51 protein-coding genes are annotated in these 56,757 nt (G+C 63.9%); 35 read left to right on the top strand and 16 right to left on the bottom strand.

What is annotated here, in order from left to right; translation table 11 throughout:
• The first annotated feature begins 214 nt into the window (after positions 1-214).
• Positions 215-460: a hypothetical protein gene (locus AB7D48_RS08655; RefSeq protein ID WP_427977778.1), complete on the top strand. Its 246-nt coding sequence runs from the start codon at positions 215-217 to the stop codon at positions 458-460.
• A gap of 220 nt (positions 461-680) precedes the next feature.
• Here the strand turns inward: AB7D48_RS08655 and AB7D48_RS08660 are convergent, their stop codons facing one another.
• A complete protein-coding gene (locus AB7D48_RS08660) occupies positions 681-1,508 on the bottom strand; it encodes an oxidoreductase (protein ID WP_427977780.1) in 828 nt (275 codons plus the stop codon).
• A 93-nt stretch (positions 1,509-1,601) separates the two neighbouring features.
• Between AB7D48_RS08660 and AB7D48_RS08665 the strand changes: the two genes are divergently transcribed.
• Positions 1,602-2,516 carry an AraC family transcriptional regulator gene (locus tag AB7D48_RS08665; protein WP_427977782.1) on the top strand — a complete coding sequence of 305 codons (915 nt, stop codon included), beginning with the start codon at positions 1,602-1,604 and terminating at the stop codon, positions 2,514-2,516.
• 308 nt (positions 2,517-2,824) lie between these two features.
• Here the strand turns inward: AB7D48_RS08665 and AB7D48_RS08670 are convergent, their stop codons facing one another.
• Both AB7D48_RS08670 and AB7D48_RS08675 read right to left on the bottom strand, forming a co-directional pair.
• Positions 2,825-3,805 carry a hypothetical protein gene (locus tag AB7D48_RS08670; RefSeq protein ID WP_427977784.1) on the bottom strand — a complete coding sequence of 327 codons (981 nt, stop codon included), beginning with the start codon at positions 3,803-3,805 and terminating at the stop codon, positions 2,825-2,827.
• On the bottom strand, positions 3,805-5,190 hold the full coding sequence (locus tag AB7D48_RS08675; RefSeq protein WP_427977786.1) for an MBOAT family O-acyltransferase: 1,386 nt from the start codon (positions 5,188-5,190) through the stop codon (positions 3,805-3,807). The genes AB7D48_RS08670 and AB7D48_RS08675 overlap by 1 nt, the downstream gene beginning before the upstream one ends.
• A gap of 114 nt (positions 5,191-5,304) precedes the next feature.
• Here AB7D48_RS08675 and AB7D48_RS08680 point away from each other — a divergent pair, with 114 nt between their 5' ends.
• The 5 genes from AB7D48_RS08680 (at position 5,305) to AB7D48_RS08700 (ending at position 9,926) form a co-directional block, all read left to right on the top strand.
• Positions 5,305-6,444, top strand: coding sequence for an ATP phosphoribosyltransferase regulatory subunit (locus tag AB7D48_RS08680; RefSeq protein ID WP_427977789.1), 1,140 nt, complete (start codon positions 5,305-5,307; stop codon positions 6,442-6,444).
• Positions 6,445-6,457: 13 nt separating this feature from the next.
• Positions 6,458-7,747 (top strand): adenylosuccinate synthase, encoded by a 1,290-nt coding sequence (locus AB7D48_RS08685; RefSeq protein WP_427977791.1) that lies wholly within the window; start codon positions 6,458-6,460, stop codon positions 7,745-7,747.
• A 19-nt stretch (positions 7,748-7,766) separates the two neighbouring features.
• Positions 7,767-8,198 carry a GtrA family protein gene (locus AB7D48_RS08690; protein WP_427977794.1) on the top strand — a complete coding sequence of 144 codons (432 nt, stop codon included), beginning with the start codon at positions 7,767-7,769 and terminating at the stop codon, positions 8,196-8,198.
• Between the two features lie 80 nt (positions 8,199-8,278).
• Positions 8,279-8,938, top strand: coding sequence for a sugar transferase (locus AB7D48_RS08695; RefSeq protein WP_427977796.1), 660 nt, complete (start codon positions 8,279-8,281; stop codon positions 8,936-8,938).
• The gene (locus AB7D48_RS08700; RefSeq protein ID WP_427977799.1) at positions 8,928-9,926 is read left to right on the top strand and encodes a glycosyltransferase family 2 protein; all 999 of its coding nucleotides are present in this window, start codon (positions 8,928-8,930) and stop codon (positions 9,924-9,926) included. Before AB7D48_RS08695 ends, AB7D48_RS08700 begins: the two co-directional genes overlap by 11 nt.
• A gap of 10 nt (positions 9,927-9,936) precedes the next feature.
• On the opposite strand, the gene AB7D48_RS08705 is transcribed toward AB7D48_RS08700, so the two are convergent.
• Complete coding sequence (locus tag AB7D48_RS08705) at positions 9,937-10,833, bottom strand: site-specific tyrosine recombinase XerD (protein ID WP_427977802.1); 897 nt, start codon at positions 10,831-10,833, stop codon at positions 9,937-9,939.
• A 71-nt stretch (positions 10,834-10,904) separates the two neighbouring features.
• Between AB7D48_RS08705 and aroB the strand changes: the two genes are divergently transcribed.
• Positions 10,905-12,548 carry a 3-dehydroquinate synthase gene (gene aroB / locus AB7D48_RS08710; RefSeq protein WP_427977804.1) on the top strand — a complete coding sequence of 548 codons (1,644 nt, stop codon included), beginning with the start codon at positions 10,905-10,907 and terminating at the stop codon, positions 12,546-12,548.
• Positions 12,549-12,588: 40 nt separating this feature from the next.
• On the opposite strand, the gene AB7D48_RS08715 is transcribed toward aroB, so the two are convergent.
• On the bottom strand, positions 12,589-13,995 hold the full coding sequence (locus tag AB7D48_RS08715; protein ID WP_427977807.1) for a transglycosylase SLT domain-containing protein: 1,407 nt from the start codon (positions 13,993-13,995) through the stop codon (positions 12,589-12,591).
• 179 nt (positions 13,996-14,174) lie between these two features.
• Here AB7D48_RS08715 and AB7D48_RS08720 point away from each other — a divergent pair, with 179 nt between their 5' ends.
• The 5 genes from AB7D48_RS08720 to AB7D48_RS08740 all read left to right on the top strand — a co-directional run bounded on the left by AB7D48_RS08720 (position 14,175) and on the right by AB7D48_RS08740 (position 17,811).
• The gene (locus AB7D48_RS08720; RefSeq protein WP_427977809.1) at positions 14,175-14,534 is read left to right on the top strand and encodes a hypothetical protein; all 360 of its coding nucleotides are present in this window, start codon (positions 14,175-14,177) and stop codon (positions 14,532-14,534) included.
• Between the two features lie 110 nt (positions 14,535-14,644).
• On the top strand, positions 14,645-15,544 hold the full coding sequence (locus AB7D48_RS08725) for an ABC transporter permease (RefSeq protein ID WP_427977812.1): 900 nt from the start codon (positions 14,645-14,647) through the stop codon (positions 15,542-15,544).
• Positions 15,545-15,547: 3 nt separating this feature from the next.
• Positions 15,548-16,339: an ABC transporter ATP-binding protein gene (locus AB7D48_RS08730; RefSeq protein ID WP_427977814.1), complete on the top strand. Its 792-nt coding sequence runs from the start codon at positions 15,548-15,550 to the stop codon at positions 16,337-16,339.
• A 2-nt stretch (positions 16,340-16,341) separates the two neighbouring features.
• Positions 16,342-17,196: an aminotransferase class IV gene (locus tag AB7D48_RS08735; protein ID WP_427977816.1), complete on the top strand. Its 855-nt coding sequence runs from the start codon at positions 16,342-16,344 to the stop codon at positions 17,194-17,196.
• 3 nt (positions 17,197-17,199) lie between these two features.
• A complete protein-coding gene (locus tag AB7D48_RS08740; RefSeq protein WP_427977819.1) occupies positions 17,200-17,811 on the top strand; it encodes an FMN-binding negative transcriptional regulator in 612 nt (203 codons plus the stop codon).
• Between the two features lie 62 nt (positions 17,812-17,873).
• On the opposite strand, the gene AB7D48_RS08745 is transcribed toward AB7D48_RS08740, so the two are convergent.
• The gene (locus AB7D48_RS08745; RefSeq protein ID WP_427977821.1) at positions 17,874-19,598 is read right to left on the bottom strand and encodes a methyl-accepting chemotaxis protein; all 1,725 of its coding nucleotides are present in this window, start codon (positions 19,596-19,598) and stop codon (positions 17,874-17,876) included.
• Between the two features lie 199 nt (positions 19,599-19,797).
• Positions 19,798-21,531 carry a 30S ribosomal protein S1 gene (gene rpsA / locus AB7D48_RS08750; RefSeq protein WP_427977824.1) on the bottom strand — a complete coding sequence of 578 codons (1,734 nt, stop codon included), beginning with the start codon at positions 21,529-21,531 and terminating at the stop codon, positions 19,798-19,800.
• A 397-nt stretch (positions 21,532-21,928) separates the two neighbouring features.
• Between rpsA and AB7D48_RS08755 the strand changes: the two genes are divergently transcribed.
• From AB7D48_RS08755 to AB7D48_RS08785, 7 genes are read left to right on the top strand one after another with little or no spacing between them, the layout of a single operon-like run.
• A complete protein-coding gene (locus AB7D48_RS08755; RefSeq protein WP_427977826.1) occupies positions 21,929-22,807 on the top strand; it encodes an outer membrane protein assembly factor BamD in 879 nt (292 codons plus the stop codon).
• Between the two features lie 7 nt (positions 22,808-22,814).
• Positions 22,815-24,494, top strand: coding sequence for a DNA repair protein RecN (gene recN / locus AB7D48_RS08760; RefSeq protein ID WP_427977828.1), 1,680 nt, complete (start codon positions 22,815-22,817; stop codon positions 24,492-24,494).
• Positions 24,491-26,503, top strand: a complete 2,013-nt coding sequence (gene ligA, locus AB7D48_RS08765; RefSeq protein ID WP_427977830.1) for an NAD-dependent DNA ligase LigA — start codon at positions 24,491-24,493, stop codon at positions 26,501-26,503. The genes recN and ligA overlap by 4 nt, the downstream gene beginning before the upstream one ends.
• Before the next feature lie 15 nt (positions 26,504-26,518).
• Positions 26,519-27,190 (top strand): MarC family NAAT transporter, encoded by a 672-nt coding sequence (locus AB7D48_RS08770; protein ID WP_427977832.1) that lies wholly within the window; start codon positions 26,519-26,521, stop codon positions 27,188-27,190.
• Positions 27,191-27,247: 57 nt separating this feature from the next.
• Positions 27,248-27,724, top strand: a complete 477-nt coding sequence (locus AB7D48_RS08775; RefSeq protein ID WP_427977835.1) for a MarR family winged helix-turn-helix transcriptional regulator — start codon at positions 27,248-27,250, stop codon at positions 27,722-27,724.
• On the top strand, positions 27,724-28,821 hold the full coding sequence (locus AB7D48_RS08780) for an HlyD family secretion protein (RefSeq protein ID WP_427977838.1): 1,098 nt from the start codon (positions 27,724-27,726) through the stop codon (positions 28,819-28,821). The genes AB7D48_RS08775 and AB7D48_RS08780 overlap by 1 nt, the downstream gene beginning before the upstream one ends.
• Positions 28,821-30,368 carry a DHA2 family efflux MFS transporter permease subunit gene (locus AB7D48_RS08785; protein ID WP_427977840.1) on the top strand — a complete coding sequence of 516 codons (1,548 nt, stop codon included), beginning with the start codon at positions 28,821-28,823 and terminating at the stop codon, positions 30,366-30,368. The genes AB7D48_RS08780 and AB7D48_RS08785 overlap by 1 nt, the downstream gene beginning before the upstream one ends.
• A gap of 173 nt (positions 30,369-30,541) precedes the next feature.
• On the opposite strand, the gene AB7D48_RS08790 is transcribed toward AB7D48_RS08785, so the two are convergent.
• Together AB7D48_RS08790 and AB7D48_RS08795 are read right to left on the bottom strand one after the other, a co-directional pair.
• The gene (locus AB7D48_RS08790; RefSeq protein WP_427977842.1) at positions 30,542-31,243 is read right to left on the bottom strand and encodes a CBS domain-containing protein; all 702 of its coding nucleotides are present in this window, start codon (positions 31,241-31,243) and stop codon (positions 30,542-30,544) included.
• Positions 31,244-31,507: 264 nt separating this feature from the next.
• On the bottom strand, positions 31,508-33,394 hold the full coding sequence (locus tag AB7D48_RS08795) for a sigma-54-dependent Fis family transcriptional regulator (RefSeq protein ID WP_427977844.1): 1,887 nt from the start codon (positions 33,392-33,394) through the stop codon (positions 31,508-31,510).
• A gap of 467 nt (positions 33,395-33,861) precedes the next feature.
• On the opposite strand from AB7D48_RS08795, the gene AB7D48_RS08800 reads away from it, so the two are divergent.
• From AB7D48_RS08800 to AB7D48_RS08865, 14 genes are all read left to right on the top strand, one after another.
• Entirely contained in the window at positions 33,862-34,329 is a 468-nt protein-coding gene (locus tag AB7D48_RS08800; protein WP_427977846.1) for a CBS domain-containing protein, read from the top strand.
• Positions 34,330-34,370: 41 nt separating this feature from the next.
• Positions 34,371-36,224, top strand: coding sequence for an ATP-dependent zinc metalloprotease FtsH (gene ftsH, locus AB7D48_RS08805; RefSeq protein ID WP_427977848.1), 1,854 nt, complete (start codon positions 34,371-34,373; stop codon positions 36,222-36,224).
• A complete protein-coding gene (locus AB7D48_RS08810; protein WP_427977851.1) occupies positions 36,217-37,689 on the top strand; it encodes an AAA family ATPase in 1,473 nt (490 codons plus the stop codon). Before ftsH ends, AB7D48_RS08810 begins: the two co-directional genes overlap by 8 nt.
• 397 nt (positions 37,690-38,086) lie before the next feature.
• Entirely contained in the window at positions 38,087-39,322 is a 1,236-nt protein-coding gene (locus AB7D48_RS08815; protein ID WP_427977853.1) for an ABC transporter substrate-binding protein, read from the top strand.
• A gap of 19 nt (positions 39,323-39,341) precedes the next feature.
• Positions 39,342-40,208 carry a branched-chain amino acid ABC transporter permease gene (locus tag AB7D48_RS08820; protein ID WP_427977856.1) on the top strand — a complete coding sequence of 289 codons (867 nt, stop codon included), beginning with the start codon at positions 39,342-39,344 and terminating at the stop codon, positions 40,206-40,208.
• Positions 40,205-41,236 (top strand): branched-chain amino acid ABC transporter permease, encoded by a 1,032-nt coding sequence (locus tag AB7D48_RS08825; protein ID WP_427977859.1) that lies wholly within the window; start codon positions 40,205-40,207, stop codon positions 41,234-41,236. The genes AB7D48_RS08820 and AB7D48_RS08825 overlap by 4 nt, the downstream gene beginning before the upstream one ends.
• Entirely contained in the window at positions 41,233-41,958 is a 726-nt protein-coding gene (locus tag AB7D48_RS08830) for an ATP-binding cassette domain-containing protein (protein ID WP_427977861.1), read from the top strand. The genes AB7D48_RS08825 and AB7D48_RS08830 overlap by 4 nt, the downstream gene beginning before the upstream one ends.
• A complete protein-coding gene (locus AB7D48_RS08835) occupies positions 41,955-42,665 on the top strand; it encodes an ABC transporter ATP-binding protein (RefSeq protein WP_427977864.1) in 711 nt (236 codons plus the stop codon). The genes AB7D48_RS08830 and AB7D48_RS08835 overlap by 4 nt, the downstream gene beginning before the upstream one ends.
• A 43-nt stretch (positions 42,666-42,708) precedes the next feature.
• Complete coding sequence (locus AB7D48_RS08840; protein WP_427977867.1) at positions 42,709-44,265, top strand: amidase; 1,557 nt, start codon at positions 42,709-42,711, stop codon at positions 44,263-44,265.
• Between the two features lie 57 nt (positions 44,266-44,322).
• Complete coding sequence (locus tag AB7D48_RS08845) at positions 44,323-45,087, top strand: DeoR/GlpR family DNA-binding transcription regulator (RefSeq protein WP_427977869.1); 765 nt, start codon at positions 44,323-44,325, stop codon at positions 45,085-45,087.
• Positions 45,088-45,106: 19 nt separating this feature from the next.
• Positions 45,107-46,345 carry a Zn-dependent hydrolase gene (locus tag AB7D48_RS08850; RefSeq protein ID WP_427977871.1) on the top strand — a complete coding sequence of 413 codons (1,239 nt, stop codon included), beginning with the start codon at positions 45,107-45,109 and terminating at the stop codon, positions 46,343-46,345.
• A gap of 3 nt (positions 46,346-46,348) precedes the next feature.
• Positions 46,349-47,293, top strand: a complete 945-nt coding sequence (locus AB7D48_RS08855) for a phosphotransferase family protein (protein ID WP_427977874.1) — start codon at positions 46,349-46,351, stop codon at positions 47,291-47,293.
• Between the two features lie 8 nt (positions 47,294-47,301).
• Complete coding sequence (locus AB7D48_RS08860; RefSeq protein WP_427977876.1) at positions 47,302-48,237, top strand: phosphotransferase; 936 nt, start codon at positions 47,302-47,304, stop codon at positions 48,235-48,237.
• A 41-nt stretch (positions 48,238-48,278) separates the two neighbouring features.
• The gene (locus AB7D48_RS08865) at positions 48,279-48,692 is read left to right on the top strand and encodes a lysozyme inhibitor LprI family protein (RefSeq protein WP_427977878.1); all 414 of its coding nucleotides are present in this window, start codon (positions 48,279-48,281) and stop codon (positions 48,690-48,692) included.
• Positions 48,693-48,748: 56 nt separating this feature from the next.
• On the opposite strand, the gene AB7D48_RS08870 is transcribed toward AB7D48_RS08865, so the two are convergent.
• The 7 genes from AB7D48_RS08870 to AB7D48_RS08900 form a co-directional block, all read right to left on the bottom strand.
• Complete coding sequence (locus tag AB7D48_RS08870) at positions 48,749-49,585, bottom strand: ABC transporter permease (RefSeq protein ID WP_427977881.1); 837 nt, start codon at positions 49,583-49,585, stop codon at positions 48,749-48,751.
• Positions 49,582-50,442 (bottom strand): ABC transporter permease, encoded by an 861-nt coding sequence (locus tag AB7D48_RS08875; protein ID WP_427977884.1) that lies wholly within the window; start codon positions 50,440-50,442, stop codon positions 49,582-49,584. Before AB7D48_RS08875 ends, AB7D48_RS08870 begins: the two co-directional genes overlap by 4 nt.
• A gap of 11 nt (positions 50,443-50,453) precedes the next feature.
• On the bottom strand, positions 50,454-51,668 hold the full coding sequence (locus AB7D48_RS08880; protein ID WP_427977887.1) for a polyamine ABC transporter substrate-binding protein: 1,215 nt from the start codon (positions 51,666-51,668) through the stop codon (positions 50,454-50,456).
• A gap of 16 nt (positions 51,669-51,684) precedes the next feature.
• On the bottom strand, positions 51,685-52,800 hold the full coding sequence (locus AB7D48_RS08885; RefSeq protein WP_427977889.1) for an ABC transporter ATP-binding protein: 1,116 nt from the start codon (positions 52,798-52,800) through the stop codon (positions 51,685-51,687).
• Between the two features lie 239 nt (positions 52,801-53,039).
• Complete coding sequence (locus AB7D48_RS08890; RefSeq protein ID WP_427977892.1) at positions 53,040-53,387, bottom strand: cupin domain-containing protein; 348 nt, start codon at positions 53,385-53,387, stop codon at positions 53,040-53,042.
• Between the two features lie 17 nt (positions 53,388-53,404).
• Positions 53,405-53,797, bottom strand: coding sequence for a cupin domain-containing protein (locus AB7D48_RS08895; protein ID WP_427977894.1), 393 nt, complete (start codon positions 53,795-53,797; stop codon positions 53,405-53,407).
• A complete protein-coding gene (locus tag AB7D48_RS08900) occupies positions 53,794-55,068 on the bottom strand; it encodes a nucleotide disphospho-sugar-binding domain-containing protein (RefSeq protein WP_427977896.1) in 1,275 nt (424 codons plus the stop codon). The genes AB7D48_RS08895 and AB7D48_RS08900 overlap by 4 nt, the downstream gene beginning before the upstream one ends.
• Before the next feature lie 101 nt (positions 55,069-55,169).
• On the opposite strand from AB7D48_RS08900, the gene AB7D48_RS08905 reads away from it, so the two are divergent.
• Positions 55,170-56,672: an aldehyde dehydrogenase family protein gene (locus AB7D48_RS08905; RefSeq protein WP_427977898.1), complete on the top strand. Its 1,503-nt coding sequence runs from the start codon at positions 55,170-55,172 to the stop codon at positions 56,670-56,672.
• Positions 56,673-56,757 lie beyond the last annotated feature (85 nt).

Genomic DNA, 56,757 nt, shown 5'->3' on the forward strand with positions numbered 1-56,757 from the left:
GGCTCTGCCTCTCAACCCGTCCTAAGGAATCACTGAACAAGTTGGTATTTTCCTGTGCCCTTTTGTCCTGTGCCCTTGTAGAATTTTCCGGGGACACTGTTCTATCTCGAGCCGCCCTGCGGTCCACCACGTTTTGAGTCAGGGTATTAAAAGGGTAATAATATACTTGGCTAAGTGGGTGCGTTTCTGACTATTGGAGCATGGGAGAACGCCGATGGACACACGCGAAGACCGATTGATAGAGGCGTTAGTCTTTCTGGCGCACCAGTGGCTGAGTGAAAAAGACGTCGAAGGCAGAGAGTGCTTGGATAGCCGGGCATTAGAAGCTGGAGAAAGAGCCATTCTTGCACTTTCTGAATACGGATTGGTCGAATTAATGCCCGGACCAGGGCGCACTGGCGGCTATTTGACTGATGCTGGGAAAGAAGTTTTGCGTAAAGCTTGGGGAAGTAACGGCTGAAAAATCAAGTAAAAGTCAGTCGCTTAGCCAAGTATATTATTACCATTAAAAGGCTATCAATTCAAAATTTGAAAATATTTTTGTTAATTTTTAGTGTGTTATATTTTTATTCGCCAGACACCGCTTCCGCCACCCTCCACCAATTGCCGCCGGCAATAGCCTATGTGCCGCCGATCACCTCCGGTTTCCCTCGACTGCCGCACGGACACTGCCGAAATGGTCAGCCGTCGGTTGACTGACTGATTGCTTTCCAAGTCTCGATTTCCTGCTTCAATGTCTCGATCCTTCGCGAAACGAGGTTGAGGGCATCGCTGCCGAGCAGGAGTTGCGGCGGCGGATCGTCGGATTCGATCAGCTTCAGGAGCGCGGCCGCAAGCTTTTCGGGATCGCCGAGTTGTTTGCCGCTCTTGGCTTGTCGCGCCTCGCGGATCGGGTCGAACAGGGCATCATAGTCCGGGATTGAGCGTTCGGTTCGGACCATTGAGCGGCCAGCCCAGTCCGTTCGGAAAGAGCCCGGACAAAGCGCTGTCACATGCACGCCAAAGGGCGCCATCTCCGCGCGCATCACTTCCGAAATTCCCTGGAGCGCGAACTTGCTCCCGCAATAATAGGCGATGCCCGGCATGGTGATCATACCTCCCATGGAGGTCACATTCACGATGAACCCGCTGCGCCTTTCACGGAATCGTGGCAGGAACGCCTTGGCAACCGCGACGGCGCCGAAGACGTTCACATCGAACTGACGCCGCATCTCCTCCAGGGGCGACTCTTCCAGAACCCCCTCATGGCCATAGCCTGCGTTGTTGATCAGCACGTCGACGGGGCCGTGTTCGGCCTCGACTTGTTGGACGATGTCGTCGATCCGATCGAATTCCGTTACATCGCACAGAACGGATTGCACTTCCGGCAGGCGGCTCGCCAGAACCATTTCGGCCTGTTCCGAGCGGACTGTGCCGACAACCTTGGAGCCCTGACGGCTCGCCGCCGCCGCAATTGCAAGGCCGAATCCGGAATTGGCACCGGTGATGAAAAATGTCCTTGGGGGCATGCGGGCGCTTTCTTGTTTGCATCTCTGCCTTGGTTAATAATACCCCTAAAATCCGAAACCATTGCCGTATCTATAAGAATGTTGCCAATTCCTATGATTTCTACCGAAGGCAGGTTCGCGCGCCCAGTGCTGGCGCACTTGGCTGCATCTCTCGCCCCAAGTCAGGGCTATAATCCGACGAGGCTTCAAAGCGTTCGCATTCTGAGAAGCGAGGCGGTGCTTCGGGACGTGCCCGTGCTCTACAAGCCGGGGGCGGTTTTCGTTTTGCGTGGCCGCAAGCAGGGGATTCTGGATGGCAAGGTCTATCGATATGATGAAGAGCACTATCTGGCCGTCTCGGTCCCCGTCCCCTTTCGGATGCAATCCGAGGCCAGCCCAGAAAATCCCCTGATCGCGGTCTATGTTGAATTCGACATGGCGCTGGTCGCCGAGATCCTAGCGATCATGGCGGAGGGCCAATCCGGGTCTGAAAGGGCCAAGGTACGCAGCCTAGCATCCAGCAGAATGACATCTGACATTGCGGATGTCCTGCAACGTCTTCTGCGTGCGTTGCTCAACCCGCTTGAAGCCGCCATTCTCGGAACGGACATTCTCCGTGAGTTGCATTACCGTGTCCTCGTCGGTCCGCAGGGCGCAGCGATGATTTCGGCTTTGCGGCAGCTCGGCACGTCCGGCAGGATCATTCAGAGCATCATCCGGTTGCGCAACAGCTATGGCTCCAACATTACCGTTACCGCGCTGGCGAGCGAAGCGGGCATGAGCGTTCCATCTTACCATGTGCATTTCAAGGCCCTGACAGGCAGCAGCCCCATGCAATATCTGAAGGCCGTGCGGCTCCACGAGGCGCGGCTCATGATTGCACGCCAGGGTCAATCGATCGCTGAAGTTGCAGCCTCTGTCGGTTATGCAAGTCCAGCCCAGTTCAGCCGGGACTTTAAACGGCATTTTCAACGCACCGCGTCAGAGGAGGCCAAATGGGTCCGCCACCACTTGGGGGAGTGGATTTAGCGCGTCGGTGCCGGAAGCCCACCTCACCGCCTTTGAGTACCCAGATACCGGCAAAACCCGCCGATTTACCGCGCTGCCCGGAAGATCCATATATTTGTCAGGTGGTCATGTGATTTCATGGCGCTCGTCTTCATCGGGCGTTTCCGCCAAACGCGCTCAAGGAACGCATGAATCCTAAGCCTTCGCCAAACTCACCGGGTTACAGAAGCTGCTTCGAACGCGACCGATGGCCTCGTCGAATGCCGGGCAAGTTCCCAAAGCCGCGCTGCTGTCGGCGGCGTGCCAACCATCTTGCCGCCGGTCATCTCTCAAGAACAGGCCCTCGCCACGTCCACCATCTCTGCCCCCGGCGCGTTCACCGCCCGTCCCAGCATCTTTGCCAATCCGTCCGCCACCGCCATCGAATGAGCGAATTGGCATGGTTTCGCCAAATGATCCTCGCTATTGAAAAAATCCCGGCGTGGATAAAGGCTCTGTCCCGGCAAGTTCAAAAACCAATGCCCGTAAACCCGCTTCACCGCCGCCCGTGTGGCGCTTGAAATTTTCGCCCCGCTAAACTCCGTCGGCCAGCCGCCGATCACGATCACGCCTTTCGCCCGTTCCCGCGCCACGAACCGTGCGATCAGCTTCGTGCCATACCCCGCCTCGATCTCCTCCGCCGATGGCTCCACCCGCGCCGGGCCGGCCAGCAGTGTTTTATCCGCCTTGGCCAGATCGTTATCCACCCGGTCTCCCTCCACATCGTATTCCGCCGCCAGAATTGTCTTCCCGTTGCGAACCCCAAGGGCCGCAAGCGGCATTTCCGCAATCGCTTCCAGCCCGTCCGCCAGCGTGCAGCAGAACAACGCCCCCAGCACCCGTCCCGGCGGCAGGTGCCGCAGCATCGCCCGGTCATGGCGCAGCATCAGAGCTCCATCCACCAATGCCCGATATTGCGCCCGGCTCATCGCATATTGTTCAAGCTCCATCGGCATATAGACCACATCGCCCGCATGCAGCGCTGGCGCGTAGCGGATGAAAATCTCATCCAGCCCCATGCCCACCGCGATGCCCGCATTCTCGCAAGCCATCCCCAGCATTGGTCCCATCACCGCGCAGCTATGCGAATAAGGCCCGTTGGAACCAGCGAGAATCACAAGCTTTGGCGAGGGCAGGGAGGCCAGCCGCGCGTCTTTCTGCATCATCTCCAACCAGAGCGGCCGCAACGATAATGGCCGCTCCAGCACCAGCCCGAACAGCACCAGATACAGCGCCAGCGAAGCCGTGGCGCAAATCAGCAATCTGCGCATCAGAACTGAAAATACAAAAACGGAATCGCGGCGGGCGCGAAAAACAAAGCCTGCATGCTGAAGGCGAAACTCGCAACCAGCGCCAGGCTTCTCCGCTTTTGCCCCATGCTCTGCAAATCCGGCAGGCACAGCGCGATGCTCCATCCCAGCGCCAGCAACAGCACGCCTTGCGGCAGGCTCATGCTCCGCGCATCGCCCAGAAAGGGCAGCACCGGCACCACATGCCCAAACGGAATGATCTTCGCCAACATCGCGGGCACGGCCAGCCCGTTCAGCCCGCTCAAACCGCGATACATCTCCATCGCCGCCCCAAAACTCCGCGCCCGGAACGGCACCCAGGCCAGCATCACCGCCAGCAGCGTGAGGCCCCAGGCTATTCCACGCGGCACCTTCAGCCCCACTTTCTTGCTCCACCCATGCACGATCAGAAACAGCCCATGCAGCCCGCCCCACAGCACAAACCGCCATGCCGCTCCGTGCCACAACCCGCCGAGCAGCATGGTGATCATCAAATTCCGGATCCGCTTGCCCTCGCCATGCCGGTTTCCACCGAGTGGAATATATAAATAATCCCGCAAAAACCCGCTCAGCGTGATGTTCCAGCGCCGCCAGAAATCGCTGATGTCGCGCGCCTGATAAGGCGAGCGGAAATTCACCGGAAAGCTGATCCCGAACATCCGCGCCAGCCCGATCGCCATGTCCGAGTAGCCGGAGAAATCGAAATAGATCTGCAACCCATAAGCCAGCAGCGCCACCCAGGCCTCGATCAGGGAGATCGCATCCCCCCGCCCGGCGGCGGCAAAACCAGGGTCGGCGAACCGCGCCAGCCCATCCGCCAGCACGATCTTTTTCGCCAGTCCGAGCAGAAAAATCTCGCTCCCCTCCACCAGCCTGGCCCGCACATCCCGCCGTGGCGCCAGCATTGCCAGTTGCGGCAATATATGCCCCGGGCGCACGATCGGCCCCGCGATGAGATGCGGAAAAAACGCGACGAAACAGGCATAATCCAGAAATGGCGGCCGCTTCACGGCGCCTTTATGGCTGTCCACCAGAAACATGATCTGCTGGAAGGTGAAAAACGAAATCCCCAGCGGGAGAATCACGCCCGAAACTCCGAACATGCCGGCATATTTAAACCAGCCCAGCAGCCCAAGATCGAAGGCCAGCCCCGCCACCAGCCATGCCGGCCGTCCCGCCAGCGCGTAATTCACCCCGATGGACGCCAGCAGCAACGCCAGCATCTCCGGCTTCCACCAGCCATAAAAAAACAGGCTGCACCCCAGCAACCACCACAGGCTGGCTTGGCGCCAGCGCCCCAGCGCCAGAAACCCGCCCAAGGCCAGCGGCAGAAAGCCCAGAATGAACAGCTTGCTGTTGAAGAGCAATTTATTAACACCCGTTAAGGTTGTTAATTTGTTGCTTAACCCAGCCTTGTGCCTCCCGCAATTGGCCCTGCTGGCTCATGATGGTATAGCGCCGCGCCAATTATCGGGTTGAAGATGAACGAGACGCCGACCACCCATCCCGCCTTGCTGCCCGCCGGGCTCGCCGATGTGCTGCCGCCGGAGGCTGAACGCCAGGCTCGCTCCGCCGAAGCGATCATGGATTGCTTCGCCGCCCATGGCTATCAGCGCGTTACCCCGCCTTTGCTGGAATTCGAGGATTCGCTGTTCGCGGGCTCCGGCGCCGCCACGGCGGAGCAGACCTTCCGCCTCATGGACCCGGAAAGCCAGCGCATGATGGGGCTGCGCGCGGATACCACGCCACAGATCGGCCGCCTCGCCACCAGCCGCCTCGCCACCGCCCCGCGCCCGCTGCGCCTGGCTTATTGCGGCCCCGTGCTGCTGGTGCGCGGCACCCAGATGCAGCCGGAACGTCAGCTCTCCCAGGCCGGGATCGAGCTGATCGGCAATGACACCGCCGCCGCCGACGCGGAGATCATCCTCACCGCCATCGCCGCCTTGGAAGCGGTGGGGCTGAAGGATCTGTCCATCGACCTCACCATCCCCCGTCTGGTGCCGAGCCTGCTGGACGAGGTACCTGCCCATCTGCACCCCGCTCTGGCCCATGCGCTGGACCGTAAGGACGCCGCCGCCGTGGCCGAGCTTGGCGGTGCCCAGACGGCGCTGCTGCTGACCTTGCTGGATGCCAGCGGCCCGGCCGCGCGCGCTGTGCCCGCTTTGCTGGCGGCGGACCTGCCGGAAGCGGGCCGCGCCCAGGCCATGCGTCTGGCCGAGGTGGTGGCCGCCGTGCGGGCGGTGCTGCCCGCTCTGCCGCTGACCGTGGATCCGGTGGAATTCCGTGGCTATCGTTACCATACCGGCATTTCCATGACGATTTTCGCCGCCGGCCAGCAGATGGAGCTGGGGCGCGGCGGGCGTTATCTCTGCGGCGATGCCGAGCCCGCCACCGGTATTACCCTGTATCCGGACAGCATCATCCGCCTGGCCCCGCCGGTTGCGTTGCGCCCGCGGCTTTATCTGCCGCACGGCACCAGCCCGGCGGCGGCTTTGCGCGCCCGGGCCGAAGGATATGCCACGGTGCCGGGGCTTGCGCCGGAGGCGGCGCCGGGCGATGAAGCCCGCCGTCTCGGCTGCTCCCATTTGTTATTCGAGAACGTAATAACCGAGCTCTCCTGAGTAGGATTTTGTAATGACCAACGTGACGATCATCGGTGCCCAATGGGGCGACGAGGGCAAGGGCAAGGTTGTGGACTGGCTGGCCAGCCGCGCCGATATCGTGGTGCGCTTCCAGGGCGGGCATAATGCCGGCCATACGCTGGTGGTGGGCAACCAGACCTACAAGCTCTCGCTGCTGCCCTCCGGCGTGGTGAATGGCAAGCTCGGCATTATCGGCAATGGCGTGGTGGTGGACCCGAACGCGCTGCTGGCCGAGATCGAGCGCGTATCCGCCCAGGGGCTGACGGTCACGCCGGAGACCTTGCGCATCGCCGAGAACGCGCCCTTGATTCTGCCGCTGCACGCGGCGCTGGACGCGGCCCGCGAGGCGGCGCGCGGTGAGCGCAAAATCGGCACCACCGGGCGCGGCATCGGCCCGGCTTATGAGGACAAGGTGGCGCGCCGTGCCATCCGCATCTGCGATCTGGCCGAGCCGGAAACACTTTCCGCCAAGCTGGACGAGCTGCTGCTGCACCATAACACGCTGCTGGCCGGGCTGGGCGCGCCGACCTTCAACAAGGAAGATTTGCTGGCGGACCTGCTGGCCCTGGCGCCGAAGCTGCTGCCCTTCGCCGAGCCGGTGTGGGAGCGCCTGGCCGAGGCCAAGGCCAAGGGGGAGAAGATTCTGTTCGAAGGCGCGCAGGCGGTGATGCTGGATGTGGATCACGGCACCTATCCGTTCGTCACCTCCTCCAACACGGTCGCCAGCACGGCTGGTTCGGGCAGCGGCATGGGGCCGGATGCGGCGGGGCGCGTGCTGGGCATCGCCAAGGCCTACACCACCCGCGTCGGTGCCGGCCCGTTCCCGACGGAGCTGCATGACGAGACCGGCCAGCGTCTGGGCGAGCGCGGCCATGAATTCGGCACCGTGACCGGGCGCAAGCGCCGCTGCGGCTGGTTCGACGCCGCGATGGTGCGTCAAGCGGTGAAGGTGGGGGGCGTGCAGGGCCTAGCGCTTACCAAGCTGGACGTGCTGGACGGCTTCAAGGAGCTGAAGATCTGCACCGGCTATATGATCGACGGCCAGCCCTACAGGCATCTGCCCGCCGCCATGGCCAAGCAGGCCGCCGCCCGGCCGGTTTATGAGGTGATGGAAGGCTGGTCCGGCAGCACCCAGGGCGCGCGCTCCTGGGCGGAGCTGCCCGCCGCCGCGATCAAATATGTCAAGCGCATCGAGGAGCTGGTGGAAGCGCCGGTGACCTTGCTCTCCACCAGCCCGGAACGCGACGACACGATTCTGATGCAGGACCCGTTTGCCGGCTGAACCCGGAGCAAGCGCCGCGATGAACCCGCTGGAGCTGCTGGACAGGCTGGTGGGGCTCATCGCCCGGCTGGGCTTTTCCGAATCCTTCATCCGCTTCGGCATTGTCGGCACGCTGGGTTTCGTATGGGATACCGGCACGGTCTATCTGTTGCGGCCCTTCGTAAGTCTTTATCTCGCGGGGACATGCAGCTTTATCGTCGCCGCGACGATCAACTGGATCATCAACCGGCTCTGGACCTTCCGCCATGTCGAGCATGCCGCCGCGCATGTCCAATGGGCCAAATTCATCGCCGCCAACGCCATCGGCTTCGTGGTGAATCGCGGCACGTTCTTCCTGCTGGTGGCGTTTTCCCCGCTGGTGGTGAAGCATCCCGTCATCGGCATCGCGGCGGGGTCGGCCGCGGGGCTTGTGTTCAATTATTTCCTTTCCAAACGTTTCGTTTTCCGGTAACTCAACTTAAAGTAATAATATGTTAACTTTTGCAACCTGAAGGGCGGTTGCCGATGGTTGAGTTGTGCGCCGGGCCGGACATGAAAGACGTTTTGCCTCCAGTTATACAACCTTACATTGACGATGTCTGCATCGACGATGCCTGCGGGCGGTGCGCGAAACGGGGGGTCGACATCGTGGTTTCCCTCCTTCTGCTGGTGCTTCTGGCCCCGCTTTTGGCCGGGCTGGCCCTCTTGGTGCGGTGCAGCGGTCCGGGGCCCGTTATTTTCCGCCAGGCGCGCACCGGGGTGCGGGGGCGGGGGTTTGTCCTGCTGAAATTCCGCACCATGCGCCATCAGCCGGGCGCGCCCTTCCGGCAGGCTTGCAGGGGAGATGCGCGTGTGACCCCGGTCGGCCGGTTCCTGCGCCGGACCTCGCTGGACGAGCTGCCCCAACTCGTCAATGTGCTGCGCGGCGAGATGTCCCTGGTCGGGCCGCGCCCGCATGCGCCGGAGACCATGGTCGAGGGGGTGCGGTTTGAGAGCGCGCTGGCGCTCTACCGGCGGCGTCACGATATGCGGCCGGGCATGACCGGCTTGGCGCAGATCCGCGGCCAGAGAGGCGAGACACCGCATTTGCGCGCGCTGGAAGGCAGGCTGGCCAGCGATCTCGAATATATCCAGAACTGGTCGGTGGCGCTGGATCTGTCGATCCTGCTGCGCACGCTGCCGGTGATATACGGCCAGGCCAATGCCTGCTGAGGCGCCAAGGCGGCTGGCCGGGACCGCGCCGCCGCCCGGCGCCTATGATGGCGACATCAATATTCTGTGCCTCGGGCGGTTGGAGGAAACCAAGGCCGCCATTGCCTCCGCCCTGGCGCAGACAGGCGGGGTGTTTCATGTCTCGGTGCTCGATCAGGGCTCCAGCCCCGAGATGCTGCATGAGCTGGCGGCATGTTTCGGCCGGCTGCCGGGTTTCGCGCTCTATGCGGGGGAGAGCAACCGGGGGGTCGCGGCGGGGCGCAATGCCTTGGCGCGGCTGGGCCATGGGCGGATCGTGATCGGGTTGGACAATGACGCGCGTTTCGCCGACGAACATGTGGCGGCGGGGGCGCTGAAGCGCTTCATGGCCGCGCCCGAGCTGGGGGCCATCGGCTTTTGCATTTTGGCGGCGGACGGCCAGGGGCCCGACCTGACGAGCTGGGGCTACCCCAAGGCGCTGCTGCCGCGTTACCGGGAGCGTTTCGCCGCGACCTGTTTTGTCGGCGCGGGGCATGCCATTCGCCGCGCGGCATGGGAGTCCGTCGGCGGTTACGATGAGAGCTTCTTCTTCGCCTGGGAGGAATATGATTTCTGCCTCGCCGCCATCGCCCGCGGCTGGCGGGTTTATCACGAGGGGCGCTTGGCGGTGATCCATGACCCAGCGCGGGAAGGGCGGGTTTGCTGGCGCGGGGCCAGGATGACGCATTTCATCCGCAACCGGCTGATCATCGCGCGAAAATGGCGGCAAGGCGGGCTGGTTTTGGCGCCGTGGCTGCTGCGATATGGGCTGGTGGCGGTCTTGCATGGCTGTTTCGGCGCGGTTTGCGCGGGAGCGGGACAAGGGTTGAGGGCGCCGGTTCCAACGCCGCGTAAAATGCCAGGGCCGATGCGCGCTTATATCCGCGCCCATGAAACCAGCCAGCGCGGCACGCTGCTGACGCGGTTGCGGCTGGAATTATTCGGCCGCCTGCCCGCTAAAATCAATTGACGTCAGGCGCTCACGGTCTGGCCGCCGCCAGGGGGTGATGCGCCTGCACCAGCTTTTGCAGCCGTTCCGCCAGCACATGGGTATAGATCTCGGTGGTGGAGATGTCGGCATGGCCGAGCAGCTTTTGCAAGGCCCGCAGATCCGCCCCATGCGCCAGCAGATGCGAGGCGAAGGAATGGCGCAGCACATGCGGGGAAAGCCGTGCCGGGTTCAGCCCCGCCGCGATGGCCACCTGTTTCAGGAGCAGGGCGAAACCCTGGCGGGTCATTGGCTGGGAGATGTCGCGCCCGGCGAACAGGTAACGCGCCTTGGCGGGGGCGGCGGCGCGCAAGGCGCTGGCGGCTTGGCGGGCGGTCTCCGAGAGGGGGATCATCCGTTCCTTGCCGCCCTTGCCCTTGATGAGCAGCATCGCCGCGTCCGTGCTCAGCGCGTTGGCGCGCAAGGAGAGCATCTCCGTGACGCGCAGACCGGTGGAATAAAGAATTTCCAGCCCCGCCCGCGCTTTCGCTCCCGCTGTCCCCTCCATGCCGCGCGCGGCTTCCAGCAGGGCGTTCACCTCGCTTTCGCTTAAATATTTTGGCAGGGATTTGGGCTGCTTCGGCGCGCCGATCTCGGCGGCGGGGTTATCCTCCCGCGCGCCCTCGCGCAGCAGGAAGAGGAAGAACTGCTTCAAGGCGGACAGCCGGCGCGCCTGGGTTCTGGCCGCCATGCCGCAGGCGGCGAGGCCTTGCAGATAATGCGCGATGTCCGCCGCGCTGGCGCGCGATGGAGCCTTGCCCCGGCCCAGAAAGCTTGAGAAATCGTCGAGGTCCGCCAGATAGGCGGCCAGCGTGTTGGCGGCCGCGCCGCGCTCCGCGGCGAGCATTTCCAAAAAGGCCTCCACGCGGCTGTCGGGTTCCAACGTCATTTCAAAACCATATTGAGCGGGCGATTCAGGCTCTAACGCCATCGCGCACTATGTGATAAGCGTCCGCGCCGATGTCACTCAATAGTCAAATCGCCCCGGCCTCGCAGCGCAGTATCGTACTGGTCGGCCTGATGGGCGCGGGCAAGACCGCCATCGGCAAGCGTCTGGCGGCGGTGCTGGGCCTGCCTTTCCACGATGCCGATGAAGAGATCGAGCGTGCCGCGGGCATGACCGTCGGGGAGATTTTCAAGACCCATGGCGAGGCGGCCTTCCGCGCCGGGGAGAAAAGGGTGATCCAGCGCCTGCTCGGCAATGGCCGTATCGTGCTGGCCACGGGCGGCGGCGCGTTCATGGATCCGGAAACCCGTGCCGCCATCCGTGAGCGCGCGACCTCCGTCTGGTTGCGCTGCCCCATTCCCGTGCTGGTCCAGCGCACCGCCGGGCGGACCCACAGGCCATTGCTGAATGCCGGCGATCCGGCCGGGATCCTGGAAAAGCTTTCCGCCACGCGCGGCCCGTTTTATGCGTTGGCGGATATTATCGTTGATGGATCAGAGGACCCCCCGCACGTGACCACCACCAATGTCGCCCGCGCCATCGAAAACTACCAGGCCCCGCGCCGGGTGGAGGTGAAGCTTTCCCACTCCAGCTACGACGTGTTGATCGGGGCGGGGCTTTTGGCCCGGGCCGGGGCGCTGATGGCGCCGCTGCTGGCGCAGCCGCGCTGTTTCATCGTGACGGACGAGCATGTCGCCGCGTTGCATCTGGCCACGCTCACCGCCAGCCTGGAGGAGGTGGGGATTGCCCATCAAAGCTTCATCGTGAAGCCTGGGGAAGCCTCCAAGAGCTTTGCCTCCTGGCAGGGGCTGATGGAGGATTTGCTGGGCGCGAAGATCGACCGCAAGACCACGATCGTCGCCCTGGGGGGCGGCGTGGTCGGGGATCTGGCCGGGTTCGCCGCGGCGGCGGCCATGCGGGGGGTGGCGTTCGTGCAGATCCCCACCAGCCTGCTGGCGCAGGTGGATAGCTCCGTCGGCGGCAAGACCGGTATCAATTCCGTCCATGGCAAGAATCTCATCGGGGCGTTTTATCAACCGCTGCTGGTGTTGGCCGATACCGGCGTGCTGGACACGCTGCCGCCCCGCGAGCGCGCGGCGGGCTATGCGGAAATTCTGAAGGCCGGGCTGATCGCGGATCCGGATTTTTATGAATGGTGCGAGGCCCATGGCGCCGCCTTGGTGGCGGGAGACAAGGAGGCCCAGGCCCGGGCCATTGAATATGCCGTGCGCTTCAAGGCCCGCGTGGTGGGCGAGGACGAGCGCGAGACCAAGCCGAATGACGGGCGCGCCTTGCTGAATCTCGGCCATACGTTCGCCCATGCGCTGGAGGCCGAGACAGGTTATGGCGGCGGGTTGCTCCATGGCGAGGCGGTGGCCACGGGGTTGGTGCTGGCCGCGCATCTCTCGGCTTCCCTGGGATTGGCGCCGCAGGAGGATGCGCCGCGCATCGCCCAGCATCTGTCCGAAACCGGCCTGCCGGTGCGGATCGCGGACCTGCCCGCCGAGCATCTGCTGGCGCATATGAAGCTGGATAAGAAAAACCGCGGCGGTAAGCTGCATTTCGTGCTGACTCGGGGCATCGGCCGGGCCTTCACCAGCGGTGATGTGCCAGAGGATGCGGTGCGTGCCACGCTGCTCGCCAACGGGGCGGTTTAGCTCGGCGCGGCCCGCGTCGAGCTAAACCTGTATCGCCGTTTCAGGATTGCGCGTCCGGAGACAGGACGACGCATCCGGTCGGCCCGCCGGAGAGACGGGTGCAGGCGTTCACCGCCTCGTCATGCTGCAACCCCACGAAGCGCGCGCGGTATTTGGTGCTGCCGCCCGTATGGATGGTCATGACCACGGGCTGCGCCTTGGTCAGGATGTTGGCGCCGGTCAGCTCCGCCATGCCCAGGGCGGCCTTGGCGTTGGATGAGCTGTCATAGGCGCCGACCTGAATGCCCCAGCTCCGCCCGCCGGAATTGAACGAGACATTCTGCACCTGCGGCGTGGCGGCCATGGCGGGCTGGATGAGCGAGAAGCCCCGCCCGCTGGGTGCCGCCGGCGGCGGTACGGGGATGTTGTTGCTGGCCAGCATGACCGGCGCGGGCGGCGGTACGGGCAGGGTATTGCGGCTGCCCCCCGGTGTGTAGAGCGAGGTGCCGCGATGTTGCGCGGGTGGCACGGGCGGGGGTGGCGGCACGGCGGCGGCCATCCGCACCGGCGCGGGCGGCGGCACGGGGACAGGCACGGGCACGGGAATGCTCGGCGCGGCGGTCCGGGCCTCTTGGCTCTTGATCTGAGCGACCTGGGGCATGATCGACGAGACCGGCACCGAGACCGGCGCGGGGTTACTGTCCGGCAGTGCCACCGGCGCGATGGAGGCAATCTGCACGGGGGCCGAGAGTTGCGAGGGGGTGGGGGCTTCCGGCGTGAAGCCGCGCGGCAGGATGCCGCCATTGCGGCCCATGGGCTCGGTGTTCAGCGCCAGCTCATCCGCCGCCGAGCGGCGTTTCGGATAATAGCCATCGATGTTCGGGGCGATCATCGCGACATAGTTGATCGTCTCGCGCGGCAGGGGGCGGCGGTAATTGATGAAGGAGTCGAGCCGCCCCGGCCCGGCATTATAGGCCGCGAGGAACCCCGGAGAGCCGTAGATCTGGTACATCTCATGGATATACGCCGCCCCGGCCATGATATTGTCCAAGGGGTTGAAAGGGTCGTTCCCCAGGCCGTAGCGCTGCGCCATCTCCTGATAGGTGCCAGGTTCGAGCTGCATCAGCCCCATGGCGCCGGCGGAGGAGACGATCAACTGGCCGCCGCTATATTCATGCCCGCCGGATTCCACGCGCATCACCTGGCGGATCCACATTTGCGGCACGTCGAAATGCTTCGCGGCGATCCGGATATATGGCCCCCACGGGTCGCTGGCCGGGCCGGGGGGATTATAATTATGCGCGGCGTGGGCCAAATAATAAGCCGTGTTTTCACCCGCATACTGGGTGCCATGCCCGCCGGCGCACGCCGAGAGCAGGGCTAGACCCGCGCAGCCGACCACGAGACCGGGTTTCAGTCTCGCGGCTTTTTCGGCAAAGCCGCAGGCCAGAATTCTGGTCGTACCCAAGATTTGAAGCCTCCACGCGGTTCATATGCCATCCTGTTGCGGTATTTCGCTCAATGATGGCTTAAAAAAGGCGTTATAACCTCTTAAACTAGCATGAAACTCAGGGCAAGAAAAACATGGGCTTTTCCAGGGGCGGCGGTTTTATTCGGTCCTGGCCGCTACCGGAACGCTTCCGTGCCGTGCTAGCAACGCGCATGGTGTCCGCGCGTCTTGGCGTTTTAGCCGGTCTGAGCCTTTTGGCGGGATGTGCCGCCGCACCGCCCGCGCGGCAGGATCTGTCCGCGCAGGCTGTCTCCTATCCGGCGAAGGTGCTGGCCGTTCGCTCCGTCACGGCGGGCGGCGGCTTGGCGCCGTTGATGCGCGCGCTGGGGCAGCCGGCCGCCCGGCCGACAGCGCCGGCCCAGGAGATCGTGGTGGAGTTGCCCGACGGGTCGGTGAAATCGCTGGTGCCGCCGCCGGGCGTGGCGCCCGCCGCCTTGGCCCCCGGCATGAAGGTGATGATCACCGAAACGCCGCAGATGCATATGAGCCTGAGGTGAAGGGCAAAGGCTTGTAATTGCTCGCCCCTCTTGCGCCCAGCGGGTAAAGATACGGTCATGAGGGCGCGTAGCCGTTGAAGCGGCGGCCGGGTTCGGCTATCGGCAAGCACATGAACATGCTCGCGCCGGACTCCGGTCAGGCTGGTATCGGCCTTTCGCGATCCGTCCAGCCTTCGTCAAAGCCCGTCACCATCGCCGCCTCTCACGGGTGGCGGGGAAGGGCAGGCATGGCGGTGAGGGACATCGCCGAAACAATGCGGCTCTGGCCGCTGGTCTGGACGTTGAGTCTCTTCGACATCAGGCTGCGTTACCGTGGTTCGTTGCTTGGGCCGTTCTGGCTCACTTTGTCCACGGCGGTGATGATCGGGGCCATAGGCTTCGTCTATGCGCAGCTTTTCCGGCAGGATATTCATGCCTATCTGCCGTTTCTCGCCATTTCCCTGGTGCTGTGGAATTTTCTCAATACCGTCACGGCGGAGGGGGCGACCTGTTTTTCCAGCTCGGTGAGCATGATCCGCGCCATGCGCATGCCCCATGCATTGCATGCCGGGCGGGTGGTCATGCGTAACCTGCTGGTGCTGGCGCATAATCTCGTCGTCATCGTCGTGGTGTTCGTGCTGTTTCCCTCGCATCTGGCCTGGTCCTTGCTCAGCTTGGCGCCTGGGCTGCTGCTCTGGCTGGTCGATGCCTTCGCCCTGGCGCTGATGCTGGGGCTGATCGGCGCCCGTTACCGTGACGTGCCGCCCATCGTCGGCAGCGTCATGCAGATCGCCTTCTATATCACGCCCATCATGTGGAATCCCGAGATGCTGTCGCATCGCGGCATCAGCCTGGTGTTGATCGGGCTCAACCCGTTCTACGGGATGATGCAGATTCTACGCGGCCCGCTGCTGGGGCTGCCGCTGGATATGGGGGCCTGGGTCAATGCGCTGGCTTATTCCGCCGTGCTGATCGTCTTGTCCTTCCTGCTGTTCATGCGCGCGCGGCCGCGTATTCCGTACTGGGTCTGAACCGTGGCGAAATTGCTGATCGAAAATGTCTCCGTGTCGTTCCCGCTTTATCATGGCGAGAGCCGGAGCCTGAAGAAAACCATGCTCGCCGCCGCCTCCGGCCGGATGAAGCAGGATAGCCGCAAGCGCCTGGCGGTGGAGGCGCTGCGCGATGTGTCCTTCACCCTCAATACCGGAGACAGGCTGGGCTTCATCGGCTCCAATGGCGCGGGCAAGACCACGCTGCTGCGGACCATGGCGGGTATCTACGAGCCGGTTGCCGGGCGCATGGTGATAGAGGGGGTGGTGACGGCGCTGCTCGACCCTGGGCAAGGCATGAATACCGAGCTGACCGGGAACGAGAATATCCGCCTGCGCGCCCTGTTCAACGGCTATTCCGAAGCGCGGATCAAGGAATTGCAGGAGGATGTGGCGCAGTTTTCCGAACTTGGGGATTTCCTCAGCCTGCCTGTGCGCACTTATTCCTCCGGCATGGTGGTGCGGCTTGGCTTCGCGCTGGCCACCGCCATCCGCCCGCAGATCCTGCTGATGGATGAATGGATCCTGGCGGGAGACGCGGCGTTTCTGGGTAAGGCGCGCGAGCGGCTGGAGATGATGGTGGGCAGCGCCGAGATACTTGTGCTCTCCTCCCATAACGCCGCCATCTTGATGCAATGGTGCAACCGCTTGATCTGGATGGAAGGCGGGGAGGTGCGCGCCGATGGCACGCCGGAGGAAATCCTCGCCGCCTATCTGCCCGCCGACCAGTTCGAACAGGCCAAGGCCTCCGCCGAACGTGCCGTGGCGGCGGCCTGAACATGGCGCGGATCGCCTATGTGAATGGGCGTTATTTGCCCCTGGCGCGGGCCTGCGTGAATATCGAGGATCGCGGGTATCAGTTTGGCGATGGTATTTATGAGGTTTTTTACGCATATCGCGGCCGGCTGATCGACGAGGCACTGCATTTCGCGCGGCTTGAGCGCAGCCGGGGGGAGATCGGCCTGCCCGCTCCGATGAGCGAGGCGTCGCTGCGGGCGGTGATCCGGGCGTTGATGCGCCGCAATCGGGTGGAGACGGGGCTTGTCTATCTCCAGCTCACGCGTGGCGTGGCCCGGCGGGAGCATTGTTTTCCCGACCCGGCCCCGTATCCGGCGCTGAGCCTGACCGTGCGGGCGAAGCCGGAACCGCCGGCGGATCTCAGCGGCTGGCATGCCGGCGCCGTGACCCTGGCGGATGAGCGTTGGGGCCGGTGCGACATCAAATCCATCAATCTATTGCCGAACGTGCTGGCGCGCGAGGCCGCAAGGCGGGCGGGCGCGTTGGAGGCGATCCTGTTCGATGAGCGGGGGATGGTGACGGAGGGGGCTTCCAGCTCCGTCTGGGTTGTCGGGGCGGACCAGGTGCTGCGGACCCGGGCGCTGGACCGCCATGTGCTGCCCGGTTGCACGCGCGCGGCCTTGCTGGAGGATGTGGCGGCGGGGGGCACGATGTTCCGCGAGGAAGCGGTATCCCTGGAGGGGCTGCGCGCAGCGCGGGAAATCTTCATCACCAGCGCGACCTCCTTCGTGAAGCCCATCACCAGCCTGGATGGCGTGCCCGTTGGCAATGGCGCGCCAGGGCTGGTCGCCAGCCAGCTTTATGCGCGCTATCTGGCACGGCTGCGCGGCGGGTGAGGCATGTATAATCCGGCCGCCTTCGAGGAGACCCGCCCGGAAGAGCTTGCCGCCATCATGCGCGAGGCTTCGCTGCCGGTGCTGATTTCCCCCGCGCGGGATGGCGGGTTGCTGGCCACGCATCTGCCGCTTCTGTTTCAGGCGCCGGACAGGCTGATCGGTCATGTGGCCAGGGCGAATCTCCATTGGCGGGATTTCGATCCGGCGCGGGAATCGCTGGCGGTTTTCACCGCGGCGCAGGGTTATGTCAGCCCGTCCTGGTATCCCGCCAAGCAAGTGCATGGCCGCGTGGTGCCGACCTGGAATTACAGCGCGGTGCATGCCACGGGGCGGCTCCGCGCGACGGACGACCCGGAAGAGACGCTGGCCATTGTCACGGCCCTCACCGCGCGGCATGAGGCAGGGCGGGCACGGCCCTGGCATGTGTCCGATGCGCCGGAAGATTATATCGCCGCGCAGTTGAAGGGGCTGGTCGGGCTGGTCCTGACGGTTACGAAGCTGGAAGGCAAGGCGAAGCTGAGCCAGAATCGCAGCCTGGAAGACCGGCGCGGGGTTATCGAAGGGACGGCGGAAGAGAACCCCGCCTTGTCCACCGCCATGAAACGCGGCTTGTAAGGCGGTTTGGGCGATTTCGGTCGGCCCTTCATGACGGTTGGCCTGGACGGTTGGCCAGTGGTTTAGGCCGAGGCGCGTTCCAACACCGCGTGGCGACGGGGTTGAGGCGAATGGGCCGGTGCCGAAGTTCCGGCCTGACCGGTTTCGAACTGGGCGAGAAGCTGGGAAATTTTTTCCGCCTCATCGGTCAGGCTCTGGCTGGCGGCGGCGGCTTCCTCCGCCATGGCGGCGTTGGCCTGGGTCATCTGGTCCATCTGGTTGACCGCGCTATTCACCTCCCCAAGACCCGTGGATTGCTCCTCGGCGCTGGCCGCGGCCTCGGTGATCGCGCTGTCGATTCCCAGGACATGGTTGGCGATCCGGTCCAGGGATTCCCGCGCTTCGGCCACGGATTTTACCCCCGCCGCGACGATTTCGCCCGAGCCGGTGATCAACGCCTTGATTTCCTTTGCGGCATCGGCGGAGCGCTGGGCCAGGGCGCGCACCTCGGTGGCGACAACGGCGAAGCCGCGCCCGGCATCGCCCGCGCGGGCGGCTTCCACCCCGGCATTCAGCGCCAGCAGATTGGTCTGGAAGGCGATCTCGTCGATCACCCCGATGATGTTGGTGATTTTCGTGGCGCTTTCGTCGATCTCCCCCATGGCCTGCACGGCCTTGCCCACGACTTGGCCGGAATTTTTCGTGTCGCCACGGGCCTGGCTCGCCATGTCGCGCATATGGCCGGCATTTTGCGCGGCCTTGCGGACCGAGGCGGTGATTTCATCCAGCGCGGCGGCGGTTTCCTCCAGATTGGCGGCTTGCTGCTCGGTTCGGGCGGAAAGGCGCCCGGCGGATTCGTTCACGGCCCCCGTGGTTTGCCGGATGGTTGCGGCGGCGAGGGAAATGTCGCGCATCGTCTCGCGCAGCTTGACCACGGCGCTGTTGAAATCATGCCGCAGGGGATCGATCGAGGGCAGCAGCGTCTCCGTGATTTCAACATTGCTCAGCTTGCCGTTGGCGATGTTGGAAATGCCGTTGCCGATGAGCCGCATGCAGCGCATGCGTTCATCCAGCGCGAAGGCGAATTTGACCACTTTCGTGACCTTGCCTTGGTCGTTGAAGACCGGATTGTAGCTGGCTTGCAGCCAGATCTCACGCCCGCCCTTGCCGATTCGGCGATATTCGGCGGTAAACTGCTCGCCGGCGCGCAGCCTGTCCCAGAAGGATTTATATTCGGGGCTGGCGACGATGGCGGGGTCGACGAACATGGAATGTGCCCGGCCCTTGATTTCGTCCAGGCTGTAGCCCATGGCGCGCAGGAAATTCTCATTGGCGTCGATGATCGTGCCGTCCAGTTCGAACGAAATCACGGCCTGCGAGCGGTTCAGCGCGTTCATCAGTCCCTGATTGGCTTCGGCCCGGTCATGGTCGCTGGAGACATCGAGCGCCAGCTTGACGATTTTTTTGACCTTGCCGCCGCGTCCACGGACGGGTGTGTAGGAGGCTTGCAGCCATAAATCCCGCCCATCCTTGCGCAGGCGGTGGAATTCACCGCTTTTGGGATGGCCTCCGGCCAGTTCGGTCCAGAAAGTTTGATAGGCGGGGGAGGAAGCCTCCTGAGGGGGGAGCAGCATGCGGTGATGCCGCCCCACCAGCTCGGCCCGTGTGTAGCCGCAAGCCCGCAAAAAGGCGGTGTTCGCATCCAGGATGGTGCCTTGGGGCGTGAATTCGATGACGGCATAGCTGTTGTGCAGCGCCTCAAGCGTGGCGGCGGCGTTAAGCAGATGAACCGGGTTCCAAGACGGCATCGAAGAAAGTCCCTTACGACGATGATTGTGACAATGATCCGACTCCTTCCGGTCTAGGGTGTTTTGGCTAAGCAAAGATTAACTGCCCGGCGGGCATGAAAAAACCCGGCCGCTGGCGCGGCCGGGTTTTAGGGGCATGCGGCTGATACATCCCGGGCCGGCCTTCGCGGACCGGTCCGGGCATGCGGCCGTGCTGGGATCAGTCCTCGGTCTGCTGGTTGCGGCGGCGGATGGCCGCGCCCAGGATGTCGCCCAGGGAGGCGCCGGAGTCGGAGGAGCCGTAATCGGAGATCGCCTGCTTGTCCTCGTCGATCTCCTTGCCCTTGATGGTGAGCTGGAGCTTGCGCGCGGCGCGGTCCACCGCGGTGATCTTGGCGTCCACCTTGTCGCCGACGGCGAAACGCTCGGGGCGCTGCTCGGCCTTGTCGCGCGCCAGCTCGGCGCGGCGGATGAAGCCGGTCAGCACATCGTCCACCTTCACCTCGATGCCGTTGCTCTGCACGGCGGTGACCGTGCAGGTGACGATCTGGTTCTTGTGGATACGGTCCAGCACGCCGGCGGCCGGGTCGACCTCAAGCTGCTTGATGCCCAGGGAGATGCGCTCCTTCTCCACGTCCACGTCCAGCACCTTGGCCTTGACGACATCGCCCTTGCCGTATTTGGCAATCGCGGCTTCGCCGGCTTCTTCCCAGGAGAGGTCGGACATGTGGATCATGCCGTCGATCTCCGGGCCGACCGCGATGAACAGGCCGAACTCGGTGATGTTGCGGATCTCGCCCTCGACGATGGAGCCGATCGGGTGCTCGTCCTGGAACTCCTCCCAGGGGTTGCGCTGCACCTGCTTGAGGCCCAGCGAGATGCGGCGCTTGGAGGCGTCCACATCCAGCACGACCACTTCCACTTCCTGCGAGGTGGAGACGATCTTGCCCGGGTGGGCGTTTTTCTTGGTCCAGGACATCTCGGAGACGTGCACGAGACCTTCCACCCCCGGCTCCAGCTCCACGAAGGCGCCGTAATCGGTGATGTTGGTGACGCGGCCGGTGACCTTGATTCCGGGCGGGTACTTGACGTCCACGCCTTCCCACGGATCGGCCTCGAGCTGCTTCATGCCCAGCGAGATGCGCTGGGTGTCGGCGTTGAAGCGGATCACCTGCACCTTGACCGGCTGGCCGATGGTCAGCGCCTCGGCCGGGTGGTTGATGCGCTTCCAGGCGATGTCGGTCACATGCAGCAGGCCGTCGACGCCGCCCAAATCCACGAAGGCGCCGTAATCGGTGATGTTCTTGACCACGCCGTCGAGGATCTGGCCTTCCTTGAGGCCGGTGATCAGCTCGGAGCGCTGCTCGGCCCGGGTCTCTTCCAGCACCGCGCGGCGGGAGACGACGATGTTGCCGCGCTGGCGGTCCATCTTCAGGATCTGGAAAGGCTGGGCGACGCCCATCAGCGGCGCGACATCGCGCACCGGGCGGATATCGACCTGGGAGCCGGGCAGGAACGCCGTGGCGCCGCCAAGATCGACGGTGAAACCGCCCTTGACGCGGCCATGGATGACGCCGTTCACGCGGGTCTGGGCCTCGAAGGCTTTTTCAAGCTGGGTCCAGCTCTCCTCGCGCCGCGCCTTCTCGCGCGAGAGCACCATGGAGCCGTCCTTGTCCTCGTAGCGCTCGATGAACAGGTCGTACACGTCGCCGGGGTTGACCTCGGGCTTGGCGCCGACGGGAGCGAACTCACGCAGCGGCACGCGGCCTTCGGATTTCAGGCCGACATCGACGATGACGTAATCATCGTCGATGCGCAGCACGCGCCCGGCGATGACGGAACCTTCAAAACCAGTATTGCCGCCGAGGGAAGCGTCCAGCAGGGCGGCGAAATCATCGGAGCCGGTATAGGCGGGCGCGTCCGAATGACGGAGGGCAGTGGAAGAAGAAGCCATGTGGCTATGTATGTCCTTGAAAACGGGCCGAATGACGGGCCCGGTTTGGGTTTGCGCGGCCGGAATTTCAGGCAGCGTCTAGATCATCCCCGGCGTTGGCGGGGATGTCCGGTTGAACGATGAGGGGGTGTTTAGCCCTGGCGGCGCGGAAGTCAAGCAAAACCGCCAGGCGCGGGCGCGCAAGGGGGCTGTTTTATGCCGTTTATGGCCGGTTTTGGCGTTTTCGCGCGGGGCGCGCGCGCCTGGTGGCGCCGGGCAGGGGGCCGCCCGGGCCATGGGGCTGAGCGATATTTGGGGCCACCCGCCCTTGCCTAGCATAATATACCGCGTGGCGGGGCCATGAGAGCGAAGCGCACAGGCTTCATGTTCGCTCATTAGCTGCTATAAGCCGGTCGCAATGACACATCTCCGCTCCGGCCTTGCCCGTCTGTCCCTGCTCGCCCTCGGCCTCGCCCTGGCGGGTTGTTCCAGCCCTCAGAAGGGCGATGCGGCATTGGGCGATTTCGCCAGCGGCACGCTGCCCCCGCCGGATCAGGCCTATGCCGTCTCCGTCGCGCGGATGCAGAAGGGGGATTACAGCAAGGCGGTGAAGGATTTCAACGCATTGCAGGAAACCTATCCGTATTCGACCTGGTCGACCCACGCGGAGATACTGGGCGCCTATGCGCAATATAAGCAGATGGATTATGACGACGCGATCAGCTCGCTGAACCGCTTCATCCAGCTGCACCCGCAAAATGATGAGATCGCCTACGCCTATTATCTGAAATCGCTCTGCTATTACGAGCAGATCGACGGTGTGCAGCGCCAGCAGACCTCGACCTACGAGGCGATCCAGGCCTTGCAGGATGTGATTTCGCGATTCCCCAACAGCGCCTATGCCAGCGATGCGCGCATCAAGCTGCGCCTCGCCTATAACCGCCTTGCCGGGCACGACATGGCCATTGGCCGCTATTATGAGAAGCAGCATCTTTATGCCGCCGCCATCGGCCGGTACCAGGATGTGGCGAATACCTACCAGACCACCACCTACGCGCCCGAGGCGCTGGAGCGCATGGTGGAGGTGGATCTGGATCTCGGCCTGCCGGACGCCGCCATCCGCAGCGCCTCGGTGCTGGGGTATAATTATCCCGGCAGCTCCTGGTATGTGGCCGCTTACGACAAGTTGAAATCCCATGGGCTGGTGAATAAGAGCGACGAAAGCTCAGCGAACAGCGACGCGGTGGCCCCGCCGCCCGCGCCGAAGCGGAAACACCCTTGGTATTGGCCATTCTGACAGAGCCATGCTGAACAGCCTCTCGATCCGCGATGTGGTGCTGATCGAGCGGCTCGATTTGCATTTTGCCGCCGGGCTGACGGCGCTGACCGGGGAAACCGGGGCCGGCAAATCGATCCTGCTGGATAGCCTGGGACTCGTTTTGGGTGCGCGCGCCGATTCCGGGCTGATTCGCGCCGGGGCGGCGCAGGCCGTGGTGGTGGCCAGCTTCTCCGCCGCGCCGATGCATCCGGTGCATGCGGTGCTGGCCGAGCAGGGGCTCGATTCGGGCGGGGATATTCTGGTGCGGCGGATTGTCGCGCGCGACGGGCGCTCCCGCGCGTTGGTGAACGACCAGCCGGTGAGTGCCGGGTTTCTGAAAACCCTCACGGCCCTGCTCATCGAGGTGCAGGGGCAGCATGAGCAGGTGGGGCTGGCGGACCCGGCGCATCATATCGCGCTGCTGGATGCGTTCGGCGTGGCGGCGGAGCTGCGCGCCGGGGTTGCCGCCGCGCACAAGGCATGGCGTGATTCGGCCCAGCGCCTGGCCGAGGCGGAGCGGCGGATCGAGGATGCCGCGAAGGAGGAAGAGTTTCTCCGTCATGCGGCCTCGGAGCTTGAAACGCTCGCCCCTGCGGAGGGGGAGGAAGAGGCGCTGGCCGCCGAGCGGCTGCGCTTGCAGGCCGGGGAGCGGCGGGCCGAGGCCATTGCCGCGGCCATGGCCGAGTTGCGACCCAAGGACCGGCGCAAGGATGGCCCCGCCGCCGCCCTGCGCGCCGCCGCCCGGGCGGTGGCGCGGGTCAGTGTGCCAGCCGGCCAGGTGAACCCCGCCGGGCCGGCCATGGCGGCGATCGAGCGCGCCGAGATCGCGCTGGCCGAGGCGGAGGATTTTCTGGAACGCCTGGCCGCCGCCGAGGAGGATGATCCCCGCGCCCTGGAAGCCACGGAAGAGCGGCTGTTCGCCCTGCGCGCCGCCGCCCGCAAGCATGGGGTGCCGGTGGCCGGGTTGCCTGGGTTTTTTCAGGAACTGAAGGAGCGGTTGGCGGCGCTGGAGAGCGGGGTGGCGGACATTGCCGCGCTAAGCGCGGAAACCGCCCGGCTGCGCGGAACCTATGTGGAGAAGGCCGCCACTTTGTCCGAACGCCGGACGCGCGCGGCGCGCAAGCTGGAAAAAGCCATCGCCGCGGAACTGCCCCCCTTGAAGCTGGAGCGTGCCCGCTTCGTGGTGGAGCGTGAGATGCTGCCGGAGCCGCAATGGGGGCCGCGCGGGGCGGATGCGGTGAAATTCCTGATCGCCACCAACCCGGGCGAGGAGCCGGGCGCGCTGGACAGGATCGCCTCCGGTGGAGAGCTTTCCCGCCTGATGCTGGCGATGAAGGTCGTGCTCTCCGCTGGGGGCGATAATGAGACGTTGATTTTCGACGAGGTCGATTCCGGCATTGGCGGCGCCACGGCGGCGGCGGTGGGTGAGCGCCTGGCCCGCGTGGCGGAGGGGGTGCAGGTGCTGGTGGTTACGCACTCCCCGCAGGTGGCCGCGCGCGCGGCGGCGCAGATGCGGGTGCGCAAGCGCGAGGCCGCCGGCCGCGCCGTGACCGAGGTGGAGATGCTGGACGAGCCGGCGCGCCGCGAGGAGATCGCCCGCATGCTCTCCGGCGAGAGCGTGACGGAAGCCGCGCGCCAAGCGGCGGAAAGCCTTTTGAGCAGATGAACGACAAAGAGACACTCGACGCGCTGCTGGCGAAGATCGAAGCCGCCAACATCGCTTATCATGAACATGACGCGCCGGAGATCACCGACGCGGATTATGACGCGCTGCGCCGCGAGGCGGAGGCGATTCTGGCGGAACATCCGCAATGGCGGGCGGATGCCAAGGCGCTGGCGCAGGTGGGGGGCAGGCCCGCCACCGGGTTCAGGAAGATCGTCCACCGCACCCCCATGCTCTCGTTGGACAATGTGTTCGACGAGACGGAGTTTGAGGATTTCATCGCCCGCATCAGGCGGTTTCTGGGGTTGAAGGACGAGGCGCTGGAATTCGTGGCCGAGCCGAAGATGGATGGGCTGTCCATCTCCCTGACCTATGAGCATCGGAGCTTCGCCCGGGCGGCGACGCGTGGCGATGGCATGGAGGGCGAGGATGTGACCGCCAATATCCTCACTCTGGACAGCCTGCCGCGGGCATTGCCCGAGGACGCGCCGGATGTCATCGAAATCCGCGGCGAGGTTTACATGACCAAGGCGGATTTTCTGGCGCTGAATGAATCGCAGGAACGCCAGTTCGCCAATCCGCGCAACGCGGCGGCGGGCAGCTTGCGCCAGCTTGATCCCTCCATCACCGCCAAGCGCAAGCTCTCGCTGTTCGCCTACGCGCAAGGGGAGGCTTCCGTGCCCGTGGCGCGAACCCATTGGGAGTATCTGGAAACTCTGAAACGCTGGGGGTTTGCCGTGAATCCGCTCTCCCGGCTGGTGAAGGAAGGGGGCACCGAGGCGTTTCAGGCCGAGATGGGGGCCGCGCGCGCCGCCTTGCCTTACGACATCGATGGCGTGGTTTATAAAGTGAACGATCTGGCCTTGCAGAACCGGCTCGGTTTTGTCGGCCGGGCGCCGCGCTGGGCCGTGGCGTGGAAATTTCCCGCTGAAAAAGCCAGCACCGTGCTGGAGGATATTGAAATTCAGGTGGGACGCACCGGCGCGTTGACACCGCGCGCGCGGTTGCGCCCGGTGAATGTCGGCGGTGTGCTGGTGACGTATGCCACGCTGCATAACGAGGATGAGATCGCCCGCAAGGATGTGCGGATTGGCGACACGGTCGAGTTGCAGCGCGCGGGCGATGTGATTCCGCAGATCCTGCGTGTGCTGAAACGCGCGGAGCCCGCGAATCCCTTCAAATTTCCCGATCATTGCCCGGTTTGCGGCGCGCTGGCGGTGCGGGTGGATGACGATGTGGTGCGCCGTTGCACGGGCGGGCTGACCTGCCCGGCGCAGGTGGTGGAGCGGCTGATTCATTTTTGTTCGCGCGGCGCGTTCGACATTGAGGGCATGGGCGAGAAGACCGTGCGGGAATTCCACGATGCCGGACTGTTGCGCGGGGCGCCGGATATTTTCAGCCTGCCCGCGCATGAGGGGGAAATCGCCCAACGCGAGGGCTGGGGTGAGGTGTCCGCCGCCAAGCTCTCGGCGGCCATCGCGGCGCGGCGGGAGATCGGGCTGGCGCGGTTCATCTTCGCGCTGGGCATAAGGCGCATCGGCGAGAACAACGCCAAGCTGCTCGCCCGGCATTATGGCTCCTATGTCCATTGGAAAGAGGCGATGCTGGCGGCGCGGATCGTCGGTTCCGACGCGCGGCTGGAGCTGGGCTCCATTTCCGGTATCGGTCCCGCCATCGCGCAGGATCTGCTGGCTTTCTTCGCGGAGGACCATAACCTCGCCACGCTGGACCGGCTGGAGGCGGCGGTGCGGGTGAAGGACGAGCAGCTTGCCGCCGCCATCGACTCGCCCTTGGCGGGCAAGGTGATGGTGTTTACCGGCACGCTCTCCATGGCCCGGCCCGAGGCGAAGGCCCGGGCCGAGGCGCTGGGGGCGAAGGTGACGGAATCCGTCTCCAGGAAAACCGATTATGTGGTGGTGGGAGAGGATGCGGGGTCCAAGGCCAGGAAGGCGGCGGAGCTGGGCATCAAGATTCTGACGGAACAGGAGTTTCGCGGTCTCGCGGGGCTGTAACGGACGGGAGGGGGCATGGAGCACGCGGTCACGGCTTTTCTGCTGGCGTTTCCGGCCTTGTTCTCGATCATCAACCCGTTGGGCGGGGCTATTATTTTTCATGAGGTCACCGCCGGCCACGACATGGCGCAGAAGCATCTTCTGGCCAGGCGCGTGGCGCTTTATTCATGCGTCGTCATGATGGCGGCCCTGCTGGCGGGCACCTATATCCTGAATTTCTTCGGCATCTCGATGAATGCCCTGCGCATCGCGGGGGGGCTGGTGGTGGCTGTCAGGGCCTATGAGATGCTGAACGCGCCGGACAGCTCCACCCAGCGCAAGCAGAAAGACGCCGAGCCGGTGAACACGGCCACGGCGGACGATCTGGCGGGCTATGCGTTCTTTCCGCTCACGTTGCCTTTCACCACCGGGCCCGGCACCATCGCCGTGACCATCTCGCTCGCCACCGGGCGGCCGGATAATCTCTCCCAGGCCTGGATTTTCTATGCCGGGGATTCGCTGGCGGTGCTGGCCAATACCGCGTTGATCTGGGCCTGCTACAGCGCCTCGGAGCGCATGGTCAGGGTGCTGGGCCATTCCGGTCAGAAGGTGGTCTCCCGCATGGTCGCGTTTCTGCTGCTCGGCATCGGGGTGCAGATCGCCATCAGCGGCGTGGTGCCGGTATTGCATCAGGCGCTGGCCGGGTAGGCGTTTTCCGCAACGGACAAATTCATAAGCCACGTTATTATCCCGCCCGTTATGGGTATGGACGCCGAACATGATCTCCTCATTCTGATGATGGTGGTGGCGCGCCTGACACGCGTGGAGGCCGACCGGCGCGCGCGTCAGCACGGCACCACGCGCGCGCAATGGGGGATTTTGAAACAATTGTTCCATCATCCCGGGATCAGCCAGAAGGAACTCGCCGATAATCTGGAGGTCGAGCCGATTACCGTGGCCAGGCTGGTGGACAGGTTGCAGAAGGCAGGGCTGGTCGAGCGCCGGGCCGATGCACAGGACAGGCGCATCTGGCGGCTGCATCTATGCGCCGCCGCCGCGCCGTATCTGGATGAGATCGACCGCCAGCGTCATGAGATGACCGGCTTCATCACCGCGGGCCTCGCCGATGCCGACAGGCGGACCGTGCTGGCGGCGCTCAAGCTGATGAAAGCCAATTTGCTGCGCGGCCCCGAGGCGGGAATGCCAGGTGCCACGCGCGATGAGCAGGAGGAAAAGGCCTGATGTCACAAACCAATGTCGCGGCGCTGGAGCAGGGTGGGCAGAGCCCGGCCCGCGAGGACAAGGCCACCAGGTGGCGGGCGCGGCTGCGCCCGGTGCTGATGATCGGCGGGATCGTGCTGGTGGCGGTGGTGTCGCTGGTGGTCTGGCTGACCGGCGGCCGCTATGTCTATACCGATGATTCCTATGTGAACGCGGCGAAGGTTTCGCTCTCCACCGACGTGACCGGGCTGGTTGGCGATGTTTATGTCAAGGACAACCAGCATGTGAGCGCCGGGCAGCTTCTGTTTTCCCTGGAGCCTCGGAGTTTCGCCATTGCCGTGGCGGCGGCGCGGGCCCAGCTGGCCCAGGTGGTGCAGGACATCAACGGCGCCAAGCATGGCTACCAGATGGCGCAAGCGCAGATCGCCGCGCAGCAGGCCTTGGTGGAGGATGACCAGTCCAATCTCGACCGCTACGCCGCCGTGGTGAAGACGGGAGGGGCCACCCGCGCGCAATATGACAATGCCCGCTTTGCCTTGCAGGGCGACCAGGCGAAGCTGAAGCAGATGCAGGCCGCCGCCGGACAGCAACTGGCGAAGCTGAGCGGCAACCCCGAGATCGACCCGAAACAGACGCCGCAATATCTCGCCGCGCTCGCCAATCTCAACCAGGCGCTGCTCAACCAGCAGCACAGCATCGTCCGCGCGCCTTATGCGGGCACGGTGACGAAGGTGGAGCAGTTGCAGCCAGGCATGATGCTGCCCGCCGGCACGGCGGCCTTCGGGCTGGTTTCCGGCACGGATATTTATATCACCGCCCAGCCCAAGGAGAATCAGATGACCTGGGTCCGGCCGGGGCAGAGCGTGCGCATCACCGTGGATACGTATCCTGGCCAGCATTGGAAGGGCGAGGTGCAAAGCATCGCGCCGGTGACGGGGTCTGAGTTTTCCGTGCTGCCGGCGCAGAATTCTTCCGGCAATTGGGTGAAGGTGGTGCAGCGCATTCCGGTGCGCATCGAAATTCTCTCCGGCCCCAAGGACATGCCCCTGCGCGCGGGCATGAGCGTTGAGGTGTCCATCGACACGCATCATCACCGGCATTTGTCGGATCTGTTCTGATGGCGGGCAAGGCGGAGATCGACCTCCCCCCGCAGACGCGCGCGATCATCACGGTTTGTCTAATGATCGCCACGTTGATGCAGGCGCTGGATTCCACCATCGCCAATGTGGCGCTGCCTTATATGCAAGGTTCGCTTTCCGCCTCCTACGACGAGATCACCTGGGTGCTGACCTCTTATGTTGTGATGGCCGCGATCATGACCGCGCCGGTGGGCTGGATGGCGGCGCGTTTCGGGCGGAAGAATTTGTTCATTACCTGCCTGATCGGCTTCACCGTGACCTCCATGATGTGCGGCGTGGCGCAAAGCCTGACGGAGATGGTGCTGGACAGGCTGCTGCAAGGGGCTTTTGGCGCCGCCCTGGTGCCGCTGTCGCAATCCACCATGATGGACATCTACCCGGCGGAGAAGCGCGGCGTGGCCATGTCCATCTGGGGCATGGGGGTGATGGTGGGACCGATTCTGGGGCCGACGCTGGGCGGTTATCTCACCGAGAATTTTACCTGGCGCTATGTGTTTTTCGTCAATCTGCCATTTGGCATCGCCTCGGTGCTAGGGCTGCTATTGTTGATGCCCAAACGTAAGCCGATGAAGATGGACCGGTTCGACTGGATCGGTTTCGCCGTGCTGTCCTTGGGGTTGGGGGCGTTGCAGATCGCCCTGGACCGGGGCGAGGAGCTGGACTGGTTCTCCTCCACCACCATCGTCGTCAGCTTCGTTCTGGCGGGGCTCGGTTTCTATCTGTTCATCGTGCATATGTTCACGGCTCCGAAGCCCTTCATTCCCCGGAACGTGTTTCTGGACCGGAATTTCGCCAGCGCGCTGGTCACCATGTTTCTGGTCGGGATGGTGCTGCTGGCCACCACCGCCTTGCTGGCCCCTTATCTGGAAGATCTCGGCAATTATCCGGTGGAGACGGCGGGGCTGGTGATGGCGCCGCGCGGCTTTGGCACGATGTTCGCCATGATGGTGGCGGGGAGGCTGACGGCCAGGATGGATTCCCGGCTCTTGATGCTGTTCGGCTATGTGCTGCTCGGCTACTCGCTCTATCTTCAGGAAGGCTGGACGCCCGATACCGGCACCGGGCACATGATCCTCACGCTGATGATCCAGGGGGCGGCGCTGGGGTTCGTATTCGTGCCCTTGCAGGTGGTGGCCTTCTATACCCTGGCCCCCGCGCTGCGCACGCAGGGCACATCCTTGCTGAATCTCAGCCGGAATGTCGGCAGCGCCATCGGTATTTCGGTGACTTCGGCGATGCTGACGCATATGACGCAATATATGCATGCCGATCTGGCGCGGTACATCACGCCTTTCTCCCGGTCCTTGCAGACGGGTGGGGCGGTCAGCCAGTTTTGGAATCCGGCAACGCCCAGCGGCGCGGCCCAGCTCAATGCGCTGATCACCACCCAGGCCCAGATTGTCGCTTATATCGACGATTATAAGCTGATGTTTCTCGCCACCTTGCCGGCGGCGGCTTGCCTGCTGCTGATGCGCAAGCCGCAGGATGGCGCGACGGGGCCGCACGAGGCCCCGGTGCTGGACTGAAAATATCGCAATCGTTAGGGCGTTGGCCAAGCCTGCCGCCCAGGCAACAAAAAACCCTGTCATGGTTAACCATGACAGGGCCAAGTTTGGGGAGTGTATCCGCTTTGGGATGAAGAGTTTGTGCCGGAGTTCAGGGGGTTAATCCTTGATTCAGATCAAGGGTCGAAAAAAAATCAATCCGCTCCGTTGATGAAATACATTTCCTGACCGGCGACCTCCAGCTCGTCCTCGACCCGGCTGACGCCGCGCGTGTTGCGGGCCAGAATGTTCAAGGCACGGGCTTCGTGTTCCGAGCCGACGCGGCCTTCGATCCGCACACGCCCGCCCTGCACGTTGAAGCGTATCCCATCGCGGGGGGCCCAGGGCTCCTGCGCCAGCGAAGTCTGGATATTGTCCAGAATTTCGGTGTCGCTTGCCTCGATGCAGGATTCGTCCAGCCGGGCGGCGAGGGCGCGCAGGATATCGAACCGGCTTAGCATGCCCACCAAGCTGTCCTCGCGCATCACCGGCAGGCGTTTGACCTGTTTCTGGCGCATCAGTTCGGCCGCCTTGGCCAGTGCCAGGTCGGGTCTCACGAAGGTGGGGTTGCGGGTCATCACATCCCCGACCTGCCGGCCATGGGTATGGGCGTATTCAGCGGCCAGGGTCTCGGCGCGCATGATGCCGCGCATCCAGCCCGCCTGACGGCCGCATGTGCCGAGTTCCGGGCGGTGCAGAAGGTCGCCTTCCGTTAAAATGCCGACAAGTCGGCCGTCGCGGGTGAGCACGGGAAGGCCGCTCACACGGTGGTGCACCATCCAGCCCGCCGCCTCGGCAAGGCTGGTCTCCGGCTCCACGGCGACCACCTCGGTGGTCATGACGTCCGCAACGATCATGTTGTCCTCTATAATGTAACGTAAGTGCTACATTAGCGCCGGGACGGGAGGGCAGCCGTTGATTCACGTCAATCCAGCCCCGCGTGGGGATGGCCTTGCCGGAGCGGGGTGAAAAGGCGCATCCTGGTCAGTTCGGGAGTGGCTGGCGCCATGCCGGGGCTTTTACCGGCCGCATGGCTCGCGGTGAACGCTCCAGAACCCCAGATTGTTGCCCTGGCATGTGGCTTTGTCCGCTCGGGTGCGCGCATCCGAGCGGATGGGACGCTAATGCGCGCGCATGACGGCGAGCCGGCGATAGAGCGTATTGCGACTGATGCCCAGCGCCCGGGCCGCGGCGGCGATGTTGCCGCCTGCCTCTGCCACGGCGCCGGCGATCATCGCATCCGATTGCGCCCGCAACGTGCCGCCGGGCGGCTCGGCCTCGGCGGCGGGGGGCGCGGCGGGCAGGGCGGTTAGTTCCCGCAGGGCCTCCTCGCTCAGATGTTCGAGCCTCAGTTCGGTTTCGGTCTCATCCAGCATCAGGCAGGCGGTGCGCAATATGCCCGAAAGCTGGCGCAGATTCCCCGGCCAGCGATAATGCGCGCAGGCCCGCGCCAGCTCGGCTGAGAGCCTGGGGGGTCCCGCGCGCCGGTCCCGCGCCTCGCGCTTTAGGATGTGTTCGATGAGCGCGGGCAGGTCCGTGCGTTCGCGCAAGGGGGGCAGCGAAATGGCCAGGCCGTTGAGCCGGTAATAAAGATCTTCCCGGAAGCTCCTTTCGGCGATGCGGGTGGAGAAATCCGCATGCGTGGCGCTGACCAGAAGAAAATCCACCGCCACGGGCTTGCCGCCGATGGGGGTTACGACACCTTCCTCCAGCACGCGCAGCAGGCGGGTCTGCATGGAGATCGGCATGTCGCCGATTTCATCCAGGAACAGGGTGCCGCCATGTGCCTCGCGGATGCGCCCGGCCGCGCCATCCTTGCGCGCGCCGGTGAAGGCGCCGGGCGCATGGCCGAACAATTCCGCCTCGATGAGCGTTTCCGGCAAGGCGGCGCAGTTGACCGCCACGAAGGGGCCATTGGCGCGCGGCCCGGCCTCATGGATGGCGCGGGCGAAATAATCCTTGCCCGCGCCGGTTTCGCCTTGCAGCAAAATGGGCACCTTGCGGCCCAGAACCCGGCGTAACTGGCCGATGGCGCGGCTGACGCGCTCATCGCCCGTGTCCAGCGCGGTCAGGGCGTCGGTTTTGAGCGTCGTGGGCGCGCTGCAGGCCAGGCTGGGGCGGATGAGCGGGGCGCGCATCTGCTCCACCGAGACGTAGAGCGTTTCACCCCGGCGCGGGTGCACCATGAGCGGGCGGCCGTTGGTGCGGCGGTCCAGCGCCATCAAATCGCGCATGGTCAGGCCGAAATAGCGGCTGAAATCCTCCACGCCGATATGTTCGGGCCGCAGGCCGAGCATGGCGAAGCCGGTGCGGTTGGCCCCCAGGATCGTACCTTCCTCGTCGATGGCGATGGCGCCTTCCATCATGCTGCCCACGCATTCCGAGGAATAATGGAAGCGCAGCTTGGTGTGGCTGAGAAAGGCGATTTCGAAAATCCGGTTCTCGATCATCTGCGCCGCGGCGCGCACAAGCCCGAATGTGTGCGGGTGGTAGCGCCGGGAGTCGCAGGAAATATCGATCACGCCCAGAAGCTTGCCATTGGGCTCGGCCAGGGGGGCGGCGGCGCAGGCCAGGAAGCTGTTATGGCGCAGATAATGCTCCGCCCCATTGACCACGATGGGCTTGCCCTCGATCAACGCGGTCCCCACGGCGTTGGTGCCGCGTGTGTCCTCCGCCCAGCAGGCGCCGGGTTGCAGCGAGACCTTGGCGGCGCGGTTCCCGAAATCGGTGTCGCCCACGGATTCGAGCAGATAACCGCTCTCGTTCGAGAGGATCACCACGCATCCGGAATCCTTGATCTGCGCATAGAAATAATCCATCACCGGGCGCGCGTGGGCCAGCAGGGTGGTGCGGCGCTCGGCCGCGACGCGGCGCTCGGCGGAGGAAAAATGCGGTTGATCGAGCCGGGTCTGCTCAGGTATCAGCCCGGCCGTGCGGCAGCGTTGCCATGAACGGCTGATGTCGCCAGGATCCACGCCCTGAATATTGGCGGCGGATCTGTCGTTCATAGACGCGAGACGAAAAGGTTCCATGGTTCGGTCGCGTTCCTATCCCAATATCGTTTATTATTTTTGACGTTTTTACGCCTTGCAAGGGTTAGCCGCACGGCGACCCCCATTTTTTCGTATAAGGGGTTGTGGGCGCTGGCAAGGGAAAAAACGTCTGTTTCGTTTTGGTACATTGTTTCCAGTGTGGCATGGGGCGCGGATGCCGCGCGCGGCACCGTCATTTTGCAAGCGAAAACAATGGGCTGGGTGCTTTGTCCCGGATTATTCGTGGATGAATTGTCAGGCAATTGTCAGGGATGAGCATGCGCACCACATCGTGGACACCAGGGCGCTGCGCGTGGGCCGGCGTGAACGGAAACAGGCCATGGGGGCGCGGGGGCGGCCCGGCATTGACGGCTTGACGGAAATCAATGGCGCCGCCAGCGCGCCGTGGCAGGCAGAAAACCGGCAAAACAGGTAGAAAAGCCATGAAACAGACCGCCGCCGACATCATGACAACCAAGCTCGTGCTGCTGCGCCCCTCCGACAGCGTGCCCCGGATCGCGGCCTTGCTGGGGGAGCACCAGATCAGCGCCGCGCCGGTGGTGGACGCCCAGGGGCGGCTGCTGGGCATGGTCAGCGAGGATGATCTGATCCGGCCGCTGGGCGGCAAGGTGGAGACCCGCCGCGCCTGGTGGCTGGAGATGCTGGCCGAGGGTGAGGCGCTGGCGCCGGATTTTCTGGATTATCTCAAACGGGAATCGCGTACCGCCGCGGAATTGATGACGCGCGATGTGATCAGCGTATCGCCCGAGGCGACGGTGGAAGAGGTCGTGGATCTGCTCATCCGGCATCGGATCAAGCGCGTGCCGGTGTTGCGCGACGGTCATCTGGCGGGCATCGTCAGCCGCGCGGACATTATCCGCAATCTCCCCCGCGCCGGGGCGGGGCGGTAGCGTTCCGGGCGGGGCTCGCCGCTGGAAAAGGAGACGCCGGGGTGGCCAATAGATTGAGGGGCAATAAGCCTGGGCGCTTTTCGGGGGCGGGGCTCGCCATCGCCACGACGCTGCTGATGCTGGCTGTGCTGCTGATGCTCGACCATAACGCCTCCCAGGCGGTGAAGACGCTGCCCTATAGCGAGTTCCAATCGCTTCTGGCCGCGGGAGAGGTGAATCATCTCACCGTCGGGGATGGGCGGATCACGGGCGAGTTCACGCACCCGCAAAAGGGTCAGCCCACGCAATTTGTCACCAACCAGGTCAATCCCGCCCTGGCCAGGGAATTCTCCCAGGCGAAGGTGACCTTCGACGGCACCGCCCCGGCGAGCGGGCTGGCCTCCTTGCTTGGCTGGCTGGCCCCTCTGCTGTTCTTTGGCGTGCTTTGGTATTTCATGCTGGGGGGCGGGCGTCTTGGCGGGATGGGCGGTATGCTCGCGACGGGCAAGTCCAAGGCGCGGGTATATGCCGAGAACGATGTGAAGGTGCGCTTCTGCGATGTAGCGGGGGTGGAGGAAGCCAAGGAAGAGCTGAAGGAGGTCGTGGATTTCCTGAAAAATCCCGTCGCTTATGGGCGGCTTGGCGCGCATATCCCCAAGGGCATTCTGCTGGTCGGCCCGCCGGGCACGGGCAAGACGCTGCTGGCCCGCGCCGTGGCCGGAGAGGCGGGGGTGCCGTTTTTTTCCATCTCCGGCTCCGAATTCGTGGAAATGTTCGTGGGCGTGGGGGCGGCGCGGGTGCGCGACCTGTTCGAGCAGGCCCGGGCCCAGGCACCCGCCATCATCTTCATCGATGAGTTGGATAGTCTGGGCCGGGCGCGCAACGCGGCCATTTCAGGCGGGGGCAACGACGAGAAGGAACAGACGCTGAACCAGCTTCTGGCGGAGATGGACGGGTTCGATCCGTCTTCCGGCGTGGTGCTGCTGGCGGCCACCAACCGGCCGGAAATATTGGACCCCGCCTTGCTGCGCGCCGGGCGGTTCGACCGGCAGGTGCTGGTGGACCGGCCGGACAAGGCGGGGCGGGTGCAGATTCTCGGGATTCACCTTAAGAAGATCAAGCTGGCACAGGGGATCGCCGTGGAGGAGATCGCCTCGCTCACGCCGGGTTTTACCGGGGCGGATCTCGCCAATCTGGTGAATGAGGCGGCCCTGCTGGCCACGCGCCGCCAGGCGGAGGCGGTAACCCTGGCGGATTTCCAGGCCGCGATCGAGCGGATCGTCGCCGGGCTGGAAAAGCGCAACAGGCTGCTGGCGCCCAAGGAGCGCCAGATTGTCGCGCATCACGAGATGGGCCACGCCGTCACCGCCATGGCGCTGCCGGATACGGACAAGGTGCAGAAAATCTCGATTATCCCGCATGGTATCGCGGCATTGGGCTATACCATCCAGCGGCCCAGCCAGGACCGTTTTCTGATGGGCCGCACCGAGCTGCTGGACCGCATGACCGTGCTGCTGGGTGGCCGCGCGGCGGAATCTTTGATCTTTCCGGATGTGTCGACCGGCGCGGCGGATGATTTGCAGCGGGCCACGGACCTCGCCCGGGCGATGGTGGCGCGCTATGGCATGGAGAAAAGCCTGGGGCAGATGACCTACGAGCCGGAGAGCCAGCATTTCCTGGGCGGGGGTGGGCAGGATTGGCGGCCGCGCCAATATAGCGAGGCGACGGCGGCGCGGATCGACAAGGCCGTGCACGACATGGTGGAGACGGCCTTTACCCGCGCGCGGGACATATTGCAGGCCAACATGGCGGTGCTGCGCGAGGGGGCGCGGGAATTGCTGCATGAGGAAACCATCGCCGATGGCGCGTTGGCGGCCTTGGCGGCGAAAGTGCCTGTCTGGCAGGATCATGGCTGAGCAGGAAGAGGCGGTCGCCTTTTTGTCCCGTGGGGCGGAGGAGGTGATTTCGACGCATATTTCCCGGGTGTTCCTGCGTGGCGATATTGCCTGCAAGCTGAAACGCGCGGTGAAGCTGCCTTATGTCGATTATTCCAGCCTCGCCGCCCGCAAGGCGTTTTGCGAGAAGGAGCTGGAACTGAACCGGCGCACAGCGCCCGATCTGTATAAAAGGGTGCGTGCCCTGACGCGCGCGGCGGAGGGGGGGCTGGAATGGGACGGGCTGGGCGCGCCGGTGGAATATGTGCTGGAGATGCGCCGTTTTCCCGACGATGCGCTGCTGGACCGCCAGGCGGTGCATGGCCCCTTGCCGGGGGGCTTGCTGCGCGATCTGACGGATGCGATCGCCGCCTTCCACGACCGGGCGATGATCGTGCCCGGCGTGGCGCTGGACAGCGTGGTCATGGGCAATGCGGAGCGGCTGCGCGCTTCCTGCCCCCCCTTGCGGCGAGAAGAGGTGGCGGCGCTGAACGAGGCCACCACGGCCGAATATGCGCGCCGGGCCGGGCTGCTGGCCAGCCGCGCCGCCGCTGGGCGGGTGCGCCGCTGCCATGGGGATTTGCATCTGGGGAATATCCTGCTGCTGGACGGGCGGCCGGTTTTGTTCGATTGCATCGAATTTTCAGAGTCCTTTGCGTGCATCGACGTGTTGTACGATCTCGCCTTCCTGCTGATGGATCTGCTGCACCGGGGGGACGCGCCGGGGGCGGCGGGGGTTGCCAACCGTTATCTGGATGTCAGCGCGGACGATGCGGGGCTGGCCTTGCTGCCGCTGTTCATTTCGCTGCGGGCGGCCATCCGCGCGCATGTTTGCGTGGCGCAGGGTAAGGGGGCGGAGGGAGAGGCGTATCTGGCCTTGGCGCGGCGCGCGCTGCGCCCTGGCGTGCCCGGGTTGCTCGCGGTGGGCGGGTTCAGCGGCAGCGGCAAATCCACCCTGGCGGCGGCCTTGGCGCCGCATCTGGCCCCCATGCCCGGCGCGCGGGTCTTGCGCTCGGACGTGATCCGTAAGCAGTTGGCCGGCGTGGCGCCGGAGACGCGCCTGCCGGACAGTGCCTACACGAAGGATGCGTCCGCCAAGGTTTACGACACGCTTCTGATCCGCGCCGGGGAGGCCCTGCGGGCGGGGTATGGAGTGATTCTCGACGCGGCTTTTCTGGAAGAGACACAAAGGCGCGCGGCAGCCGATCTGGCGGCGCGCGCGGGCGTGGCGTTTCAGGGGTTTTGGCTGGATGCGCCAAGTGAGGTGCTGGAAGCGCGGCTGGCCGCCCGGCGGGGCGATGCCTCGGATGCTGATGTGGAGGTGCTGCGCGCCCAGCTTCGTGCCGCGCGGCCGGTGGAGGACTGGGCGCGGCTCAATGCCGCCGGACCGCTCTGCCGGGAACAGGCCCTGGCAAGGCTGGCGGCGGCGGGGTGGCCGGCCACCTGAATCCCACAGACAAACCCACAACATCCAGCACAACGGTCAAATTCAACAAACCGGACAGTGAAACGGTTTGTTTGGAGTCAGGTAAGATTAGAAACCGTGCATGGCCGGTTTCTGGACGATTTGCGGGCTGAAGGCTTGTCTATAAAAACGCCTGGTTGGTGGGATTAGGTCAAGATTTGGCTATTTTGTGGGCGTGCCGTGCGGTGTGTGGCGTGGCGCGCGTGTGGTCGGGGTGAGCGTTTGTTCGTTTCCTCTGGCTTGCGCTCTTCTGGAATCCGTTCGTTCGGTGGTTTTGACCGTTTTGTGGGATTTTTGGCATCCGGTTTGCTATCCTTTTTGTGTCAGGCTGGCCGGGCCATCCGGCTGTTTGGGTGAGCATGAAGGAGAGCTTCACGACATGAAGACGATAATTGGCCGGCGCGCGGCGCTGAAACTTGGTGCTGGCGCCGCGGGCGTATTGGCGATGCCGTTTTATGCCCGCAATGCGCTGGCGGAGACGCCGATCAAGCTCGGCAGCTTGCTGGACGCCACCGGCACGATCGGCCTGGAAGGCAGCCGCATGACGCAGACCACCCAATATGCGGTGGATGTGTTGAACAAGCAGGGTGGGTTGCTGGGCCGCCCGATCAAGCTGATCAATTACGACACCCAGTCCTCCATGCAGCTTTATTCCCAATATGCGCAGCAGCTGGTGCTGAAGGACCGCGTGGATGTGGTGCAGGGAGGGATCACCTCCGCCTCGCGCGAGGCGATCCGCCCCATTCTGGACCGGTTCAAGACGCTGTATTTCTACAACACCCAGTATGAAGGCGGCGTGTGCGACCATAATGTGTTCTGCACCGGCACCACCCCCTCCCAGACGGTGAGCCATGTGGTGAATTACGCGCTGAAGAACTGGGGCAAGAAATGCTACATCATCGCGGCGGATTATAATTACGGTCATATCACCGCCGCCTGGGTGCAGAAATATCTGAAGGATGGCAGCGCCTCCACCGTGGCGACCGATTACTTTCCGCTCGATGTCACCAATTTCTCCTCCGCCATCAGCCGGATTCAGCAGGCGCAGCCGGATTTCGTGTTCTCGGCCCTGGTGGGCGCCAATCAGGCGGGCTTTTACCGCCAGTGGGACGCGGCCGGCATGAAGGGCAAGATCCCGCTCGGCTCTTCCGTGTTCGGATTGGGCGATGAGCTGGTTTCGATGGATCATTCCACGACCGATGGCATCGTCACCTCGTTTGGGTATTATAACGATCTGAAGAACCCGCAAAACACCGCCTTCCTGGCGGGAATGAACGCGAAGTTCGGCAATGTGAACGATCTTTCCGAGCTGGATAGCGCGACCTACGAGGGCATCATGCTCTGGGCGGAGGGTGTGAAGAAGGCCGGTTCCGTGGCGCAGCCCAAGGTGATCGACGCCTTGCAGAGCGGCATTTCCATCGAAGGTCCCTCCGGCCATGTGGCGCTCAGCCCCGAACTGCACGCCACCATCCGCAATGCCTATCTGGCCAAGCCGGTGAATGGTGTGTGGGATATCATGGAGACCTATCCGAACCAGACCCCGACCGATACGGGCGACAAGTGCAATCTGGTGAAAAACCCGCGCATGGCGACGCAGTTCACGCCGAGCCTGTGATTTAAGGAGGGGGTGCGCCATGGATCTCGCCGGGCTTCTGGCCTTCAACGTTTTGAGCGGCATTGCAACGCTCGTGCTGATCACGCTGGGTCTTGGCGTGATCTACGGGATGATGCGGATCATCAATCTCGCGCATGGGGAGTTCATGATGCTGGGCGCCTACACCACCGTGACCGCGGTGGGGTTGGGCGTGAATGTCTGGATCGCCATGCTGGTGCTGCCGCCCATCGTTGTCGGGCTGGTCGGGCTGATTCTTGAGCGCGCCCTCATCCGTTTTCTCTACGGACGGATGATGGACACGATGCTGGCGACATGGGGGGTGAGCCTTGGGCTCATCGGCATCTCCGCCACCATCTGGGGCAATGTCGTGCGGGGTGTCACAGCGCCGCTCGGCGGTTTCAGCATTGGCCGGTATGGCGCCAGCCTGTACAGCCTCGTGATCATCGCCGTGGCCATTTTGTGCCTGGTTGGCATGTATGCGCTGCTGCGGCTGACGAAATTCGGCCTTATCCTGCGCGCGGCGATGCAGAATCCGCGCATGGCGGCGGCGCTGGGGGTCAGCCCGCCCACGGTTTACATGGCGACCTTCACGCTGGGCTCCGCCCTGGCGGGGCTGGCCGGCGGCGTGCTGGCGCCGATCTCCGGCATCTCGCCCAACATGGGCGGCGCCTATATCGCCAATGCCTTCATCACCGTGCTGGGCGGCGGCCCCGCCATCATCGCGGGCACGGGCATCGCCGCATCCATCTTCGGCACCATCAATCAACTCGTTTCCTTCCTGGCCAACCCGGTCCTGGGCACTGTCTCGCTGCTGGTGTTCGCGGTGATCATGATCCGCATCCTGCCGCAGGGCATCACCGGACGATTCTTTCGGAACAGCCTATGAAGATCAATTCAGCCTGGGCGGGCTTCATCGCCGTTATCGTTATCGGCTTCGCCGTTCTGCTCGGTGTGCCGGAAGTGGTCAGCCTGTTCGGCGTCGTGCAGATGACCGTGTTCATCGCCATGGCGATGTATGCGCTGAGCCAGGGGTTTCTCTGGGGCTATGGCGGCATCATGTGCTTTGGCCAAGCGAGCTTTCTGGGGCTGGGCGCCTATGCCTACGCCATCACGGCGATCAATCTGGGGGACACCACCTGGGCGATGCTGGCGGGTATCGCCGTGCCCGCCGCCTTTGCCGCCTTGCTCGGCTATTTCATGTTCTATGGCCGTATCTCGGATGCCTATATCGGCGTGATCACGCTGACGGTCTCGGTCATTCTCTTTCAGCTCATCAATTCCACCTCCGGCTCGCAATATCATATCGGCCAGGCGGAGCTGGGCGGGTTCAATGGCATTCCCTCCGTGCCGACGCTCAACATGCCGGGGGATGTGTCCGATGTGCTCAGCCCCACCGGCATCTGGTATGTTTCGATGGCGCTGCTGATCATCGTTTATGCGCTGCTGCGTCTCATCCTTGTCAGCCGTTTCGGCAAGGTGGTGGTGGCTATCCGCGAGAACGAGACCCGCGCCATGCTGCTCGGTTACGATGCGCGGCTCTACAAGCTGCTCAGCTTCATCATCTCGGCCGCCATAGCCGGGCTCGCGGGCTGCATCTATGACAATTGGGGCGGTTTCATCAGCCCGACCATCTTCGCGCTCGCCATGTCGGCCGAGGTGATCATCTTCGTGCTGGTCGGCGGGCTGGGTACGCTCATCGGGCCCATCCTGGGTGGGGTGGGGCTGCAATATCTGATGAATCTGGCTGGAACCCAGCATGTGGTGGACCCGAATCTCGGGCTTGGCATCGTGCTCGTCGCCTTTGTGCTGCTGGTGCCGCAAGGGGTGGTGCCGGTGATCCGCGACAGGCTGCTGCATTTCATCCGTCGCCGCGAGGCGGGCGTGAATCCCGCCGTGCAGGAGAGCGCGCCATGAACGAGATCGTGCCGCTTCTTGAAGCGAGGAACGTCACCATGCGGTTTGGCGGTGTCACCGCCGTGGATAATGTGAGCCTGACCCTGCGCGAGGCGGAGCTGCGTTGCCTCATCGGCCCGAACGGGGCCGGCAAGAGCACGTTCTTCAAGACGCTCACGGGGCAGTTGAACCCCACGGAAGGCAGCATCAAGCTGCGCGGGCAGGAGATCGCGGGGTCTTTGCCCAACCAGATCGCGCGGCTGGGCGTGGGCATCAAGACGCAGATCCCCAATGTGTTTAACGGGTTGACGGCTTACGAGAACATCTATGTGGCGGCACGGCGCGGGCGCACCCCGGCGGCGGCGAAGCAGATGGTGGAAAAGACACTGGCGCGCGTGCGCCTGGAGCATGTGGCCAGGCGCATCGTCGGGCAATTGGCGCATGGCCAGAGGCAATGGGTGGAGATCGCCACCGTGCTGGCGCAGGAACCGGACCTCATCCTGCTCGACGAGCCGGCGGCGGGCATGACCCATGACGAGGTTTTGCGCACCGCCGAGCTGATCAAGGAGATCAACCGTGCCCAGGCCTTGGTGGTGGTGGAGCACGACATGCAGTTCATCCGCATGATCGCGACGACCGTCACGGTTTTCAATCAGGGCAAGGTTCTCATGGAGGATTCGGTCGAGGCCGTGCTGGCGGACCAGCGCGTGCGCGACGTTTACATCGGAAAGGCGGCGGCATGAGCGCGGTGCTTGAAGTCTCCGGCCTGCGTTCGGGCTATGGGCGCGTGCCCATTCTGGGCGGCATTGGGCTGGCCATCGAGGAGAACAGCTTCGTTGGCATTCTCGGCCATAACGGCATGGGCAAATCCACGTTGCTGCGCACATTGATGGGCTATCTGCCCGCCACGGGCGGCAGCGTGATGTTCGCGGGCCGGGACGTCACCAAACTCTCCCCCACCGCGCGGGCGCGGGCCGGTATCGGTTACGTGCCGCAGGGGCGCGAGATTTTTCCCGCCTTGTCGGTGATGGATAATCTGCGCATGGGCTGCCTGCTCGCCAAGGGCGACGAGACCCAGGTGATCGAGGCGATTCTGGAGGATTTTCCACGTTTGCGCCGCTTGTTGGACCGGCCGGGCGGGGCGCTGTCGGGCGGGGAGCAGCAATTGCTGGCCTTGGCGCGCTGCTTGTGCGGCGGCCCGAAACTCATTCTGCTCGATGAACCAACGGAAGGCATCCAGCCTTCGATCATCGAGGAGATGGCGGAGACCTTGCACGCCTTACGTAAGCGCCGCCCCTTCGCCATGCTGCTCGTCGAGCAGAAGCTCAGCTTCATCCAGGCTTTGTCCGAGCGGATCCTGATCCTGCAGAAAGGCATGATCACGGGTGAGATCCCGCCTGAATCGATTGGCGATGCGAATGTCGTCGCCGAATTTTCCGGCATGGTCTGATCCGGAATTCTTCAGTCACACAGCTTTAAAAAGGCAAACAGAAATGTCAGCCACGGAAAACTCTTCCCCGCTTGCCGATACCGATCTGGTCGAGATGACCCTGGAGGATGCCGCCGCCGCCTTCGCGCGCGGCGTTACCTCCGAGGCGTTGACCAAGGCGTTTCTGGCGCGCATCGCCACGTATAATCCGCGTTATAACGCCATTATCACCATGAACCCCGCCGCGTTGGACGAGGCGCGCGAGATCGACCGCCGCCGTGCCGCGGGCGAGGCGCTGGGCCCTCTGGCCGGGGTGCCGGTGGTGATCAAGGACACGATGGACATGGCGGGCCTGCCCACCACGGCGGGGTGGCATTTCCTCTCCGCCAGGGCGGGCGGGGTGGATCTGATCCCCGAGACGGACGCGCCGGTGACGGCACGCATGAAGGCGGCGGGCTGCGTGATTCTGGGCAAGACCAATGTGCCCATCCTCTCCGCCACCGGCACCCATGCCAGCAATAGCTGGGCGGGGCCCACGCTGAACGCCGCCGCGCCCGACCGCATGCCCGGCGGCAGCACGGCGGGCACCGCCACCGCTGTGGGGGCCAGCCTGGCCGTGCTGGGGCTGGCGGAGGAAACCGGCGGTTCCATCCAGAACCCCGCTTCCGCGCAAGGGCTGGTCGGCATCAAGCCCAGCTTTGCCCTGGTGCCCAATTCTGGCGTGGTGCCGCTGGCGGGGTCCACGCGCGATGTGGTGGGGCCCATCGCGCGATGTGTGCGCGACGCGGCGCTGACGCTCGACGTGATCGCCGGTTATTGTTCGCAGGATCCGAAAACCGTGGCGGGAATCGGCAAGCGTCCGCCGGGCGGCTATGCCTCCCTGCTCAGCCCCACGGCGCTCAAGGGCAAGCGGCTTGGGCTGTATGGTTCGGGCTGGCGCGACCGTCCGCTTTCGGCGGAGTGCGCCTCTTTGTACCAACGCGCGCAGGAAGAGCTGGCGGCGCGCGGCGCCAGCCTGATCGAGGATCCGTTCGCCGGGTCGGGTTTCGCGGCCATCAGCAAGCCGATCTCGGATAAATATTATTTCGACGCGCGCGGCATGGAATGCTGTGCCTACGACATGGAGCTGTATCTGCGCCGCCTTGGCCCCAACGCGGCGGTCAAGGATTATAAAACGCTGGCCGAGATGACCAAGGCCGAGGATCCATTCGCCCCGGGCGGCGTGATGGAATATATGGACTATCTGCCGGAGACCAAATTCTCCAACGAGAACCCCACTTTGCCGCCTCCGCTCACGGATTTCCTCGGCGCCAAGGAGGCATATCTCGCCGTCGTTGAGGAAGTGTTCGCCCGGCACCGGCTCGATGCGCTGGTATTTCCGCAGATGATCCGGGAATTGCCGTTCTTGAACAGCGACGATGTCATCAGCGAGACGACCGTGTGCGAGATCAATATCGCGGGCATGCCCGGTGTGGTGATGCCGGCTGGCCAGTACGCATCGGGCGCGCCCTTCACGCTGATTTTCGTGGGAAAGCAATGGAGCGAGGCGGAGTTGCTCGCCCTGGCCTATGATTACGAGCAGGCGACGCGCCACCGCGTGGCGCCGGTTTTGTCGGCATAAGGCTGGCGCTCCAGCGGCCAGGATGTGCTTATCCTGGCCGGAACGGAGGAAACCGGAATGCTGACCAATCATCGCCATCAGGAGATCATGGCCACGCTGCATGGGGCGGGGCGCGTGGATGTCGCCAAGATCGCGGCGGAACTGGGCGTTTCGGAGGAAACCATCCGCCGCGACATGAAGCTGCTGGAAACCCAAGGGCTGCTCAGGCGCATTTACGGCGGCGCGGTGCCGCCCCGGCTGGACCAGGACCGGCCGCTGCTGGAACGCGGCAAGCTGAATTCGCGCGAGAAGGCCAGGGTGGCGCAGCTCGCGCAGCCTCTGGTGCTCGATGGCATGTCACTGTTCATCGATAGCGGCACCACCACGCTGGCGCTGGCGCGCAGCCTGGCGGGGCGCAATATCACGGTCACCACCAATTCCATCAACGTGGCGCTGGCGCTGGGTGGCGGGGCGACGCGCGTCAGCCTCACGCCCGGGGCGCTGCGTTCCAAGGACAATGCGCTGGTCGGATATGAAACGGTCGCCTATGCGCGGCGCTTCTTTTTCGACATCGCCTTCATGGGCATCAGCGCGGTGGACATCGACCATGGGTGGATGGATTACGAGGAGCATGAATCCGTGCTTCGCCGGACCTTGAAGACCCAGGCGCGCAAGGCGGTGCTGCTGGTGGATTCCCGCAAATTCGGCCGTCAGGCCAATCTTTACACATTCGGGCTGAACGAGGCGCTGACGGTCGTGACCGACAAGAGGCCGCCGCCCGCTTTCATGGAAGTTTTCACCAGATATGATATCGATCTCATCACGTCCCCAGCCCAGCGCTGAAGCGGGGAGCCTTGTTTCGTTGCTGACGCGCTTCGCGGCGATCGGCGCGACTCCGGGCGGAGGCGTCACGCGGCTTTGCGCCTCGCCGGAAGATGGCCGCGCGCGCGATTTGTTCCGCGAGACGGCGGGCGTGGCGGGAGCCGGTGTGCGCACCGACGCGGCGGGCAACCAGTTCGCGCGGTTTCCGCTGACGGGCGATTCCTGCGCGCCCTTGGTGATGATGGGGTCGCATCTGGACAGCCAGAGCCGGGCCGGGCGCTTCGATGGTACGCTGGGCGTGGCCACGGCCTTGCGCGTGGGGGCGGCGCTGATGCGCGCGCGCGCGGCGGGGGCGCGGTTCAATGCCGATTTCGTGGCGGTCAACTGGACCAACGAGGAAGGCGCGCGCTTCCGGCCCAGCCTGCTGGGCAGCGGTGTTTATAGCGGGGCGTTCACGGCGGATTATGCGCTCTCCCGCCGGGACGACAATGACATCTCCCTGGGGGAGGCGCTGGCTGGGATTGGCTATCTCGGCAGCGCGGCGCCGCCGCCCTTGCCGGCCTGCTATCTGGAGTTGCACGTGGAGCAGGGCAGCCGGCTGGAGGAGGCGGGGGCCAGCATCGGCGTGGTCGGGCGCAATTGGGGCGCCATCAAGATCGATGCGCGGTTTCTGGGTGAGCAGGCCCATACCGGCCCCACCTTGATGGAGCGGCGGCGCGACGCGCTGCTGGGGGCGTCCTATGCCATCGCGGGGTTGCGCGAGGTGGCGGCGCGCTGGCCGGGGCGTGTGCATAGCTCGGTGGCGCGGATTCGCGTGGAGCCGAATTCCGCCAATGTCGTGCCGGCCCTGGTCACCATCGCGGTGGAGATCCGCGCCGGGGACAATGCGCTGCTGCGTGAGGCTGGCGAGGCGGCCGAGGCGGTGCTGGCGCAGGCGGCCGCACGCGCCAATGTGACCCATGACATTGCCACGCGCACCGAGCGCGAGGTGCGCGCCCTGCCGGATGCGCCGGCGGCTCTGGTGCGCCGCTGTGCCGATGAGGCGGGGCTGCGCCGTCTGGACATGGATACGGTGGCCGGGCACGATGCGCTCAGCCTGCTGGGGCTTTGCCCCGTGGGGCTGGTTTTCGTGCCCAGCATCGGTGGCATCACGCATAACGAGGCCGAGGATACCGCGCCGGAGGATCTCGCCGCGGGGCTCACATTATGCACAATGGCGGCGGCGCGGCTGTGCCGCGCGGGCGGTGCGCCCGAGGCCGCCCTGGACCAGGAGGATTAAGGGATGACAGCCCGCCCGTCCGCCCCGTTCGAAGCGCGTGCCCAGGACGCGCTGGCCCATATGCCAGGTTGGGCGGGGCATGCCGCGCGGCTGGAACTGGCGGCGCCACCCGTTGCGTCGCCCTTGCACCGGGCCGTGGCCTCGGATTGCGTGCTGGCCCAGACCGAGGGGCGGGCGCCCTTGTTCCTGAAACTGCGCCATACGGACATGCGGGAGGATATATTGCCCTGGGCGGAGGAGGCGGCGCGGCTGGCCGCCAAGGCGGGCGTGGCGCCGGATGTGATGCTGGCGCGCCCTGGCGTGCTGGGGCTGGCTTATCTGCCACCGCCCTGGCGCTATGCCCGCATGGGCGATTTGCAGGCCCCGCAGGCCCTGGCGGCCGTGCTGGCGGCCAAGAAGCGCCTGCATGGCGGTGAGCGGCTGGGGCGGCGTTTTTGTCCCTTCACCCGGATCGAGACGCTGACCGCCGAGGCCATGGCGGCGGGTGTGATCATGCCCGAGGATACCGGCCATCTGCTGCGTGGCGCCGCGCTGATCCGTGAGGCGGTCAGGGCTTCGGGGATCGACCTGGCCTTTTGCCATAATGAGGCCGCCGCTTCGAACATCATGCTGAATGGCGGCGAGGTGCGGCTGGTGGATTTCGACCTCGCGGCGGATAACGACCCCTGGTACGATGTCGGCGCGCTGATCAACGAGGTTTGCGATTTCGACCCGCCGCGCCGCGCCGCCGTGGAGATGTATGCGGGGCGGTATGAGGAGAGGCTGTTCAACCGCTGCCGGCTCTATGGCGCGGTCGACGATCTGATGTGGGGGTTGTGGGGGCTTGTGCGTGCCGTGACATCGCCGCGCGAGACCATCGAATTCTGGAAATACGGCACCTGGCGGCTGTTGCATGCGCGCACCACGATCGGGTCGCGCGATTTCGAGCTGTGGCTGCGGCGTTTATGAGGGGCGGGATGTGGAAGCAGGCGGGCGAGGCGGCCAGCGAGGATGAGCGACGGATCGAGGCGGTGTTGGCGCGAGTTGAGCCCTGGCGGGGGCGCCGGCTCCGCTACCGCCCCGTGGCGGGGGGAATCAGCAACATCAACTGGCGCGTGGCCGACGATGCGGGCGGGGATTATTTCCTGAAAATCCCTGGCCGGGGCACGGATATGTTCGTCAGCCGCGCGGCGGCCAACGAGGCGAGCAGGCTGGCGCATCAATGCGGGTTCGGGGTGGAGGTGGTGGCGTTTCTGCCGGAGGAGGGGGTGGAGATCTTCACTTTCGCGCATGGTTACCGGGCCAGCTCCAATCTCGATTTCCTGCGACCCGCCGTGCGCCACAACGCGGTGCGGGCCTTGCGCGCCTTCAATGATTCGCCGCGCCTCACCCTGACCAAGACGGTGTTCGAGATGATCGAGGAGCATCTGGCGCAGGTTGCCGAGGTGGGCGGGCGGCTGCCAGACGACATCGCGCATATGCGCCGGGGCCTGGCGGATGCGCGGGCGGCGCTGCTGGCCTCGGGGCTCGACCTCGTGCCCTGCATGAACGACACGCTGGCCGGGAATTTCATGATCAACGAGGCCGATGAGCTGAAGCTGGTGGATTTCGAATATGCCAGCAACAATGAGCGGGCCTATGAGCTGGCCTTGTGGTTTACGGAGATGGCGTTTCCCGGTGAGGTCGAGCGGGAGATGGTGGAGGCTTATTTTGGCAGGACCGGGCGCGGCATCGAAGCGCGGGTGAATGTGCTGAAGGCGCTGGCGGACATGAAATGGGCGAGCTGGGCGATGGTGCAGGAAGCCGTCTCGACGCTGGATTTCGATTATTACAAATATGGCGCCTGGAAATACCGCCGGGCGCGCACGCAGTTCCATCATCCCGACTGGCCGCTCTGGCTGCGGCTTTTATAGTCCGCCATTGACAGGGGGGGCGCGCGCGGCATCATCCCGGCATGAGATTGTCCAGCCTTGCGGCCGTCCTCACCCTGCTCGCCCTCCCCGCCGCCCATGCGGCCGATTGCAGTCGCGCGGACACGCAGATGGAGCTGGATGCTTGCGCCGCCGCCGCCTTCAAGGCGGACGATGCCACGCTCAACCAGCTTTATGCGCGGATCGAAGCAAGATTGGGTGGCGATGCCGATAAGCGCAAAGCCCTGGTTGCCGCCCAGCGCGCCTGGGTCGCTTATCGCGATGCGGCGTGCAAGTTCGCCGCCTCCGGCGTGGAGGGCGGCAGTATCCACCCGATGATCGTGACCGATTGCGAGGACAGGCTGACCAAGCGGCGCATTCAGGATTTCCAGGCCTATCTCTCCTGCCAGGAAGGCGACACCGCCTGCCCGGTGCCACAAGCGCGCGCTGACGGGTAACAAAAAGGCCCAGGGCTTTTATGCCCCGGGCCTTTTTCGTTGCCGTGCCTTGGGTCTTATACGGCCTGTTTGCGGTGCGCCACGGCGGCGTTGATCAAGGCCAGCAATACGCCGCCGGCGAAGATGAGGGTGGAAAGCACGAAGACCTGCGGCGGTGTGCCGACCTTGACAGCGCCATAGACCCAGAGCGGGAAGGTGAGTGTCTGCCCGGCGACGAAGGTGGTGATGATCAGATCGTCGATCGAGAGCATGAAGCAAAGCAGCATGGCGCCGACAATGCCGGGCAGGATGAGCGGGAAGGTGACGGTCCAGAACGCCACCCAAGGGGTCGCGCCCAGATCGGCGGCGGCGCGGTCCAGGGAACGGTCCAGGCCGGAGACGCGCGCGCGGATCACCACCACCGCGAAGGCGAGGTTGAAGGCGACATGCGCGATGAAGATGGTCAGCAGCCCGCGCGGCAGATTGAGCGCCAGGAACAAGGAGAGCAGCGAGGCGCCGACCACCACGGCTGGGGCCGCGATATCGGCGAAGATCACCAGATCCGTGGCGGTCTTGCCCCAGAATTTATGGCGGGCCAGGGCCAGGGCCAGCGGGGTGCCGAGAATGACCGAGATCAGCCCGCTGCCGATCGCCACCTCGAGCGAGTGCACCAGGGCGGCGGTGAGATCCTGGATGGCGAAGGCATGGGCGTAGTTGGACAGCGTGAAATGCAGCCATTTCAGTGCCACATGCCCGTTGGGGGCGAAATTGAAACTGAACACCACCATCACCGCGATGGGCACCATGGTGTAGATGATCATCGCCCAGGTGAAGCAGGCCAGAATCCGCTCGCCAAGCCGGCTTTTTTTATAGGCCGAGGGCATGGGAGAGGGGGGAGAGACCGCGCCGCTCATGCCGCGTACTCCTGAATGGTGTCGGTTCCGAACATTTTGGAATAAAGCAGAATGGCGAGCATCAGCATCAGCATCAGGATGGAGGACAAGGCCGCCGCCATCGGATAATTCTGGTTCAGGAAGAAGGCATCCTGGATAATGTTGCCGATCATGTAGGTGCCGGGCCCGCCGAGCAGGGCGGCATTCACGAAGTCGCCGACATTGGTGACGAAGACCAGCAGGAAGCCCGCGAACACACCTGGCGCTGAAAGCGGCAGGATGATCTTGAGGAATGCCGTGGCGGGTGAGGCGTAAAGGTCGTTCGCGGCGCGTACCAGGCGCCGGTCGATCTTTTCCAGCACCACGTAAAGCGGCAGCACGTAATAGGCGAAGCTGTTATAGACCAGCCCGCCGATCACCGCCCACTGGGTTGAGAGAATGCGGAAGTTTTCAGGCAGGATTCCGACCTCCTTCAAGGGGCCGAGAACGAAGCTGTTATCCGACAGGATGAATTCCCAGGCCAGCACGCGGATGACGAAGGACACGAAGAAGGGCAGCATGATGAGGAACAGGAACGTGCTCTTATGCCGCCCGCCGTAAAAGGCGATCCAGTACGCCACCGGGTAGGCCATCAACAGCGTGATGACCGTGGAGGCGGTGCCGTACCAGAACGACCTGATGAACGCGTCTCCGTAATTCGAAATCGCTTGGCTGAATTCGGAGAAATTGTCGGACATGGTGTAGCCGACGAGCGGGTTGCCCTCGGCCAGCGCCATGCCCAGCATCGATCCCAGGGGGATCAGGAAGAAGACGAGAAGATATACCCAGCTCGGCAAGCTGAGCAGGTAGGGTGCGAGTTTTCCGCGCAGCTGCCGCATGGGTTAGCCTCTTAGCCTTGGATGATCGGGTTGAAGGTGTTGATCCATGTCTGGTACTCGCCATAGCTCTTATAGGCATAGAACTCATGCGCCTTGGAGAGCATCGTGTCCGTGGGGAAGACCAGCGGGGAGTTGGCCACGTCCGGATCCTTGATGACGTTCAGGATATAATCCTTCGCGGCCGGAACCGGGCAGATATAGTTGATGTAATCCTCGATCACGCCGGCGGCTTCGGGGGTGTAATAATAATTCATCCAGTCCAGCGCGGAAAGCGGGTTCTTCGCGCCGACGGGGATGCACATATTATCGTGCCAGATCATGCAGCCTTCCTTGGGGACGACGAATTTCAGATCCTTGTAGCCCTTGGAATTGGCCTGGAAGATGTCGCCGGACCAGGCCTGCGTGATCCAGACATCGCCGTTTTCGAGCGCGTTGATGTAGCTCTGGTCGTAATATTGGCGCACCAGCCCCTTCTTTTTCTGTTCCTCGAGGATGGCGGCGGCCTTCTTCCATTCGGCGGGGGTGGAGGTGGTGGGGTCGATGCCCAGCTTCAGCATGGCGGCGCTGCCAAGCTCGGTCAGGTCGTTGAACATGCCGATATGGCCGGCGAAGGCGGGATCCCACAGATCGTCGAAGCTGGTGATCTCGCGCTTGGTCAGCTTGGGGTTATAGGCGATGCCGGTCAGGCCGGACTGCCACACCAGCGTGTGCTTGTTGCCCGGGTCGTAGGGCGGATTCTTGACGCTGGGGCTCGCATATTTGGCGAAGTTGGGAACTTTCTCCTGCCAGAGCGGCACCAGGAAGTTCTGCATCAGCAGTTCGGTGAGGTACCAGCCATTGGTCATCACGATCATGTCGTAACCCGTGGCCTCGCCGGATTTGAGCACCGGGGCGATCTGCGCGTAGAACGGCGCGTTGTTCTGGATCACCTCCATATACTTCACCTTGATGCCGGTATCCTTGGTGAAGGTGTCGAGGGAGGGGTGGTCCTTCCCGTTGCTGGTCACGTCGATGTAATAGGGCCAGTTGGCGAACACGAATTCCTTGGTTGGCTTCTGCTTGGCCCACCAGGCTTTCCAGTCCTTCACCTTTTCGGCATGGGCGAATTGCGGTGCGAGTGCCGCGAGCATGGCGGCGCCGGCGCCGCGCATGAAAGTCTGGCGGGTCAGGCGCGGCTGTGTCAGCCCCCTGTAAAAAGCCTGGGTCGATTGATCGTCTTGGCTCATGAAGTTCTCCTTTGGGTTAAGCGGGATCTGATTCGACAGCGAAGGTGTGCGCGGGATTCCAGGCCAGGCGCACGCTCTCACCAGGGGCAATTCCCTCGCCGCGGCCGGAATTCTGGGCATAGACGCTGAGCGGCCGGCCGGTCGTGTTTTCCATGATGTATTGATGGCTGACGCCGAGATAGACCGAGACGCCGGTCTTGGCCTCGATCACGTTCCAGCCCGGCTCGGCGTTTTCCGTGGCCGACAGAATATGAAATTTCTCAGGCCGCACGCCGATCTTCACGGAATCGCCGGCCTTGGCCCGCAATGCGCTGGCGGGCAGCTTCACCAGGGCGCCGTCTTCCAGTTTCACCAGCACGCTATCGGTGCCGCTTTCGGCCACGATGCCGGGAATGAGATTGGAAGCGCCGAGGAAGGAGGCGACGAATTCGGTGGCGGGATGATCGTAAACCTCGGCCGGGGTGCCCACCTGCTCGATCTTGCCCTTGGACATCACCGCCAGCCGGTCGGACATCGCCATCGCTTCTTCCTGGTCGTGCGTGACGAACAAGAAGGTAATGCCGATCTCGCTCTGGATCCGTTTCAACTCGATCTGCATCTGTTTGCGCAGCTTGAGGTCGAGCGCGCCCAGCGGCTCATCGAGCAGGAGGAGCTTGGGTTTGTTCACCAGCGCGCGGGCCACGGCCACGCGCTGCGCCTGGCCGCCGGAGAGCTGACCGGGCTTGCGCTTGGTGAAGCTGGTGAGGTCGACCAGCTCCAGCATTTCCGTCACGCGTTTTTCAACCTCTGATTTCGACAACCCCTTGCGGCGCAAGCCGAAAGCGACATTCTCAAAAATATCCAGATGCGGGAACAGCGCGTAGGATTGGAACACGGTGTTCACGTCGCGCTTATAAGGGGGTTGCCGGCTGACATCGTCGCCGCCCAGATAGATGGCGCCGGAAGTCGGGGTTTCGAAGCCGCCGATCATCGAGAGGGTGGTGGATTTGCCGCAGCCCGAAGGACCGAGCAGGGAAAAGAACTCACCGCCCTTCACGGTGAGCGAGATATTGTCGACCGCCGTCCAGCCTCCGAACTGTTTGATGACATTTTCCAGCCGTACGTCATGGCGGGTGAGGGGGGCGGCGTTCATATGAAAGCTCCGGCTTTTACGGGATGGGTCGGGATGGTCTTGAAATTGGCGTGGGCGGGCGGGAGAGAAAGAGAGTTTTTTGTCATGGGCCGTGAGCCTTTGGGGTTGCCGGCATGGTGGCGCGGCGTGAGCGAACGGCCGCCGCGCCGCGCGGGCCATGTTGCCTCAGCCCGCAAGCACCAAGCTCCTACGTTGTTGTTTCGCGGTCTGTTTCACACCGAAACCCTTTCCGGCTGCCGTCAACGTATCATGTATAATTTTTTCACAGTCTCGTGCACGGTGCAAACCCCTTTCCAGTCCTTGGGGAAGAAAGCGGCCGTGTCCGGGATGATTTCGATCACCTCACCGGATTCGTGTACATAGGTCGCCCGTCCTTGCAGAAAATGGCAGAATTCATCGCGGGTCACATGGCAATGCCATTTGCCAGGCGTGCAGAGCCATAGCCCGCATTCGGATTCACCGTTCGCGCCCTTATGGATCAGCTTGCCGGAGGTATGGCTTTCCCCCTCGATCATGGTGGGAATCACGCCCCAGTCGGTCAGGTCCGTCTGAGCGAGAGGGTCGCGTAGGTAAGGCGCGGTGGGCATGCGGCTCTGAATTCCGTTCAAGTCAGGAAATAAAGGTTACGGATGGTTTCCGTCACCAGGCATTCGCCGGTCCAGCCCGCGGGGAAGAGGATGGCGGTGCCGGGGGTTATCTCGGTCGCCTCACCCTCGTCGCTGCGATAGAGGGCGTGGCCTGAGATGAAATGGCAGAACTCGTCGCGCTCGATGCGCAAGCGCCATCGCCCCGGTGTGCAAACCCATAATCCGCTTTCCGATCCGGTTTCATGGGCCTTGTATAAGAGGCGGCCTGAGGAACGCGATTGACCTTCGAGCGCATCCGGCTGTGCGCCCCAATCCTTCAGAGCGGGAAAGCCGGTGGCATTCTGAATATGGGGCGCGCTGGCGGCCAACATATCCTCGGCCGTGGTGGCGGGACGGGCGGGGCTGGTCATGCGAGCAGCCCGTCCAGTATCCGAGCCGCCTTTTCCGGTCCGTTATGCGCGCGCATATGGCCGGATGTGGCCGCCAGCCGGGCGTGCAGCGCGGGGTCGCCGACGCAGGACTGCAATGTTGCCGCCAGTTGCGCGTCCGTCCAGTCATAACGCGGCAGTTTGAATCCGTGCCCGGTTTCCTGCACGCGGGTGGCATTGTCGTGCCCATCCCACACATAGGGCATGATGATCGCGGGCTTGCCGAAATACAGGCACTCGGTGAAGCTGTTATTGCCGCCATGATGGATCACCGCGTCCGCCTGCGCGATGACGGAAGGCTGCGGGAACCAGCTTTCGACGATCACGTTTCCCGGCACATTGTCATAAGCATCCTTATAGTCGCCCACATTCACCAGGGCGCGGTAGGGCAGGGTGCCGAGCACCTGGATGATGCGCTTGAGCAATGCGGTGTCGCCAGCGCCCAGGCTGCCGAAGCTCACATAGATGAGCGGCTTGTCATCGCCATGGGCGAAGGAGGGAATCTCATAGGGTTTTTCGTCGCGCACGCAGCCTTCGAGATATTGGAATTGCTTCGGATCCAGCGGATGCTTGCGCTGGAACGTCACGGATTCGGGATAAAGCAGCAGGTTCATGAAGGGCGAGGCTTCAAAGAATTGCCCGACCGGGTAAGGCGCCTCCCCGCAGGAGGCCAGGAATTGGTTGAAATCCGCATGGATCGGCGCGATGACCTCATTGAACCGCGCGCGGTATGCGGCATGGCAGGCAAAGTCTTTTTCTCCGCAGCCGGAGAGATGCGGGGGAATGCCCTCGTCCTCGATCTCGTTTTCCGAGCAGGAAATGATCCGCACCCAGGGCTTGCCGGACTGTTTGATGGCGGGAAAGAGGATGACATTGTCGACGCAGATCAGATCCGGATTGAGCTTCGCCAGGATCCCGGGCAGGTCTTTCTGGGCCCATTTGGCGCTGTCCACGATCGCCTCCCAGCAATCCTTCACGTAATTATCGATCTGCCCGTAAGGGGATTTGCGGAAATTCGGGATATGGCCGTTGATGAAATCCTCCCAGAATTTCGCCATCTGCTCGGGCGGCATCGGGGCGGAGAGGTTCACGGGGTGCGCTTCGAAGCCATACCCCTCATAGACGGACACGAACCCAGGATCGGAGAGAAAAACGGGACGGTGTCCCAGCGCGGCCACGGCCTGCGCGATGCCGACGGAGTTAAGCGCCGGGCCGAAAGCGGCCTCGGGGAAAAACGCGATCGTCCTTGGCATGCAACCCCTGTTGATTGTCCCGGACGTGACGGTACGATTAAAAAAATAAACACGTCAACCGCTAATTTTATGTGCAGTACAGTTGTTGCAAAGGATTATTCATGGTGGACCCCTTCGTTCCCGTCTATTTTTCAGGCACTTGGCGAGAGGCCGTGGGGCCGGTGCACGATGTGATCGATCCCGCGACTTTGTTTGTCACGGGACGGGTCGCGGACACAACGGAGGCTGAGCGCGAGGCGGCCCTGGATGCGGCCCGTGCCGCCCAGCACCACTGGGCGAAGCGGGACGCCAAGAGCCGCGCCGCCGCCTTGCACGGCCTTGCCAACCGCATTGAGGCGACGGACATGCGCCGCTGCGCGGAATTGATGTGCCGGGAAATGGGCAAGACCTATCCGGACGCCATTGGCGAGTTGGCCAATTGTGCCGGTGTGTTCCGCTATTTCGCGGAAATGGCCCGCGACGAGGCCGGCAAGGTGGCGGGCACCACCCAGCCCGGCAGTTTCCAGTTCGCGCGCTATGAACCGCTGGGATTGTCCGTGCATATCATGCCGTTCAACTTTCCCGTGCTGTTGATGTGCTGGACGGTGGCGGCCTCTCTCGCGGCGGGGAATGGCTGTATCGTCAAGCCGGCCCTCACGGCCACGCTCTCCACGCTGGCGTTCATGCAGGTCTTCGCGGATCTGCCGGAAGGGCTCGTTGCTTGCCTGCCCGGCGGGGCGGAGCTGGCGACGGCCTTGATCGAAAGCCCGAAGACCCATGCCGTGGCCTTTACCGGGTCCGTCGCGGCGGGGCGGGCGGTGGCCATGGCGGCGGCGGCGCAGATGAAACCCGCGGTGATTGAGGCCGGGGGCTCCGATCCGCTGATCGTCACCGCCCAGGCGCCGTTGGAGGTGGCCGCCGCTGGCGCCGTGACCGCCGCCTTTCATCTCACGGGCCAAGTTTGCACCTCCGCCGAGCGGCTGTTCGTGGAGGCACCGGTGTACGATGAGTTTTTGCAACGGTTCGCTGAAAAGACAAAAGCCCTTCGCATTGGCAACGGTTTGAAGAAATCCGAGATCGGCCCGTTGGTGTCCGAGGCGGCGCGCGAGAAGGTGATCCGGCTGGTGGAGGATGCGCGGGCCAAGGGGGCCGGGGTCCTCACCGGCGGGTGCATTCCGCCCGCGCAACCCGTGGGTTGGTTCTACGAACCCACCATCCTCACCGATTGCACGCCGGAGATGGCGATCATGAGCGAGGAATGTTTCGGCCCCGTCGCCGCCGTGATGAAGGTGGATCATCTGGACGAGGCGATCAGGCAGGCCAACGCCACGGCGTTTGGTCTGGGCGCCTCTATTTTCACAACGTCCCTGGAAGAGGCGATGGAGGCCGCCGAACGGCTGGAGGCTGGGATGGTCTGGGTGAACAACCCGCTCATCGATAATGACGCGCTGCCCTTCGGCGGCTGGAAACAATCCGGGCTGGGGCGTGAATTGTCCAGATTGGGGTTGGATATGTTCCGGCGCAGCAAGATGGTGGTGATCGACCACAAGCCGCGCATTCAGGGGTGGTGGTACCCCTACCCGGATGAGTGGTTTTACGAATCGGAGGGCCGCAAGCATAGTTGATTAGAATGCTAACTAATGAATTATTAATCTTTGCGGGCGCAGACTGGCGTTAATGGCATAGTTGCAAACTGGCGTTAATGGCATG

The organism is Acidocella sp., from assembly GCF_050253495.1.
GTDB lineage: Bacteria > Pseudomonadota > Alphaproteobacteria > Acetobacterales > Acetobacteraceae > Acidocella.

Excerpts from the sequence above, each read along its gene's own strand:
- AB7D48_RS08655 (WP_427977778.1), top strand. The coding sequence starts at position 215 with ATGGACACACGCGAAGACCGATTGATAGAGGCGTTAGTCTTTCTGGCG.
- AB7D48_RS08660 (WP_427977780.1), bottom strand. The coding sequence starts at position 1,508 with ATGCCCCCAAGGACATTTTTCATCACCGGTGCCAATTCCGGATTCGGC.
- AB7D48_RS08665 (WP_427977782.1), top strand. The coding sequence starts at position 1,602 with ATGATTTCTACCGAAGGCAGGTTCGCGCGCCCAGTGCTGGCGCACTTG.
- AB7D48_RS08670 (WP_427977784.1), bottom strand. The coding sequence starts at position 3,805 with ATGCGCAGATTGCTGATTTGCGCCACGGCTTCGCTGGCGCTGTATCTG.
- AB7D48_RS08680 (WP_427977789.1), top strand. The coding sequence starts at position 5,305 with ATGAACGAGACGCCGACCACCCATCCCGCCTTGCTGCCCGCCGGGCTC.
- AB7D48_RS08685 (WP_427977791.1), top strand. The coding sequence starts at position 6,458 with ATGACCAACGTGACGATCATCGGTGCCCAATGGGGCGACGAGGGCAAG.
- AB7D48_RS08690 (WP_427977794.1), top strand. The coding sequence starts at position 7,767 with ATGAACCCGCTGGAGCTGCTGGACAGGCTGGTGGGGCTCATCGCCCGG.
- AB7D48_RS08695 (WP_427977796.1), top strand. The coding sequence starts at position 8,279 with ATGAAAGACGTTTTGCCTCCAGTTATACAACCTTACATTGACGATGTC.
- AB7D48_RS08700 (WP_427977799.1), top strand. The coding sequence starts at position 8,928 with ATGCCTGCTGAGGCGCCAAGGCGGCTGGCCGGGACCGCGCCGCCGCCC.
- AB7D48_RS08705 (WP_427977802.1), bottom strand. The coding sequence starts at position 10,833 with ATGACGTTGGAACCCGACAGCCGCGTGGAGGCCTTTTTGGAAATGCTC.
- aroB (WP_427977804.1), top strand. The coding sequence starts at position 10,905 with ATGTCACTCAATAGTCAAATCGCCCCGGCCTCGCAGCGCAGTATCGTA.
- AB7D48_RS08725 (WP_427977812.1), top strand. The coding sequence starts at position 14,645 with ATGAACATGCTCGCGCCGGACTCCGGTCAGGCTGGTATCGGCCTTTCG.
- AB7D48_RS08735 (WP_427977816.1), top strand. The coding sequence starts at position 16,342 with ATGGCGCGGATCGCCTATGTGAATGGGCGTTATTTGCCCCTGGCGCGG.
- AB7D48_RS08740 (WP_427977819.1), top strand. The coding sequence starts at position 17,200 with ATGTATAATCCGGCCGCCTTCGAGGAGACCCGCCCGGAAGAGCTTGCC.
- AB7D48_RS08745 (WP_427977821.1), bottom strand. The coding sequence starts at position 19,598 with ATGCCGTCTTGGAACCCGGTTCATCTGCTTAACGCCGCCGCCACGCTT.
- rpsA (WP_427977824.1), bottom strand. The coding sequence starts at position 21,531 with ATGGCTTCTTCTTCCACTGCCCTCCGTCATTCGGACGCGCCCGCCTAT.
- AB7D48_RS08755 (WP_427977826.1), top strand. The coding sequence starts at position 21,929 with ATGACACATCTCCGCTCCGGCCTTGCCCGTCTGTCCCTGCTCGCCCTC.
- recN (WP_427977828.1), top strand. The coding sequence starts at position 22,815 with ATGCTGAACAGCCTCTCGATCCGCGATGTGGTGCTGATCGAGCGGCTC.
- ligA (WP_427977830.1), top strand. The coding sequence starts at position 24,491 with ATGAACGACAAAGAGACACTCGACGCGCTGCTGGCGAAGATCGAAGCC.
- AB7D48_RS08770 (WP_427977832.1), top strand. The coding sequence starts at position 26,519 with ATGGAGCACGCGGTCACGGCTTTTCTGCTGGCGTTTCCGGCCTTGTTC.
- AB7D48_RS08775 (WP_427977835.1), top strand. The coding sequence starts at position 27,248 with ATGGACGCCGAACATGATCTCCTCATTCTGATGATGGTGGTGGCGCGC.
- AB7D48_RS08780 (WP_427977838.1), top strand. The coding sequence starts at position 27,724 with ATGTCACAAACCAATGTCGCGGCGCTGGAGCAGGGTGGGCAGAGCCCG.
- AB7D48_RS08785 (WP_427977840.1), top strand. The coding sequence starts at position 28,821 with ATGGCGGGCAAGGCGGAGATCGACCTCCCCCCGCAGACGCGCGCGATC.
- AB7D48_RS08790 (WP_427977842.1), bottom strand. The coding sequence starts at position 31,243 with ATGATCGTTGCGGACGTCATGACCACCGAGGTGGTCGCCGTGGAGCCG.
- AB7D48_RS08795 (WP_427977844.1), bottom strand. The coding sequence starts at position 33,394 with ATGAACGACAGATCCGCCGCCAATATTCAGGGCGTGGATCCTGGCGAC.
- AB7D48_RS08800 (WP_427977846.1), top strand. The coding sequence starts at position 33,862 with ATGAAACAGACCGCCGCCGACATCATGACAACCAAGCTCGTGCTGCTG.
- AB7D48_RS08810 (WP_427977851.1), top strand. The coding sequence starts at position 36,217 with ATGGCTGAGCAGGAAGAGGCGGTCGCCTTTTTGTCCCGTGGGGCGGAG.
- AB7D48_RS08815 (WP_427977853.1), top strand. The coding sequence starts at position 38,087 with ATGAAGACGATAATTGGCCGGCGCGCGGCGCTGAAACTTGGTGCTGGC.
- AB7D48_RS08820 (WP_427977856.1), top strand. The coding sequence starts at position 39,342 with ATGGATCTCGCCGGGCTTCTGGCCTTCAACGTTTTGAGCGGCATTGCA.
- AB7D48_RS08825 (WP_427977859.1), top strand. The coding sequence starts at position 40,205 with ATGAAGATCAATTCAGCCTGGGCGGGCTTCATCGCCGTTATCGTTATC.
- AB7D48_RS08830 (WP_427977861.1), top strand. The coding sequence starts at position 41,233 with ATGAACGAGATCGTGCCGCTTCTTGAAGCGAGGAACGTCACCATGCGG.
- AB7D48_RS08835 (WP_427977864.1), top strand. The coding sequence starts at position 41,955 with ATGAGCGCGGTGCTTGAAGTCTCCGGCCTGCGTTCGGGCTATGGGCGC.
- AB7D48_RS08840 (WP_427977867.1), top strand. The coding sequence starts at position 42,709 with ATGTCAGCCACGGAAAACTCTTCCCCGCTTGCCGATACCGATCTGGTC.
- AB7D48_RS08845 (WP_427977869.1), top strand. The coding sequence starts at position 44,323 with ATGCTGACCAATCATCGCCATCAGGAGATCATGGCCACGCTGCATGGG.
- AB7D48_RS08855 (WP_427977874.1), top strand. The coding sequence starts at position 46,349 with ATGACAGCCCGCCCGTCCGCCCCGTTCGAAGCGCGTGCCCAGGACGCG.
- AB7D48_RS08860 (WP_427977876.1), top strand. The coding sequence starts at position 47,302 with ATGTGGAAGCAGGCGGGCGAGGCGGCCAGCGAGGATGAGCGACGGATC.
- AB7D48_RS08865 (WP_427977878.1), top strand. The coding sequence starts at position 48,279 with ATGAGATTGTCCAGCCTTGCGGCCGTCCTCACCCTGCTCGCCCTCCCC.
- AB7D48_RS08870 (WP_427977881.1), bottom strand. The coding sequence starts at position 49,585 with ATGAGCGGCGCGGTCTCTCCCCCCTCTCCCATGCCCTCGGCCTATAAA.
- AB7D48_RS08875 (WP_427977884.1), bottom strand. The coding sequence starts at position 50,442 with ATGCGGCAGCTGCGCGGAAAACTCGCACCCTACCTGCTCAGCTTGCCG.
- AB7D48_RS08880 (WP_427977887.1), bottom strand. The coding sequence starts at position 51,668 with ATGAGCCAAGACGATCAATCGACCCAGGCTTTTTACAGGGGGCTGACA.
- AB7D48_RS08885 (WP_427977889.1), bottom strand. The coding sequence starts at position 52,800 with ATGAACGCCGCCCCCCTCACCCGCCATGACGTACGGCTGGAAAATGTC.
- AB7D48_RS08890 (WP_427977892.1), bottom strand. The coding sequence starts at position 53,387 with ATGCCCACCGCGCCTTACCTACGCGACCCTCTCGCTCAGACGGACCTG.
- AB7D48_RS08895 (WP_427977894.1), bottom strand. The coding sequence starts at position 53,797 with ATGACCAGCCCCGCCCGTCCCGCCACCACGGCCGAGGATATGTTGGCC.
- AB7D48_RS08900 (WP_427977896.1), bottom strand. The coding sequence starts at position 55,068 with ATGCCAAGGACGATCGCGTTTTTCCCCGAGGCCGCTTTCGGCCCGGCG.
- AB7D48_RS08905 (WP_427977898.1), top strand. The coding sequence starts at position 55,170 with ATGGTGGACCCCTTCGTTCCCGTCTATTTTTCAGGCACTTGGCGAGAG.